54 protein-coding genes and 4 pseudogenes (1 of these 58 running past the window's edge) are annotated in these 57,233 nt (G+C 70.3%); 19 read left to right on the top strand and 39 right to left on the bottom strand.

Going from position 1 to position 57,233, the window contains the following annotated elements; genetic code table 11:
- The 4 genes and pseudogenes from A5701_RS21640 to A5701_RS21625 form a co-directional block, all read left to right on the top strand.
- Positions 1-487, top strand: the 3' end of a protein-coding gene (locus tag A5701_RS21640) for a PP2C family protein-serine/threonine phosphatase (RefSeq protein WP_067758618.1). It extends 1,175 nt beyond the left edge of the window; the window shows 487 of its 1,662 coding nt (coding positions 1,176-1,662); its start codon lies beyond the left edge, outside the window; the stop codon is at positions 485-487.
- Complete coding sequence (locus A5701_RS21635; protein WP_067758615.1) at positions 484-1,581, top strand: B12-binding domain-containing protein; 1,098 nt, start codon at positions 484-486, stop codon at positions 1,579-1,581. Before A5701_RS21640 ends, A5701_RS21635 begins: the two co-directional genes overlap by 4 nt.
- Positions 1,578-1,943 (top strand): STAS domain-containing protein, encoded by a 366-nt coding sequence (locus A5701_RS21630; protein WP_067758613.1) that lies wholly within the window; start codon positions 1,578-1,580, stop codon positions 1,941-1,943. Before A5701_RS21635 ends, A5701_RS21630 begins: the two co-directional genes overlap by 4 nt.
- Before the next feature lie 39 nt (positions 1,944-1,982).
- Positions 1,983-2,663 (top strand): annotated as a pseudogene (locus tag A5701_RS21625) (phosphoribosyltransferase); the annotation flags it as partial.
- Between the two features lie 3 nt (positions 2,664-2,666).
- Here A5701_RS21625 and A5701_RS21620 read toward each other — a convergent pair.
- The 20 genes from A5701_RS21620 to A5701_RS21525 all read right to left on the bottom strand — a co-directional run bounded on the left by A5701_RS21620 (position 2,667) and on the right by A5701_RS21525 (position 25,034).
- Positions 2,667-3,020, bottom strand: coding sequence for a hypothetical protein (locus A5701_RS21620; RefSeq protein ID WP_067758607.1), 354 nt, complete (start codon positions 3,018-3,020; stop codon positions 2,667-2,669).
- A gap of 96 nt (positions 3,021-3,116) precedes the next feature.
- Entirely contained in the window at positions 3,117-3,923 is an 807-nt protein-coding gene (locus A5701_RS21615; RefSeq protein WP_067758604.1) for a DivIVA domain-containing protein, read from the bottom strand.
- 302 nt (positions 3,924-4,225) lie between these two features.
- Positions 4,226-4,516 carry a YggT family protein gene (locus A5701_RS21610; protein ID WP_007170773.1) on the bottom strand — a complete coding sequence of 97 codons (291 nt, stop codon included), beginning with the start codon at positions 4,514-4,516 and terminating at the stop codon, positions 4,226-4,228.
- Positions 4,517-4,661: 145 nt separating this feature from the next.
- Complete coding sequence (locus tag A5701_RS21605; RefSeq protein WP_067274456.1) at positions 4,662-5,303, bottom strand: cell division protein SepF; 642 nt, start codon at positions 5,301-5,303, stop codon at positions 4,662-4,664.
- A 62-nt stretch (positions 5,304-5,365) separates the two neighbouring features.
- A complete protein-coding gene (locus A5701_RS21600) occupies positions 5,366-6,136 on the bottom strand; it encodes a YggS family pyridoxal phosphate-dependent enzyme (RefSeq protein ID WP_067758685.1) in 771 nt (256 codons plus the stop codon).
- 5 nt (positions 6,137-6,141) lie between these two features.
- Positions 6,142-6,849 carry a peptidoglycan editing factor PgeF gene (gene pgeF / locus A5701_RS21595; protein ID WP_067758601.1) on the bottom strand — a complete coding sequence of 236 codons (708 nt, stop codon included), beginning with the start codon at positions 6,847-6,849 and terminating at the stop codon, positions 6,142-6,144.
- Between the two features lie 101 nt (positions 6,850-6,950).
- Entirely contained in the window at positions 6,951-8,102 is a 1,152-nt protein-coding gene (gene ftsZ, locus A5701_RS21590) for a cell division protein FtsZ (protein WP_067758682.1), read from the bottom strand.
- Between the two features lie 219 nt (positions 8,103-8,321).
- A complete protein-coding gene (locus tag A5701_RS21585; protein WP_067758598.1) occupies positions 8,322-9,263 on the bottom strand; it encodes a cell division protein FtsQ/DivIB in 942 nt (313 codons plus the stop codon).
- Positions 9,260-10,720 (bottom strand): UDP-N-acetylmuramate--L-alanine ligase, encoded by a 1,461-nt coding sequence (murC, locus tag A5701_RS21580; protein WP_067758595.1) that lies wholly within the window; start codon positions 10,718-10,720, stop codon positions 9,260-9,262. Before murC ends, A5701_RS21585 begins: the two co-directional genes overlap by 4 nt.
- Positions 10,717-11,928 carry an undecaprenyldiphospho-muramoylpentapeptide beta-N-acetylglucosaminyltransferase gene (gene murG / locus A5701_RS21575; protein ID WP_067758591.1) on the bottom strand — a complete coding sequence of 404 codons (1,212 nt, stop codon included), beginning with the start codon at positions 11,926-11,928 and terminating at the stop codon, positions 10,717-10,719. The genes murC and murG overlap by 4 nt, the downstream gene beginning before the upstream one ends.
- Positions 11,925-13,562 carry a putative lipid II flippase FtsW gene (gene ftsW / locus A5701_RS21570; RefSeq protein WP_067758588.1) on the bottom strand — a complete coding sequence of 546 codons (1,638 nt, stop codon included), beginning with the start codon at positions 13,560-13,562 and terminating at the stop codon, positions 11,925-11,927. Before ftsW ends, murG begins: the two co-directional genes overlap by 4 nt.
- A gap of 7 nt (positions 13,563-13,569) precedes the next feature.
- Positions 13,570-15,036 (bottom strand): UDP-N-acetylmuramoyl-L-alanine--D-glutamate ligase, encoded by a 1,467-nt coding sequence (gene murD, locus A5701_RS21565; RefSeq protein WP_197505028.1) that lies wholly within the window; start codon positions 15,034-15,036, stop codon positions 13,570-13,572.
- Positions 15,029-16,108, bottom strand: a complete 1,080-nt coding sequence (gene mraY, locus A5701_RS21560) for a phospho-N-acetylmuramoyl-pentapeptide-transferase (protein WP_067758585.1) — start codon at positions 16,106-16,108, stop codon at positions 15,029-15,031. The genes murD and mraY overlap by 8 nt, the downstream gene beginning before the upstream one ends.
- On the bottom strand, positions 16,105-17,667 hold the full coding sequence (gene murF, locus A5701_RS21555; protein ID WP_067758582.1) for a UDP-N-acetylmuramoyl-tripeptide--D-alanyl-D-alanine ligase: 1,563 nt from the start codon (positions 17,665-17,667) through the stop codon (positions 16,105-16,107). The genes mraY and murF overlap by 4 nt, the downstream gene beginning before the upstream one ends.
- Positions 17,664-19,244 carry a UDP-N-acetylmuramoyl-L-alanyl-D-glutamate--2,6-diaminopimelate ligase gene (locus A5701_RS21550; protein WP_067758677.1) on the bottom strand — a complete coding sequence of 527 codons (1,581 nt, stop codon included), beginning with the start codon at positions 19,242-19,244 and terminating at the stop codon, positions 17,664-17,666. The genes murF and A5701_RS21550 overlap by 4 nt, the downstream gene beginning before the upstream one ends.
- Before the next feature lie 151 nt (positions 19,245-19,395).
- Complete coding sequence (locus tag A5701_RS21545) at positions 19,396-21,435, bottom strand: penicillin-binding protein 2 (RefSeq protein ID WP_156670197.1); 2,040 nt, start codon at positions 21,433-21,435, stop codon at positions 19,396-19,398.
- Positions 21,436-21,449: 14 nt separating this feature from the next.
- Positions 21,450-22,637 (bottom strand): hypothetical protein, encoded by a 1,188-nt coding sequence (locus A5701_RS21540; protein ID WP_067758576.1) that lies wholly within the window; start codon positions 22,635-22,637, stop codon positions 21,450-21,452.
- Positions 22,634-23,791, bottom strand: a complete 1,158-nt coding sequence (rsmH, locus tag A5701_RS21535; protein ID WP_156670196.1) for a 16S rRNA (cytosine(1402)-N(4))-methyltransferase RsmH — start codon at positions 23,789-23,791, stop codon at positions 22,634-22,636. Before rsmH ends, A5701_RS21540 begins: the two co-directional genes overlap by 4 nt.
- Complete coding sequence (gene mraZ, locus A5701_RS21530; protein ID WP_007170790.1) at positions 23,766-24,197, bottom strand: division/cell wall cluster transcriptional repressor MraZ; 432 nt, start codon at positions 24,195-24,197, stop codon at positions 23,766-23,768. Before mraZ ends, rsmH begins: the two co-directional genes overlap by 26 nt.
- 432 nt (positions 24,198-24,629) lie before the next feature.
- Positions 24,630-25,034 carry a DUF3040 domain-containing protein gene (locus A5701_RS21525; protein WP_067274495.1) on the bottom strand — a complete coding sequence of 135 codons (405 nt, stop codon included), beginning with the start codon at positions 25,032-25,034 and terminating at the stop codon, positions 24,630-24,632.
- Between the two features lie 326 nt (positions 25,035-25,360).
- On the opposite strand from A5701_RS21525, the gene A5701_RS21520 reads away from it, so the two are divergent.
- Complete coding sequence (locus A5701_RS21520) at positions 25,361-25,969, top strand: N-acetyltransferase (protein WP_067758571.1); 609 nt, start codon at positions 25,361-25,363, stop codon at positions 25,967-25,969.
- 140 nt (positions 25,970-26,109) lie between these two features.
- Positions 26,110-26,757, top strand: coding sequence for a DUF3153 domain-containing protein (locus tag A5701_RS21515; protein ID WP_067758674.1), 648 nt, complete (start codon positions 26,110-26,112; stop codon positions 26,755-26,757).
- Here A5701_RS21515 and A5701_RS21510 read toward each other — a convergent pair.
- A complete protein-coding gene (locus A5701_RS21510) occupies positions 26,754-27,650 on the bottom strand; it encodes a mycobacterial-type methylenetetrahydrofolate reductase (RefSeq protein ID WP_067758569.1) in 897 nt (298 codons plus the stop codon). The two genes, A5701_RS21515 and A5701_RS21510, sit on opposite strands and share 4 nt — an antisense overlap.
- 264 nt (positions 27,651-27,914) lie before the next feature.
- Here A5701_RS21510 and idsA2 point away from each other — a divergent pair, with 264 nt between their 5' ends.
- Together idsA2 and A5701_RS21500 are read left to right on the top strand one after the other, a co-directional pair.
- Positions 27,915-28,964 carry a bifunctional (2E,6E)-farnesyl/geranyl diphosphate synthase gene (gene idsA2, locus A5701_RS21505; protein ID WP_067758557.1) on the top strand — a complete coding sequence of 350 codons (1,050 nt, stop codon included), beginning with the start codon at positions 27,915-27,917 and terminating at the stop codon, positions 28,962-28,964.
- Between the two features lie 4 nt (positions 28,965-28,968).
- Complete coding sequence (locus A5701_RS21500; RefSeq protein ID WP_067758553.1) at positions 28,969-30,516, top strand: alpha-(1->6)-mannopyranosyltransferase A; 1,548 nt, start codon at positions 28,969-28,971, stop codon at positions 30,514-30,516.
- 33 nt (positions 30,517-30,549) lie between these two features.
- Here A5701_RS21500 and A5701_RS21495 read toward each other — a convergent pair whose 3' ends face one another.
- Complete coding sequence (locus A5701_RS21495; RefSeq protein WP_067758550.1) at positions 30,550-30,954, bottom strand: Rv2175c family DNA-binding protein; 405 nt, start codon at positions 30,952-30,954, stop codon at positions 30,550-30,552.
- A gap of 79 nt (positions 30,955-31,033) precedes the next feature.
- Between A5701_RS21495 and A5701_RS21490 the strand changes: the two genes are divergently transcribed.
- Entirely contained in the window at positions 31,034-32,323 is a 1,290-nt protein-coding gene (locus A5701_RS21490; RefSeq protein ID WP_067758547.1) for a protein kinase, read from the top strand.
- Here the strand turns inward: A5701_RS21490 and A5701_RS21485 are convergent.
- From A5701_RS21485 to A5701_RS21475, 3 genes are read right to left on the bottom strand one after another with little or no spacing between them, the layout of a single operon-like run.
- Positions 32,320-33,708, bottom strand: coding sequence for a class II 3-deoxy-7-phosphoheptulonate synthase (locus A5701_RS21485; protein ID WP_067758544.1), 1,389 nt, complete (start codon positions 33,706-33,708; stop codon positions 32,320-32,322). The genes A5701_RS21490 and A5701_RS21485 overlap by 4 nt on opposite strands.
- Before the next feature lie 60 nt (positions 33,709-33,768).
- Positions 33,769-34,290: a polyadenylate-specific 3'-exoribonuclease AS gene (locus tag A5701_RS21480; protein ID WP_067758541.1), complete on the bottom strand. Its 522-nt coding sequence runs from the start codon at positions 34,288-34,290 to the stop codon at positions 33,769-33,771.
- A 20-nt stretch (positions 34,291-34,310) separates the two neighbouring features.
- Complete coding sequence (locus A5701_RS21475; protein ID WP_156670200.1) at positions 34,311-35,177, bottom strand: hypothetical protein; 867 nt, start codon at positions 35,175-35,177, stop codon at positions 34,311-34,313.
- Between the two features lie 108 nt (positions 35,178-35,285).
- Here A5701_RS21475 and A5701_RS21470 point away from each other — a divergent pair, with 108 nt between their 5' ends.
- Positions 35,286-36,569, top strand: coding sequence for a glycosyltransferase 87 family protein (locus tag A5701_RS21470; RefSeq protein WP_067758535.1), 1,284 nt, complete (start codon positions 35,286-35,288; stop codon positions 36,567-36,569).
- A gap of 10 nt (positions 36,570-36,579) precedes the next feature.
- Here the strand turns inward: A5701_RS21470 and A5701_RS21465 are convergent, their stop codons facing one another.
- The 5 genes from A5701_RS21465 to A5701_RS21445 form a co-directional block, all read right to left on the bottom strand.
- Complete coding sequence (locus A5701_RS21465; protein ID WP_067758531.1) at positions 36,580-37,317, bottom strand: 1-acyl-sn-glycerol-3-phosphate acyltransferase; 738 nt, start codon at positions 37,315-37,317, stop codon at positions 36,580-36,582.
- Between the two features lie 84 nt (positions 37,318-37,401).
- Positions 37,402-37,782 carry a hypothetical protein gene (locus A5701_RS21460; RefSeq protein ID WP_067758528.1) on the bottom strand — a complete coding sequence of 127 codons (381 nt, stop codon included), beginning with the start codon at positions 37,780-37,782 and terminating at the stop codon, positions 37,402-37,404.
- On the bottom strand, positions 37,779-39,047 hold the full coding sequence (locus tag A5701_RS21455) for an ArsA family ATPase (protein ID WP_197505030.1): 1,269 nt from the start codon (positions 39,045-39,047) through the stop codon (positions 37,779-37,781). Before A5701_RS21455 ends, A5701_RS21460 begins: the two co-directional genes overlap by 4 nt.
- Positions 39,044-39,478, bottom strand: a complete 435-nt coding sequence (locus A5701_RS21450) for an SRPBCC family protein (RefSeq protein ID WP_067758522.1) — start codon at positions 39,476-39,478, stop codon at positions 39,044-39,046. The genes A5701_RS21455 and A5701_RS21450 overlap by 4 nt, the downstream gene beginning before the upstream one ends.
- Positions 39,479-39,594: 116 nt before the next feature.
- The gene (locus A5701_RS21445; protein WP_067758671.1) at positions 39,595-39,984 is read right to left on the bottom strand and encodes a polyketide cyclase / dehydrase and lipid transport; all 390 of its coding nucleotides are present in this window, start codon (positions 39,982-39,984) and stop codon (positions 39,595-39,597) included.
- 134 nt (positions 39,985-40,118) lie between these two features.
- Between A5701_RS21445 and A5701_RS21440 the strand changes: the two genes are divergently transcribed.
- A complete protein-coding gene (locus tag A5701_RS21440) occupies positions 40,119-41,921 on the top strand; it encodes a long-chain fatty acid--CoA ligase (RefSeq protein ID WP_067758519.1) in 1,803 nt (600 codons plus the stop codon).
- A gap of 140 nt (positions 41,922-42,061) precedes the next feature.
- Here the strand turns inward: A5701_RS21440 and pimB are convergent, their stop codons facing one another.
- The 4 genes from pimB to A5701_RS21420 form a co-directional block, all read right to left on the bottom strand.
- Positions 42,062-43,204, bottom strand: a complete 1,143-nt coding sequence (pimB, locus tag A5701_RS21435; protein WP_067758516.1) for a GDP-mannose-dependent alpha-(1-6)-phosphatidylinositol monomannoside mannosyltransferase — start codon at positions 43,202-43,204, stop codon at positions 42,062-42,064.
- Between the two features lie 48 nt (positions 43,205-43,252).
- Positions 43,253-44,104, bottom strand: a complete 852-nt coding sequence (locus A5701_RS21430; RefSeq protein ID WP_067758668.1) for a hypothetical protein — start codon at positions 44,102-44,104, stop codon at positions 43,253-43,255.
- Positions 44,105-44,129: 25 nt separating this feature from the next.
- Positions 44,130-45,281, bottom strand: a complete 1,152-nt coding sequence (ripC, locus tag A5701_RS21425) for a peptidoglycan hydrolase RipC (protein WP_067758514.1) — start codon at positions 45,279-45,281, stop codon at positions 44,130-44,132.
- Positions 45,282-45,465: 184 nt separating this feature from the next.
- A complete protein-coding gene (locus tag A5701_RS21420; protein WP_067758511.1) occupies positions 45,466-45,720 on the bottom strand; it encodes a hypothetical protein in 255 nt (84 codons plus the stop codon).
- A gap of 168 nt (positions 45,721-45,888) precedes the next feature.
- On the opposite strand from A5701_RS21420, the pseudogene A5701_RS21415 reads away from it, so the two are divergent.
- Positions 45,889-47,721, top strand: a pseudogene (locus A5701_RS21415) (DEDD exonuclease domain-containing protein); the annotation flags it as partial.
- Here A5701_RS21415 and trpD read toward each other — a convergent pair.
- Positions 47,659-48,768: an anthranilate phosphoribosyltransferase gene (trpD, locus tag A5701_RS27695; protein ID WP_231968675.1), complete on the bottom strand. Its 1,110-nt coding sequence runs from the start codon at positions 48,766-48,768 to the stop codon at positions 47,659-47,661. The pseudogene A5701_RS21415 and the gene trpD sit on opposite strands and share 63 nt — an antisense overlap.
- A 138-nt stretch (positions 48,769-48,906) precedes the next feature.
- Here trpD and A5701_RS21410 point away from each other — a divergent pair, with 138 nt between their 5' ends.
- From A5701_RS21410 to A5701_RS21395, 4 genes are read left to right on the top strand one after another with little or no spacing between them, the layout of a single operon-like run.
- Complete coding sequence (locus A5701_RS21410) at positions 48,907-49,518, top strand: heme-copper oxidase subunit III (RefSeq protein ID WP_067274561.1); 612 nt, start codon at positions 48,907-48,909, stop codon at positions 49,516-49,518.
- Between the two features lie 40 nt (positions 49,519-49,558).
- Entirely contained in the window at positions 49,559-50,413 is an 855-nt protein-coding gene (locus tag A5701_RS21405; protein WP_082950336.1) for a cytochrome c, read from the top strand.
- The gene (locus tag A5701_RS21400) at positions 50,410-51,621 is read left to right on the top strand and encodes a ubiquinol-cytochrome c reductase iron-sulfur subunit (RefSeq protein WP_067758505.1); all 1,212 of its coding nucleotides are present in this window, start codon (positions 50,410-50,412) and stop codon (positions 51,619-51,621) included. The genes A5701_RS21405 and A5701_RS21400 overlap by 4 nt, the downstream gene beginning before the upstream one ends.
- A complete protein-coding gene (locus A5701_RS21395; protein WP_067758502.1) occupies positions 51,618-53,315 on the top strand; it encodes a cytochrome bc complex cytochrome b subunit in 1,698 nt (565 codons plus the stop codon). Before A5701_RS21400 ends, A5701_RS21395 begins: the two co-directional genes overlap by 4 nt.
- Here the strand turns inward: A5701_RS21395 and A5701_RS21390 are convergent.
- Positions 53,312-53,770 (bottom strand): DUF5994 family protein, encoded by a 459-nt coding sequence (locus A5701_RS21390; protein ID WP_067758662.1) that lies wholly within the window; start codon positions 53,768-53,770, stop codon positions 53,312-53,314. The genes A5701_RS21395 and A5701_RS21390 overlap by 4 nt on opposite strands.
- Positions 53,771-54,108: 338 nt before the next feature.
- Between A5701_RS21390 and A5701_RS21385 the strand changes: the two genes are divergently transcribed.
- A complete protein-coding gene (locus A5701_RS21385) occupies positions 54,109-54,342 on the top strand; it encodes a hypothetical protein (RefSeq protein WP_067758499.1) in 234 nt (77 codons plus the stop codon).
- A 7-nt stretch (positions 54,343-54,349) separates the two neighbouring features.
- Here A5701_RS21385 and A5701_RS21380 read toward each other — a convergent pair whose 3' ends face one another.
- The 3 genes and pseudogenes from A5701_RS21380 to A5701_RS29065 form a co-directional block, all read right to left on the bottom strand.
- Positions 54,350-54,991, bottom strand: coding sequence for a DUF2561 family protein (locus A5701_RS21380; protein WP_067758496.1), 642 nt, complete (start codon positions 54,989-54,991; stop codon positions 54,350-54,352).
- Positions 54,991-55,401: pseudogene (locus A5701_RS21375) on the bottom strand (MmpS family transport accessory protein); the annotation flags it as partial. The gene A5701_RS21380 and the pseudogene A5701_RS21375, both read right to left, overlap by 1 nt.
- Positions 55,379-55,504, bottom strand: a pseudogene (locus tag A5701_RS29065) (hypothetical protein); the annotation flags it as partial. The pseudogenes A5701_RS29065 and A5701_RS21375, both read right to left, overlap by 23 nt.
- A 147-nt stretch (positions 55,505-55,651) precedes the next feature.
- On the opposite strand from A5701_RS29065, the gene A5701_RS21370 reads away from it, so the two are divergent.
- Both A5701_RS21370 and A5701_RS21365 read left to right on the top strand, forming a co-directional pair.
- Positions 55,652-56,761, top strand: coding sequence for a cytochrome c oxidase subunit II (locus A5701_RS21370; protein ID WP_082950223.1), 1,110 nt, complete (start codon positions 55,652-55,654; stop codon positions 56,759-56,761).
- Between the two features lie 13 nt (positions 56,762-56,774).
- On the top strand, positions 56,775-57,194 hold the full coding sequence (locus tag A5701_RS21365; RefSeq protein ID WP_067758493.1) for a cytochrome c oxidase subunit 4: 420 nt from the start codon (positions 56,775-56,777) through the stop codon (positions 57,192-57,194).
- Positions 57,195-57,233: the final 39 nt, after the last annotated feature.

Here is a 57,233-nt window from a genome sequence, read left to right as displayed (position 1 = left end):
GTTGTCGTCGGACCACACGCGGTTCGCGACGTTGGTGCTGGCGTCGGTCGCCTACCGGGACGGTCAGGTGGTGCTGCGCCTGACCTGCGCCGGGCATCCCCCTCCCTTGATCGTGCGCGACAACGGGCAAGTGGAAGAGGCCAACACCAAGGGCACACTGGTCGGCGCCCTGGAGCGCATCACTGTGCAATCTTTCGAGACCTCGCTGGCGCCGGGCGAGACGTGCGTGCTGTACACCGACGGCATCACCGAAGCGCGCGGCGGCCCGCTCGGCGACGACTTCTTCGGCGAACAGCGCCTGGCGGCCGCGCTGACCGGTTGCGCCGGGATGCCGGCCGAGGCGGTCGTCGAACGCGTCCTGATGCTGGCCTCGGACTGGGTGGGGCAACGCGTGCACGACGACATCGCCGTCGTCGCCATCACCGCCCCGCAGCGGACCCACCTCAGCGCCGTCGACGGGCACACCCGGGGCAGGTACGTGGCATGACGTCCTACGACACCGACATGACGTCCGCCACCGGTGCCGCGGACGATCTCGTTGTCCGCGAACGGCTCTGGGGGGCCCTGACCGACCGTGACGAGTACGCCGCGGCCGCCACCGTGTTCGCCGCGATGGAAGCGGGCATGACGCCCGAGGACGTGCTGCTGGAGGTGATCGCCCCCGTCCAGCACAAAGTGGGCGCGGAATGGGCCGCGAACAGGATCAGCGTCGCGCAGGAACACGCCGCCTCGGCGATCAACGATCGCGTCATCGCCGCGCTGGCCCATCACGCCGCCGGCAAGGTCTCCAGCCACGGCGGCCGGGTCACGCTGGCGTGCGTCGACGGCGAGTGGCACGCTTTGCCCGCCCGGCTGCTTGCTGAGGTCCTGCGGCTGCGTGGCTGGCAGGTCGACTTCCTCGGCGCGCAGGTGCCCACCCCGCACCTGGTCGCCCACCTGCACCAGCACGGCCCGGACGTCGTCGCGCTCTCCTGCTCGATCCCCACCCGGTTACCCAACGCGCACGCCGCGATCGTCGCGTGCCAATCCGCCGGCTTCCCCGTCCTGGCCGGCGGCGCCGCGTTCGGCCGTGACGGCCGCTTCGCCCGCCAGCTCGGGGCGGACGCGTGGGCGCCGGACGCGCGCACCGCCGACGAGCGGCTGAGCCGCGGGTTAAGCCCCGTTCGGCGGGCGTCCAACCGCCAGCCCGTCGATGACCTGCCGCATCTGGCCGACCAGGAATACACCATGGTGAGCCGGAGTGCGGCGCGGCTGGTCAAGTCCACCGTCGCCGACCTGGAGGACCGCTTTCCCGCCATGCGCGCCTACTCCCCGCTGCAGCATCAGCGCACCGTCGAGGACATCGCCCACATCGTCGACTTCCTCACCGTGAGTCTCTACACCGACGACGACGCTCTGTTCACCGACTTCATCAGCTGGACCGCCGAAATCCTCACCGCGCGCGGCGTTCCGGCGGCTTCGCTGCACCCGGCGCTGGATTCGCTGACGGTGCAGCTCAACGAGTTTCCCCGCGGCCAGCGCCTACTGACCGCAGCAAACGATGCCCTCACCGCCAACGCAGGCCCAGGAGCGTCCGAATGAACCTGTCTCTGAACACCACCACCTCCGGGCGGTCGGCCTGCGTGCGGGTCTCCGGTGATCTGGTCTACGAGACCGTGGACGCGATGGTCGAGACCGCCGTCCAGCTCCTCACCCGCCAGCCCAACCTCGCTGACCTGCATCTCGACCTGGCCGAACTCGTCTTCTGCGATTCCGCAGGCCTGTCCGGCCTGCTGCTGGTCCACCGCCGAAGCGCTCAGGCCGGTGTGCTCCTGCACCTCGACCATCGACCGCGATTCCTCGACCGCATCCTGGACGTCACCGGCACGTTCGAGCACCTCGTCACCGCGTCCGTCTCGGATGCGGGCGGCCAGAACGCCCCGGGAGAAACCGGGGTTCGCTGACCCCTCGGCCGCCGGGGCGAGAGCCCGTAGGCTGGAACGCGACCGATGGCACCCGACGGATTTCTCCGGCACTCTGCGACGCGCACCTTCCGCGACCGCCGCGAGGCCGGTCGCGCGCTGGCCGAGCAGCTGGTGTCCTACCGCGACAGGGACGACGTGCTGGTGTTCGGGCTCGCCCGCGGCGGCGTGCCGGTGGCGTGGGAGATCGCCGCCGCGCTGCACGCCCCGCTGGATGTGTTCCTGGTCCGCAAGCTCGGGGTGCCGCGGTGGTCGGAGCTCGCGATGGGCGCGTTGGCCAGCGGCGGCGGCGTCGTGATGAACGACGACGTGGTTTCGAGCCTGCAGATCAGCGACGAGCAGGTCCGTGAGGTAATCCGAAGCGAGACAACCGAACTCGCCCGCCGTGAGCGCGCGTACCGGGGCGATCGCGCGCCGGCCGACCCCCGCGGCCAGGTGGTGATCCTGGTCGACGACGGCATCGCGACCGGGGCCAGCATGCTGGCCGCCGTCCGGGCGGTGCGAGCCGCGGGCCCGAGATCGATCGTCGTCGCGGTGCCGGTGGGACCGCGGTCGACCTGCCGTGAGCTCACCCTCGAGGCGGACGAGGTGGTCTGCGTGACGATGCCGCCCGGATTCGAAGCGGTCGGCCAGGTGTACGACGACTTCCATCAGGTGAGCGACGACGAGGTGCGCAAGACACTCGCCACGCCCACCTGCTGAGTGTTACTTGGCGGCCTCGTCGCCGCGACCCTCCGCGGCCACCGCCGACTGTTCGGTCGCCTCCGCCGATGGCGGCGCGCCGGCTTCCGCCGGCGCTTCGTGGGCGCCCTCGTCGGGCGCTTCCTCGGTTGCTTCCTCGGGGTAGTCGACGGCCTCTTCGCCGGCCTCATCCTCGTGTTGCTCCGTGGCGCCCGCGTCGCGGCGCTGCCGCTCCTGCAACGCGTCGATGATCAACAGGACCACGCCGAGCACGCTGGCGCCGATGCACACCCAGGCCACCAACTCGTTGCTCGTGACGACGGCGAACACCAACGCGACGAGCCCGACCAGGGCCAGCACCAGCGCAATGATCAGCATCGGTCATCCTCCAAGCGGCGAGCGGGAGAGCCAGTTCGTGTGCAGGTCTAGTGTGCCGACCGCGCAGCTGGGCGAGTGTCCGGCACGCCTGTGAGGCTAGTTGTTACCCCGATTGAATTGGTCGAACCCGCCGGCGTCGGCACTGGAGTCGACGGGCGCCGCCGATCCACGCTGGCCGAGCTCCTCCAGCTGCGATTCCAGGTAGGTCTTGAGCCGGGTCCGGTATTCGCGTTCGAAGGTACGCAGCTGCTCGAGCCGGCCTTCCAGGACGGTGCGCTGCTGGTTGATCGTTCCCATGATCTCGGAGTGCTTGCGCTCGGCGTCGGCCTGCAGGGCGTCGGCCTTCTCCTGCGCCTGGCGCAGCTGGGTCTCGGAACGGGTTTGGGCGTCGGCGAGCATCGCGTCGGCGCGCTGCCGGGCCTCGGTGACCGTGGTCTCGGCCGTCTGGCGGGCCTCGGAGAGGATCTGGTCGGCGTTGGCGCGGGCGTCGGCCAGCATCTTGTCCGACTCCGCCTTGGCCGTGCTGGTCAGCCGGTCGGCGGTGTCCTGGGCCAGGCTGAGCACCCGAGCCGCCTTCATGGCCTGTTCCTCGTTGCTCGACGAGGACGCGGCAGGCGCGGCCACCGGCGCCGCCTTGGGGGCCGGCTCCGGCTCGGGGACGGGAATCGCCTGAGTGGGGGCGGCCGCGGCGGCTGGGGCGGCGCTCGCGCCGCCGCCGGAGGCCAGCTCCTGGTCCAGCTCCTCGATCCGCTGACGCAGATCGCTGTTCTCTTCGATGAGCCGCGTCAGCTCGGCTTCCACCAGATCGAGGAAGGCGTCGACCTCGTCTTCGTTGTACCCCCGCTTGCCGATCGGTGGCTTACTGAACGCCACATTGTGGACGTCGGCTGGTGTAAGCGGCATTGTTTCGTCCCCTCAAGTTCCTGTCTAACGTTCTGGAAAGTGTAGAACGCAGTGGTAGCCGTCGTGCAACTGCCGTCCATCCTGTCACACCAGGCGCGACCGTTGCTGTTTAGGCCAATAAATAAGAACCAATTTCAAACGCTCAGGGCAATAAAATCCGAAACCTTAGAATTTTTAAATCGCAGCCACCAAACCGAGGCGAAAACGTGGCCGAACCGTCTCCGGGCACCGAAGCCGGCCCGCGGACAGGGAGCGAAACGGCCCGGAGACAAGGCGCCGGAGGCAGGGCGCCGGAGACAAGGTTAGGCCGCGGCGCCGAAGGCGAGCTGCATGCCGATGAACGCGACCAGCAGCAGCACCATGATGGACAGGTCGAAGCGGACCGCCCCGATGGTGAGCTGAGGGATCAGCCGGCGCAGCAACTTCACCGGCGGATCGGTGATCGACATGATGATCTCGAGGATCACCACGGTGATGCCGGTGGGATGCCAGTCGCGGCTGAACGATCGGATGAACTCGACGACGACCCGGGCGATGAGCAGCAGCCAGAAGATGAACAGCGCAAACCCAAGGATCTGAAAGAACAGCACCAACTGAAGAGCCCCGACCTTACCGATGAGATGTCATGCGCCGCAGGCATGCGCGGCGCCTGCCAGCGTACCGACTCCGGGCCCTCGACCACATCTCAGCTCGCCCGGCCAGCGAAGGTGGCGGCCGACCGCCGCCGCCGAGCCGGGTTTATTGGTAAGCGTAGAAGCCGGTTTCGGCGATCCGGCGACGCTCCTCCGGGGACACGTCGACGTCGGCGGGCGACAGCAGGAACACCTTGGTGGCCACCTTGTCGAAGGAGCCGCGCAACGCGAAGGCCAGGCCCGCCGCGAAGTCGACGAGCCGCTTCGCGTCGGCGTTGTCCATCGACACCAGGTCCATGATGACGGGGGTGCCGTCGCGGAACCGCTCGCCGATGGTGCGGGCCTCGCTGTAGTCCTTGGGCCGCAGCGTGGTGATCTTGGAGAGCGGGTGGCCCTCCTCGAACATCATCGCCATCCGGCGCGGGTCCATCGCCAGCGCGCCGCGGGTCGAATTGCGCAGCCAGGACCCGAAGCGCGGCCTGCCCATCTCGGGCCGCTCGAACTCGCGGGGGTGGACGGCGCCGTACCGCGACTCCTCCGCGTAACCGCCGCGGTAGCCGCCAGGCGGCGGGTAGTCCGCGGGCTCGCGCGGGTCGTCGTAGTCGCGCCCCTCGTAGCGGCCGTACCCGTCGTCGAAACGGGGGCGCGGGAATCCGCGGGAGGGCGCGTGGTCGTCGTAATACTCGTCGTCGTAGTCGTCCATCGGGGCCATACCGAAATAGGCCTTGACTTTGTGCAGTGTGCTCATTGCGTTGACCCCTTCTAGCCCCTGATGCTTGGTGTCAGTGATGAAGATGTGACTACAGTGACTTAATACGGTGACGGTAGCGGCCGCGGGCCCAATAGCGCGGTACCGACACGCACACATGTCGAACCGTGTTTGACGGCAATTTCGAAATCGTCGGACATGCCGGCGGACAGTCCGACGGCGTTGGGATGCGATTCCAGCACGCGCAGATGCTCCGTTCGCAGGCGCCCGAAGGCCGCGTCAGGGTCCGAGCCCAGCGGCGGGATGGCCATCAGCCCGGCCAGTTCCAGGTGTTTTGACTCCTCGGCCTGCGCGCAAAGCTGGTCGACCGCGCCCGGCAGCGAGATGTCGACGCCGCCCCGCGACTCGTCGCCGTCAAGGCTGATCTGGACGTAGATCCGCATCGGATCGGCGCGGCGGCCCTCCGCCAGGGCGGCCGAGACGCCCCGATCGAGGGCGCTGACCAATTGCGAGCTGTCCACCGAGTGAGCGGTATGCGCCCAGCGGGCGACCGAGCGGGCCTTGTTCCGCTGGATGTGGCCCACCATGTGCCAGCGCATGGCCGGGACGTCCACCCGCGATAAGAGTTTGGTGACTTCGCTCACTTTTTCCGATGCTTCCTGATCCCGCGATTCGCCAACGGCCCGGCAACCCAAACGCGACAAAGTCACCACATCGGTTGCTGGGAAGAATTTGGTAATCGGCAGCAGTTCGATTTCACCGACATTGCGACCCGCCGCTTCGGCGGCCGCCGCAAGGCGCGAGCGCACCGCCGCTAATGCGTGGGTCAATTCCGTTTCGCGGTCACCCCCCGCAGGCATGTCCACCGCCATCGCGGTCACTCCATCCACACCAGGGAGGCCAGCCGGCCGGTGGGCGCGTCCCGGCGGTGGCTGAACAACGTCGGGTCGTCGACCGTGCACCGCGGATCGATGTCGATGGCCCTCACACCCAAATCCGTTAACTGGCAAGCGATTCCGGCCCGAAGATCGAGGCCGGGGGTGCCCGCCGAGGTGGTGGTGCGGCTGCCGGGCAGCGCGGCCTCCACCTCGTCGGCCATGGCCGCGGGCACCTCGTAGTTGCGGCCGCTGACCGCCGGGCCCAGCAGGGCCGAGATGTCCTCGGGGCGCGCGCCCAGCTCGACCATCGCCTCCACGGTGCGGGCCACCACCCCGCGCTGGGCGCCGACGCGGCCTGCGTGCACGGCCGCGGCCACTCCGGCGCGCGCGTCGGCGAGCAACACCGGCACGCAGTCGGCCGTCACCACCGCCAGAGCCAGCCGCGCGGTGCCGGTCACCAGCGCGTCGGTGTTCTCGACCGCGCCGCCCCGTGGCCGGTCGACCACCTCCACCCGGTCACCGTGGACCTGGTCCATCCACACGACGCGCTCGGGCTTGAGCCCGATGGCGGCGGCCAGCCGGTTGCGGTTGGCGGCCACCGCCGCCGGATCGTCGCCGACGTGGTCGCCCAGGTTGAAGGTGTCGAACGGTGGACCCGAGACACCACCGGCGCGGGTGGTGGTCACCCGCCGGATGCGCACGCTCACTTCTTCAGTATCCGGAGCCCCCCGGCTGCCAGCGGGCAGCGCCATCCTGCCCGTGCTTTTCGTGGCCGGTTTGTCGCGCACTGGCAAGCATTTCGAGACCCTCAGCGGCGCATGAACGGCGGCACGTCGACGTCGTCGTCGTCGCCACCGATATTCAGCGTGGCGCCGTTGGTGTGAACCGGGACGCTGACCGCGTCGACGGGTTCAAACAGTGTCGAGGTGAGCTTGCCGGCCTTCGCCGATTCGATGCGGTGCGCGCCGCCTTTTTCGGCGGCGCTGTCCCCGGTGACCGGTCTGCGACCGGGACCGGTCGCGCTGAAGCCCGCGGCGATGACGGTGACGCGCACCTCGTCGCCGAGGGAGTCGTCGATGACGGTCCCGAAGATGATGTTGGCGTCCTGGTGGGCGGCGTCCTGCACCAGCGAGGCGGCCTCGTTGATCTCGAACAGGCCCAGGTCGCTGCCGCCGGCGATCGACATCAGCACGCCCTGGGCGCCCTCCATGGACTGCTCCAGCAGGGGTGAATTGATCGCGATCTCGGCGGCCTTGAGCGACCGGCCCTCGCCGCGGGCCGAGCCGATGCCCATCAGCGCGGTCCCCGCGCCGGACATGATGCCCTTGACGTCGGCGAAGTCGACGTTGATCAGGCCCGGCGTGGTGATCAGGTCGGTGATGCCCTGCACGCCGTTGAGGAGCACCTCATCGGCGCTGCGGAAAGCGTCCATCAGGGACACCGCGGCGTCGCCCATCTGCAGCAACCGGTCGTTGGGGATGACGATCAGGGTGTCGCAGCTTTCCCGCAGCGTGTTGATGCCGCCTTCGGCCTGCGAACCGCGCCGCTTGCCCTCGAAGGAGAACGGCCGGGTGACCACGCCGACGGTCAGCGCGCCCAGCTTGCGGGCGATGCTGGCGACGACGGGCGCGCCGCCGGTGCCCGTGCCGCCGCCCTCGCCGGCGGTCACGAACACCATGTCCGCGCCACGCAGCAGCTCCTCGATCTCGTCCTTGGCGTCCTCGGCGGCCTTGCGGCCGACCTCCGGGTCGGCCCCGGCGCCGAGCCCGCGGGTGGAGTCGCGGCCGACGTCGAGCTTGACGTCGGCATCGCTCATCAACAGCGCCTGCGCATCGGTGTTGATCGCGATGAACTCCACGCCCTTGAGGCCCTGTTCGATCATCCGGTTGACGGCGTTGACGCCGCCACCACCGATACCCACAACCTTGATGACGGCCAGGTAGTTATGCGGGGGGGTCATCATCTCGTCTTCCTCCCTGGTGGGGATTCGGTTTCTCCGGTCACTCACGGTCCCCCTGGCAAACCCTCAACCTCAACCATAGAGTTAGAGTTATGTCAAGTAGTTCCGCGCAACCAGAACGGTATGGGCATGGCGCGCCCTAACCCCGCAGGCGCGCCGACGCGCGGCTCGCAAATTTTTTCTGTTACGACCGTCACACGCCGCGCTTGACCGGCGTCGCTACTTCACCGTCGGCAGGTCGGGGCTCGACACGTCGTAGGTCCGTCCGGGCTGGGTCAGCAGCGCGGCCAGCTTCTCGGCCTTCTCGTCGGTGCGATCGGTCGTCCCCCAGATGACGACCCGGCCATCGCCCAGCGTCAGCGTGATCGAGGCGACCGAGGGGGCCGCGACCCGGCCCACCTGGCCCGCGACCTCGGGTCGCAGCGCGGTCAGCACCTGCAGCGCGGCCTTGGTCGCCGGGTCGTTGGGGCCCGGGTTGGCGACGTCGAGGTACGGCAGCGCCGGCGGCGGCGGCCCGGTCGCGAAGTCGACGCCGTCGCGGTCGAACAGGTGCGGGCCGTCGGGAAAGTCCTTCACCGCCACCGCGATTCGCTCGACGATGGTGATGCGCAGCGCGGACGGGTACTGGCGCTGCACCCGGGCGCTGGCCACCCGCCGGATGGCGGCCACCCGGTCGGCGACCTGGTTGGTGTTGATCTGCAGCAGCGGCGTGCCCGGCCGCACCCGGGCGGCGTCCAACACCTCTTCCCGGGTCACCACCCCGGTGCCGACGACGACGATGTTGCGGGCCGACATCGCGGGGGTGAAGTACAGGATCAGCGCGAGCCCGATCCCGAGGGCGACCAGCAGCACCGTCACCAACAGCATCTTCAGGCCGCGGACCACACCCCGGGCCACGGGTTTGGGCTCGTCGGCCGCGCGGCCGGTGGCCCGGCGTTTGGCCTCCCGGCGGGCCTCTTCGATGGCGGTGGCGCGTGCCTGCGCCGCGCGGCGCTCGGCTCTTTCCCGGCGCGCCCGTCGGCGCGGCCCCTCGAATTCCTCGTCCTCCGTGGGCTTCTCGACGTCGGGCCCCGCGGCGAAGATCGGTTCGGTGATCGCGCCGTCCGCCGAACCGGAGGCCGATTCGCCGGCGACACCCACGGGGTCGTCCGGCTGGGTCATCGCGGCACTCCCGGCCGGCCGGGCGCGCTGCGGTTGTCCCGGATCCGCAGCTCGGTGACGATCTCCGGCCCGAGCAGGGTCACGTCGCCCGCGCCCATCGTGACGATGACGTCGCCCGGGCCGGCAGCCGCGGCCACCTGCTCGGCGACCGCGGAGAAGTCCGGCAGGTAGCGCACGGGCACGCTGACGTGCTCGGCGACGCTGGCGCCGCTGACCCCGGCCAGCGGTTGTTCGCGGGCGCCGTACACGTCGAGGACGAACACCTCGTCGGCGGCGTCCAGCGCGCGACCGAATTCCGCGGCGAATTCCTTTGTGCGCGAATATAAGTGAGGCTGAAAAACCACGAGGCTGCGGCCGCCGGAGCTCTGCTCGAGGACCGTGCGGACGGCGGCCAGCGTCGCGCTGATCTCGGTGGGATGGTGGGCGTAGTCGTCGAAGACGCGCACCGACCCGGAGTTGCCGACCAGTTCGAACCGCCGGCGGACTCCCTCGAAACCGGCCAGCCCGTCCAGCACCGCGTCCGCCGGGGCGCCGATCTCGAGCGCGGCGAGCAGGGCGCCCAGCGCGTTGAGCGCCATGTGCCGACCGGGCACCGACAGCCGCATCACGCGGGGATGCTGTTCGCCCGCCAGCTGGACGTGGGCGACCGCCTCGGTGCCCTGCTGCTCCCAGGACAGCAGGGTGGCGGCCTGGTCCACGCCCGGGTCGGATCCATAACGCAGCACCCGGATTCCCAGCTCGGCCGTGCGGTCCGCCAGCGCGGCCGCGCCCGGATCGTCGACGCACACCACTAACGCCCCACCCGGGGCCAGCCGCTCCACGAAGGCGTCGAACACCCCGACGTAGGCGTCGGCGCTGCCGTAGAAATCCAGGTGATCGGTCTCGATGTTGGTGACCACGGCGACGTTCGGCGTGTATTCCAGCAGCGAGCCGTCGCTCTCGTCGGCCTCCGCCACGAAGCAGTCACCGCTGCCGTGATGCGCGTTGGTGCCGGCCTCCCCCATTTCACCGCCGACCGCGAACGACGGGTCGCGCCCGCAGTGCTGCAGCGCCACGATCAACATCGACGTCGTCGTCGTCTTGCCGTGCGTGCCGGTGACCATCAGCGTGGTGCGCCCGTCCATCAGCTTGGCCAGCACCGCCGGGCGCAGGATGATCGGAATGCCCCGCCGGCGGGCCTCGACGAGCTCGGGGTTGGTCTTCGGAATGGCGGCGTGGGTGGTGATGACCGCCGTCGGGCCGCCCGGCAGCAGGTCGAGCGACGACGCGTCGTGGCCGATGCGGATCGAGGCGCCCCGGGCGCGCAGGGCGTGCACGCCGCGGGACTCCTTGGCATCGGACCCCGAGACCAGCGCGCCGCGGTCCAGCAGGATGCGGGCGATGCCCGACATGCCGGCTCCGCCGATGCCCACCATGTGCACCCGCTGCAGCTCGGGCGGCAGCTGTTCGGCGTTCACCGCCGCCCTCCCGCGGCTGCCTTCCTGGCGATGTCCAGCGCCGCCTGCGCCACCTGGCGCGCCGCGTCGGGGTGCCCGACCCGCGCGGCGGCCGTCGTCATAGCCGCCAACCGGGGCGGGTCGTTGAGCAGGGCGGACACCTCGCGGGCCACCAGTTCCGGCGTCAGCGCGGCGTCGGCGACCACCATGCCGCCCCCGCCGTTGACCACCGGCAGCGCGTTGAGCCGCTGTTCGCCGTTGCCGATCGGCAGCGGCACGTAGATGGCCGGCAGCCCGACCGCCGAGACCTCGGCGACGGTCATGGCGCCGGACCGGCAGATCGCCAGGTCGGCGGCGGCGTAGGCCAGGTCCATCCGGTCGAGGTAGGGCACCGCGACGTACGGCGGATCGCCCGGTTGGCTCTCCCGCAGGTCGAGGGTGTTCTTCGGCCCGTGCGCGTGCAGCACCGACACGCCCGCGGCCGCCAGGTCGGCGGCGGCGCCGGACACGGCCCGGTTGAGCGACACGGCCCCCTGCGAACCGCCGAACACCAGCAACACCCGCGCGTCCTCGGCGAAGCCGAAATGCCTGCGCGCCTCGGCGCGCAGCGCCGCGCGGTCCAGCGACGTGATGGCCGCCCGCACCGGCACCCCCACCACCTCGGCGCGCGGCAAACCGCAGTCGGGAACCGCGGACAGCACCCGGTCGGCGCCGCGGGCGCCGACGCGGTTGGCCAGGCCGGCGCTGGCGTTCGCTTCGTGGATCAGCACCGGGACGCGTCGCCGACGGCTGAGGCCGCGGGGAATCCCGCGGGCGGCGAGGTAGGCCGGCAGCGCCACGTACCCACCGAAACCGATGATGACGTCGGCGTCCACCGCGTCGAGCACCGCGCGGGTCTCGCGGACCGCGCGCCACACCCGCGGGGGCAGCCGCGCGAGGTCGCCGCTGGGCTTGCGCGGCAGCGGCACCGGCGTGATCAGCTCGAGGTGGTAGCCGCGCTGGGGCACCAGCCTGGTCTCCAGCCCGCGGTGGGTGCCGAGCGCGGTGATGCGCACCTGCGGATCGAGTGCGCTGAGCGCGTCGGCCACCGCCATCGCGGGCTCGACGTGGCCCGCGGTGCCCCCGCCGGCCAGCACGACCGACAGGGGTTTAAATGCCGACAACGCGGCACCGGCGGGCTGGGGACTTGTCCCCCGCCCGCCGGTCGGCTTGCTGACCGTGTCGTTCACCCGTAACGCTGACCTTCCAGTGCGCGTGCGCGCCGTGCCTGACGCTGGCCGGCCCCGCGAGTGGCGGAGCGCTGGCCAGATCCATGATGCACCGCCCTGCGCGCCGGCCGTGCGGCTGTGCGGGAGAACGCCGGCCGCAGCGGTTCCTGGGCCGTGCGGGCGGGCTTGCGCGCGCCGTTGCGCGGCGGGCTTCCCTTGCCCGGTTGCTTGCCGCCGCGCTTGCGGTCGCGGAACGATTCCAGCCGCGTCGGCACGTACGGCTGCGGCAGCGGCAGCCGCAGGAAGCGGTTCACCTTGTCGTCACGGCCGGCGCGCAGCGCGGCCACCGCCTCCGGTTCGTGACGGGCCGCGTTGGCCATGATGCCGATCATGAAAAGCGTTGCAGCCGTGGAAGTTCCACCCGCTGAGATGAGCGGCAGCTGGATGCCGGTGACCGGCAGGATCCCGATCACGTAACCGATGTTGATGAACGCCTGGCCCAGCACCCACATCGTCGTCGTGGCGGTTAGGAGCCGCAGGAAGGGGTCGGCCGACCGGCGGGCGATGCGCATCCCGGTGTAGGCGAACAACCCGAAGAGCACCAGCAGCCCGAACGCGCCGACGAAGCCCAGCTCCTCGCCGATGATCGCGAAGATGAAGTCGTTGTGGGCGTTGGGCAGGTAGTTCCACTTCGCGACGCCCTGGCCCAGGCCGTCGCCGAAGATCCCCCCGTGGGCCAGGGCGAACTTCGCCTGGCGGGCCTGGTAGCCGGTGTCCATGGGGTCGTTCTCGGGGTTCATCCAGGACTTCACCCGGTCCGAGCGGTAACCCGCGGACATGGCCAGGACCGCGCCCGCCATGAAGACGGCCAGCAGCGAGGTGGCGAAGACGCGCAGCGGCAGCCCGGCGTACCACAACAACGCCAGCAGGATGATGCCCAGCGACACCGTCTGCCCCAGGTCAGGCTGGGCGACGATCAGCGCCAGCGCGATGACCGCCGCCGGCACCAGCGGGATCAGCATCTCGCGCAGCGAGGCGCGCTCCAGGCGGCGTGCCGCCAGCAGGTGCGCGCCCCAGATGGCGAAGGCGATCTTCGCCAACTCCGAGGGCTGCATCGAGAAGCCGGCGATGACGAACCACTTCCGGGACCCGTTGGCCAGGTTGCCGATGCCGGGCACCAGCACGAGCACGAGCAGGATGACGGTGACGACGTAGCCGGTGAAGGCGACGCGGCGGATGAACCGGACCGACATGCGCAGCGAGGCGTAGCAGGCGATCAGGCCGATCACCGTCCACAGCACCTGCTTGCCGAAGATCACCCAGGCCGACCCGTCGGCGTCGTAGGACCGCACGCCCGAGGCCGACAGCACCATGATCAAACCGAGCGTCGTCAGCAGCCCGGCCACGGCGATGATCAGGTGGAACGAGGTCATGGGCCGGCTCAGCCAGGCGCCGAACCGGTTACGCCCCTCGCCTCCCGCCTGCGGCTTCGTGGACGGCCTGGCCTCCGAGCTGCCTGCGGCGCTGACGGGGCCGGTCGCCGCGTCGTCGTCGGCGTCCGGCTGCTCCGGTGCGGCGGCGTCGGTGGCCTTGGTGGCGCCGGCCTCTGCAATGTCCTTGCCCCGGCGTCTGAGCCGGGCCAGCGGGTTACCCATTCCCGCCCTACCGGGTGGCCGCGCGGACGGCGGCGGCGAAGGCGTCGCCACGGTCGGCGTACCCGGTGAACTGGTCAAACGAGGCGCCCGCGGGTGCCAGCAGCACCGTGTCGCCGGGCCGGGCCAGGTCGCGGGCCGCGGCCACCGCCGCGGTCATGACGGAAGTGCCGAGATCGTCGCCGGAATATTTCACTTCTGTCACATTTGCACCAACAACCACAGCCGTCGCATTCATATCAGCATCCTCGCCTGTCACAACCTGGACGACGGGGACATCCGGCGCGTGTCGCGATAACGCCTCTGCAACCTCTCGCCGATCCCGGCCGATCAGCACGGCCCCGACCAGGCGGGAGGCCATCCGGGCGACCTCGGCGTCCACCGACGCGCCCTTGAGCAATCCGCCCGCCACCCACACCACGCGGGGGTAGGCGAGCACGGACGCCTCGGCGGCGTGCGGATTGGTGGCCTTGGAGTCGTCGACGTAGGTGATGCCGTCGGCCACCGCGACCACCTCCGCCCGGTGCCGGCCCACCCGGAAGGACGCGACCGCCTCCGCGATCGCCTCGGCGGGCACGTCGACGCTGCGGGCCAGCGCGGCCGCGGCCAGGGCGTCGAGGACGCCGACGGGCCCGGGCACCGGGATCGAGTCGACCGGCAGGAGCGCGAGGTCGTCGGCGAAGGCGCGGTCGACCAGCCGGCCGTCGCGCACGCCGAGTTCGCCCACCGCCGGCTCGCCGAGCCGGAAGCCGACGCGCACCGGCGCCCCGGCGGTGCCCAGCAACGCCGCCGCCCGGGCGTCGTCGAGCCCCACCACCGCCACCCGGCCGCCCAGCACGCGCGCCTTGGCCGCCGTGTAGTCGGCCATGGTCGAATGCCAATCCAGGTGGTCCTCCGCGATGTTGAGCACGACGCCCGCCTCGGGCCGCACCGAGGGCGCCCAGTGCAGCTGAAAGCTGGACAGCTCGACGGCCAGCAGGTCGGCCGGCTGCTCGAGCACGTCGAGCACCGGGTCGCCGATGTTGCCGCACAACACGCTGCGCCGGCCCGCGGCGGTCAGCATGGCCTGCAGCATCGACGCCGTGGTCGTCTTGCCGTTCGTGCCGGTCACCACCAGCCAGCGGCGCGGTGGCCCGTAGTAACCCGCCGTGTCCAGCCGCCAGGCCAGCTCCACGTCGCCCCAGATCGGCACGCCCTCCGTCGCGGCGGCGGCCAGCAGCGGCGTGTCCGGCGAGAACCCGGGGCTGGTGACCACCAGGGCGTACTGCGCAAGGCGCTCCGCGGACGTCGACGTCGTCATCGTCGCCACGCCGCTCTCGGCGTAGCGCCGCAACGTGGCCGGGTCGTCGTCGCACAGGGTCGGCACCGCGCCGAACCGGATCAGCGCGGACAGCACCGCCTTGCCGGTCACCCCGCCGCCGGCCACCAGCACCGGCGCGCCCGGCACCAGAGGCTCGAGTCCGGGTACGTCAGGCACCGATCGCGCCCAGCCACTCACCGTAGAAGAGGGCCACGCCCAGCCCACACGTGATCGCCGTGAGCAGCCAGAAGCGAATGATCACCGTGGTTTCGGCCCAGCCCGCCAACTCGAAATGGTGGTGGAACGGCGCCATCCGGAACACCCGGCGACCGGTGGTGCGAAACGCCAGGATCTGCAGCACCACCGAGGTGACCTCGGCGACGAACAGCGACCCCAGCACGACGGCGAGGATCTCGGTGCGGCTGGTGACCGACAGGCCCGCGATGATGCCACCCAGCGCCAGCGAGCCGGTGTCCCCCATGAAAATCTTTGCGGGAGCGGCGTTCCACCACAGGAAGCCGATGCAGGCGCCCGCGGTGGCGGCCGCGACGAGCGCCAGGTCCAGCGGGTCGCGCACGTTGTAGCAGCCCAGGCCCGGCGCCGTCACGCACGCGTTGCGGTACTGCCAGAAGGTGATCAACACGTAGGCGGCGGTGACCATGGCCATGCACCCGGCGGCCAGGCCGTCCAGACCGTCGGTGAAATTGACCGCGTTGGACCACGCGCTGACCACGACCACGCAGAACAACACGAACAGCGCCGGAGTCAAAGTGACGGTGGCGATTTCGCGTACATAGGACAGGTCCGAGCTGGCCGGTGTCAATCCGCTGCCGTTGCGGAACTGCAAGACCAGCACGCCGAACAGCACCGCGGCGGCCACCTGCCCAATGGTCTTGGCCGTCTTGTTCAACCCGAGGTTGCGCGACCGGCGGACCTTGATCAGGTCGTCGAGGAAGCCGACGCCGCCGAGCGCGGTCGCCAGGCCCAGCACCAGCAGGCCCGACGCGGAGACGCCCTCGCCGTCGAACGCCAGCCCGGCCAGGTGGGTCCCGAGGTAGCCCGCCCAGATGCCGGCGAGGATCGCCACGCCGCCCATCGACGGCGTGCCGCGCTTCGAATGATGGCTGGGCGGCCCGTCCTCGCGGGTGTGATGGCCGAAACCCTGCCTGGTGAACAGGCGAATCAGCGCCGGCGTCAACAGGATTGACACCGCGAGCGCGATCGCGACGGCGATCAGGATCTGCCTCACGAGCCGGTCCCCCCGTCGCCCGATGGTGACGACCCGCTTCGCCCGGCTTCGCCGCCCTCGCGATCGTCACCAGCCAGGGCGTCGGCCAGCGCTCCCAGCCCCGCCGCGTTGGAGGCCTTGACCAGGACCACGTCGCCGGGCTGCAGCTCGGCCCGCAACAGCGCCAGCGCCGCGTCGGCATCGGCCACGTTGACCGCCTCAGCTCCCCACGAGCCCTCCATGACCGCTCCGTGGTGCATGGCGCTCATCGACCTCCCACTTCCCACGACGACGAGTCGAGACACATCTAAGCGCACCGCCAGGCGGCCGATGCGATCGTGTTCGGCCACCGCGTCGTCGCCGAGCTCGGCCATTTCGCCCAGCACCGCCCAGCTCCTGCGCTTCTCGCCTGCGCGGTGGGCGATCCAGGCCAGCGCCTGCAGGCCGGCCCGCATCGAGTCGGGGTTGGCGTTGTAGGCGTCGTCGATCACCGTCACCCCGTCCGCCCGGGTGGTCACGTGCATCCGGTGCCGCGACACCGGCCCCGCCTGCGCCAGCGCGGCGGCGACCTGGTCGACGGTCGCGCCGCACTCCAGCGCGACCGCGGCGGCACACAGCGCGTTGGTGACCTGATGGTCGCCGAACACGCCGAGCTCAACCGCGACCGCGCTGTCCATCGCGTGCAGGGTAAAGCGCGGCCTGGCCAGTTCGTCCAGCGACACTCCGTCCGCCCAGACGTCGCTGGGACCCGCGTCGGTGCGGCTGGACCGGCTGACCCACACCACCCTCGCCCCGGTGACGCGGGCCATCGCCGCCACCACCGGGTCGTCGGCGTTGAGGATGACCACACCGGACGGCGGAACCGATTGCGGCAGTTCGGATTTGGTCCGCGCGATGGCCTCCCGTGAGCCGAACTCGCCCAGGTGGGCGGTGCCGACGTTGAGCACCACCCCGATCGCGGGCGGGGCGATCTCGGCCAGCGCGGCGATGTTGCCGGGATGGCGGGCCGACATCTCGAGAACCAGGTAGTCGGTGTCCCGCGTCGCGCGCAGCACCGTCCAGGGGTGGCCCAGCTCGTTGTTGAACGACCCGGGCGGGGCGATGACCTCGCCCAGCGGCTCGAGCACGGTCTTGACGAGGTCTTTGGTCGACGTCTTCCCCGACGAACCCGTGATGCCGATGATGGTCAGGCCGCCGGCCACCAGCTCGGCGGCCACCGCCTTGGCCAGCCTGGCCAGCGCGGCGAGCACGGCCGCGCCCGAGCCGTCGGTGTCGTGTTCGAGCACCCCGGCCAGGCCGCCGCCGCGGCTCGCCCGCTGCGGGGGCACCACGATCGCCGGCACCCCCACCGGCCGGGCGGCCAGCACGGCCACCGCGCCGGCCGCCGCCGCCGCCCGCGCGTAGTCATGCCCATCGGCGTGCGCCCCCGGCAGCGCGAGGAACAACCCGCCGGGACCCACTGCGCGCGAATCGAATTCGACGGTTCCGGTGACGCGGAGCTCGGCGGCGGCCCGCGGTGAGATGTCGGCCAGCGTGCCGCCCACCAGCTCGGCGATCTGCGCGACGGTGAGGTCGATCATGACCGAGTCTCACGGGGCCGACGGGCCCGCAACGCCTCGGACAGCTCCACCCGGTCGTCGAACGGACGGGTTTCGCCGGCGGCGCGCTGCCCGGTCTCGTGCCCCTTGCCGGCGACCAGCACCACGTCGCCCGGTTGCGCCCAGGCGACGGCGTGCCGGATGGCCGCGCGCCGGTCCCCGATCTCGACGACCTCGGCCGCACCACCGCTTTCGGTCGCACCGGACAGTATCTCGCGGCGGATGGCGGCGGGGTCCTCGCCGCGGGGGTTGTCATCGGTGACGACGACCAGGTCGGCCAGCTCAGCGGCGGTCGCGCCCATCGGCGCCCGCTTGCCCGGGTCGCGCTCGCCGCCGGCGCCGAACACCACCGCCAGCCGGCGACCCGGCCGCGCCAGGGTGGTCAGCACCGCGCGCAGCGCGCCGGGCTTGTGGGCGTAGTCGACCAGCGCGAGGAAATCCTGGCCACCGTCGATGTCTTCCATGCGCCCGGGCACCCGGGTCTCCAGCAGTCCCGGCGCCGCTTGCTCGGGAGACACCCCCACCGCGTCCAGAAGCGCAAGCGCCACAAGGCAATTGGCGACGTTGTAATGCCCCGGCAACCGGATGCCGACCCGGTGGCGCACGCCGGTGGGGTCGATCGCGGTGAACTGCTGTCCCCCCGCACCCATCGGCATCACGTCCATGGCGCGCCAGTGCGCGGGCTCGCCGGCGGCGCTGACGGTGATGGCATCCCCGGCCCGCGCCGCCATGGCGCGCCCGGCTTCGTCGTCGACGCAGACCACCACCCGCCGGGCCCGCAACGGTGACGCGGGGTCGAACAGCTTCGCCTTGGCCTCGAAGTAGTCGGCCATGGTGGGGTGAAAGTCGAGGTGGTCCCGCGACAGGTTGGTGAAGCCGCCCACCGCGAAGCCGGTGCCGTCCACCCGGCCGAGCGCGAGCGCGTGGCTCGAGACCTCCATGACCACGGTGTCCACCCCGCGCTCGGCCATCGCCGCGAACATGGCCTGCAGCGCGGGCGCCTCCGGCGTGGTCAGCGCGCTCGGGACGTCGGCGCCGTCGATCCGGATGCCGATCGTGCCGATCAGCCCGGCCTTGCGGCCCCCGGCGCGCAGCCCGGATTCGACCAGATACGTCGTGGTGGTCTTGCCCGAGGTTCCGGTGATCCCGATGACCGTCGTACGCTCCGATGGGTTCCCGTACACCGTGGCGGCCAGGGCGCCGAGGACCCCGCGGGGCGCCGGATGCACCAGCGTCGGGACGGTCGAGGCCGACGCACCCATCTCCGCGACGCCGGCGGCGTCGGTGAGGACCGCGACGGCGCCGCGTTCGATCGCCTCGGGGGCGTACCGCGCCCCGTGGGTCGAGGCGCCCGTCAGCGCGGCGAACAGGTCGCCGGGCCGCACGTCCTGGGCGCGCAGCGTGACGCCGGTGACGGGCACGTCGGGCACCGCCGCGCCCCGGTCCGCGGGCACCGCCCCGACCTGGGCCGCCAGCGCGGGCAGGCGCGCGCCCGCCACGGCGCTGGGGCGCAAATCAGTGGGCACGGCACACCTCCCGTCCACGCACGTGGTCCTCATGATCGGCCATGACACCCTACCGAGAGGCGCCTGCCAGCCAGGTGGGCTCATCGATCGAGTGTGCGTTGAGGGCGGGATTTCGGCCCGAATCCCGCCCTGGACGCACACCCGACGTCACTGCACGACAGATTGGCCGGCGGTTTCCGGTTGGCTACGTCGCCTGCAGGGTCAGCGGCGGACCCGGGTCCGGCGACAGCGGCACGTTCTCCCGCTGCATGAGCCAGCCGGCGATGTTGTGGAACAACGGGGCCGCCGAGTGGCCCGGCGTACCGTCGGCGTTGCGATCCGGGTTGTTCATCATGATCCCGATGACATAGCGCGGGTTGTCGACGGTGGCCATGCCGGCGAAGGTTATCCAGTAGACGTTGTCGAAGTAGCAGCCGCAGGCCGGGTTGATCTGCTGAGCGGTGCCCGTCTTGCCGGCCATCTGGTAGCCGGTCACCGCGGCGGAGGGCCCGGTGCCCTGCTGGTAGCCCATCGGGTCGCGCTGCACGACGGCGCGCAGCATGTTGCGCACGGTTTGGGCCGTCTGCGGCGAAACCACCCGCACGCCCTCGGGACGCGCCTCTTCGGTCCGGGTGCCGTCGGGTGCGATGGTGGCCTTGACGATCCGCGGCGGGATGCGCACCCCATCGTTGGCGATCGTCTGATACATGCCGGCCATCTGCAGCAGCGTCATCGAAAGCCCTTGCCCGATAGGCAGGTTGGAGAAGGTGCTGCCCGACCATTGGTCGATCGGCGGCACCAGCCCGGCGCTCTCACCGGGCAGGCCCACGTTGGTGCGCTGCCCGAGCCCGAATTTGCGGACCATGTCGTAGAAGCGTTCCGGCCCGACGCGTTGCGCGAGCATCAAAGTGCCGACGTTGGAGGACTTTCCGAACACGCCGGTCGTGGTGTAGGGCATCACGCCGTGCTCCCACGCGTCGTGCACGTTCACGCCGCCCATGTTGATCGAGCCGGGCACCTGCAGCACCTCGTCGGGGTTGGACAGGCCGTACTCGATGACCGAGGACGCGGTGATGACCTTGTTCACCGAGCCCGGCTCGAACGGCGAGGACACCGCCAGGTTGCCCAGCTGCTTGTCGCCCTGGCGCCCGATGTCCTGGGACGGGTCGAAGGTGTTGTCGTTGGCCATCGCCAGAACCTCGCCGGTCTTCGAATCCAGCACGACCGCCGAAACATCATGTGCGCCGGACAGATTCTTGGCCTGCTGCACCTGCTGCTGCACGTAGAACTGGATGTCGTCGTCGAGCGTCAGCTGGACCATCGAGCCGTTGACCGCCCGGTGCCGGTTGCGGTAACTGCCGGGGATGACGACGCCGTCGGATCCCCGGTCGTAGGTGACCGAGCCATCGGTCCCCGACAGCACCGAGTCCAGCGACTCCTCCAGCCCCAGCAGCCCGTGGCCGTCCCAGTCAATGCCGCCGACGATGTTGGCCGCCAACGACCCGCCGGGGTATTGCCGCAGATCCTGCCGCTCCGAACCGACTTCGGGATACTTGTCGGAGATCGCGCTGGCGACCGCGGGGTCGACGGCGCGCGCCAGATAGACGAAGTTCTCGTCGCTCTGCAGCTTCTTCAACACGGTCGCGGAGTCGGGCTTGTTGCCCAGCCGGGTGGCGACCTCTTTGGCGATGTCCCGCAGCCGCTGCTGCGGGTCGGGGGCCGCCGAGTTCTTGCTCTTGGCCTCGTCGAGTTGTTTGCGAATCCTCTTGGGCTGGAACGTCAACGCGCGCGACTCGGTTGTGAACGCCAGCTGATCCTTGTTGCGGTCGACGATGCTGCCGCGCACGGCCTTCTCGACGTCGGTGACCTTGAGCTGGCTCGCCGCCTGGGCGCGCAGCGTCGGCGCGTTGGTCACCTGCAGGACGAACAGCTGGACTGCCGCCACCACGATCAGAAGCCCGATGGCCGCGTTCCCGGCCCGATGCCGGAACACGAACGACGCGCCGCGGCTGCCCGCCTGAACGAGCTTGCGGGTGCGCCGCTCCCGAGCGGAGTGCTCGGTCGCCGCGGCCTCCGGACGGTCGGCCGCGCGGCCCTGCTTGGCTTCCTTGGCTTTCCGGAATCGCTTCGGCTCCCGGACGTCCTGGGCCTGCTGTTGCTTCCCGCGGCGCTTCGGCTGGCGAACCCCCTTGGCTTCCTGCGCTTTACGGGGACCACGGCTCGGCTGCGACCGGCGGGCGCGCATGGAGTCTCCGCGGCTCACCGGGGCGCACCCGGCGTCACGGCGGGACCGGGAGCCACCGGCTGCGGCGCCAGCACGGGGGCGGCGGGCACGACGGGAGCCACCGGCGGGGGAACCGCGGGGGCCCGTTGCACCGGCACCGGAACCTCAGCGGGCAGCGGTGCGGGCACCTGCCCGGGCGGCGGAATCGGCAAGCCGCCCAACGGCACCGGCACCTCGGCGGGCCCGGGAGCGGGCGCGATCACCGCAGGCGCGGGCAGCCCCGGCACCGGCACGCCCGGCACGGGCAGCGCACCCGGCACGGGCAGCGCAGCGGGCGCCTGCCCGGCTGCCGGTGCCCCCGGTATGCCCGGCGGTTGCGGCCCGGTCTGCGCCAGGTGCTGGCCGCCGAGCGTCGACGATCCGTCCGGTGCACGCAGCAGCGCCTCGGGACCGGACCGGGCCGGCGCGGGCGCCGCGGGGTCGGGCTGCAGCCGGACCGGGACTTCGGCGGGCGGCGCCGGCGGTGCGGGGGGCACCGGCGGGCCTTGGTCGGGAAGCTTGCTGTTCAACGGTGGTGGCGGCACCCCGTCAGCCGGCTTGGGCGTGCCGACGACCACCCAGTTCCCGGACGGGTCCTGGACCAGGTGCGCGGTGTCCCGCGTCGGGATCATGCCCTGTTTGCGGGCCGCCTCCGCCAGTGCCGGTGCGGATTCCGCCTCGCGCACATCACGTTCCAGCGCCTCTTTCTGCTGTTGCAGCAGCCGAGTCTTCTCGCGGGCGTGGCTCAATTTGTAGGAGCGCTCCGCGGAGTCCGTGGACAACCACAGGGTGAGACCCAGGCCGAGGCCCAGCGCGCCGATGACCAACACGACGAACGGGACCTTGGCCGCCAGGGTGCGGGGCCGCAGGTCGATCGAGGCCAGCCGGGTCGCCAGGCGCTCGCTCAGGCGTGGGCGAACGACCTTGGGCGCCTTGGCCTTCCGTGCCTTAGCCCGCGCCTTCGCCTGGCTCGTGCTCTTGGGCCGCGCGGGACGCTCGGCGGGCCGGGCGATGGGGCCGGTGAGCGGTCCGGATTTGGGCGCGCGGCTCTCCCGGGTGGGCGCCGCGCTCCGCCCCGGCCGGGTGCGGCGGGCCGAGCCGGGCTCGGCGGCCGAGCGCCTGCTGCGCCGGGCGGAACCGTCGCGCCCGCCGCGGCGATTCGGCGTCTCCCGCTTTGCTTTCATGCGTCGCCCTTTCCGGTTGCCTGCTGGACCCGTTGCACGGCGCGTAGTCGCACCGCGGCGCTGCGCGGATTGCGTTCGACCTCGGCGGCGTCCGCGCGTTCGGCGCCGTGCGTGAGCGACCGGAATCGCGGCTCGTGGCCGGGAAGCTCGACCGGCAGATCCACCGGCGTGCGGGACGCGACCGCGTCGGCGAACAACCGCTTGACGATCCGGTCCTCCAGGGACTGGTAGGCCAGCACCACCATGCGCCCGCCGACGGCGAGCGCGTCCAGCCCGGCCGGGATCGCGCTGCGCAAAGAGTCCAACTCGTCGTTGACCGCGATCCGCAGGGCCTGGAAGGTGCGCTTGGCCGGGTGGCCCCCGGTCCGCCGGGCCGGGGCCGGAATCGCTTGGTAGAGCAGGGCTACCAGCTCCGCGGTCGACGTGAAGGGTGCGCGGGCGCGCTGGCGCACGATCTGCGCGGCGATCCGGCGCGCGAACCGTTCCTCGCCGTAGCGGTGCAGGATGTCCGCCAGCGCGGCTTCGTCGTAGGTGTTGAGGATGTCGGCCGCCGTCAACGGCGACTCGGGATCCATCCGCATGTCCAGCGGCGCGTCCTGCGCGTAGGCGAAGCCCCGCTCGGCGCGGTCGAGCTGCATGGACGACACCCCGAGGTCGAACAGCATCCCGTCGAGCGATCCGACTGTGTCGTAACCGGATTCGGCCAGTGCCGCGGTGAGGCCGTTGTAGCGGCTGTGCACCAGCGTGACGCGGTCGGCGAATCGCGCCAACCGGTCGCCGGCGATTTCCAGCGCGCTGGGGTCGCGGTCGAGTCCGATCAACCGCAGCCCGGGCAGGTCGGTCAGGAACCGCTCGGCATGCCCGCCCGCGCCCAGGGTGGCATCGAGCAGGACGGCGCCCGACCCGTCGGCATGGTGACGGGTCAGCGCGGGGGTCAGCAGTTCGACGCAGCGCTGCAGCAGGACTGGTACGTGTCCGAAGTCGCCCGAATCGTCAGCCACCGCAACGCCTCCCCGGGTCCGGCGAGACGCCCCTGCATCGAGGTCCCTGTCCGAAGGCACGAACCTGGCGTTGGGGAAGTACGCCAGGGTCGGTTCGGGCAGAGGCCACGTTGCACGGGCGTGCGCCTCAGATGATGTCGCCGAGTGCTTCATCGCTGGCCGCGGAGAAGTTCTCTTCGTGGGTCTGCTGGTAGTCCTGCCAGGCTTGCGCATCCCAGATCTCGAGGTAGTCGACCGCTCCGATCACCACGCAATCCTTGGAGAGGTTCGCGTAGCGGCGGTGGTCGGCCGACAGTGTGATGCGGCCCTGCGCGTCGGGATGCTGCTCGTCGGTGCCGGCGGCGAGGTTGCGCAGGAACGCCCTGGCGTCGGGGTTGCTCCTCGACGCCTTGCTCGCCCGGCGCGCGAGCTGCTCGAATTCGCCCCGCGGGTAGACGGCGAGGCTGTGGTCCTGGCTCTTGGTGACCATCAACCCCCCTGCCAGCGCGTCGCGAAATTTGGCGGGCAACGTGAGCCGCCCTTTGTCGTCGAGTTTGGGCGTGTAGGTGCCGAGAAACACCGGCTCACCTCCCACTCGGGGTCACCCAAACACTGTGGCCACCATACCCCACAATCCCCCACTTCGCCCCATTCCGAGAGTGTCGTGGCGGACTTTTCCGGGTTATCCGCCACCCATGGGCGCACATGCCACCGCACCCGGACCCACCGGGCCCCGCCTCGCATTCCAGTAGAAGGTAGGAAACCGCAGCTCAAAGCCGCACAGGCCACGGTGTGGGGCGAAGTGGGGGTACGCGGTGGGGCGCGGTGGGGCTCAACTCCTGCGCCAAAGCACGGTTGCGGCTCGATCCGGCCTCAAAACGGCATCACCGGCCCGGCGATACTCAGCCGAGCCGGATCAATCTGTGACGATGACCGCGCGCCCGGTACGGCCATGAAACGGACATGAAAAAGGGGGAGCCCGATGGCTACCCCAGATTCGTTGGCGAGACCGCTAGTCGTCGAAGCGGCGGCGGAACCGGTCTTCCATGCGACTGGTGAACGAACCCCCGCCGCCCTTGTTGCGGCGCTGCCGCAGCGAGCCGGGCGCCGAGCCGGGGTGGTCGGGGCGGCCGGACAACCGTGGACCCGTGATGGCGAACACCACGCCACCGAACATCACGATGAACCCGAAGACGCTGAGAATCGGGAAGTTTCCGATCATGGTGGCCTTGAACGCCACCCCGGAAACCAGCATCGCGAGGCCGATCACGAACAGGGCCGCGCCCTGCAGGCGGCGGCGCGCGGTGGGCGCGCGCAACCCTCCGCCGCGGACGCTCGACGCGAACTTGGGATCTTCGGCGTAGAGAGCGCTCTCGATCTGATCGAGCATCCGCTGCTCATGATCGGAGAGTGGCATTCGTCCCTCCTTGCCGACAGTTGACGCGTATCTATCGATAACACGCGGATGCCCGTTGTAGGGCAACTAACTGAAATGATACGAGGTCAATCTGCGCCATACCACTGGTTCGGTGGCGATTCTATCCTGGCCCCGGCCGTGCCCCCGTCGGAGCCGGAACGGCCGTGCGCTACAACCGGCTTCCCCAGCCGGGATGGGTGGGCGGTTCGTTGCCGCGACCGCCCGCCCGACGGCCTCCCCGCGCGTCCGATAATGGCGGTGGCGGCGCGGGCCGCGCGACAACGTGAACGCCGGCATGCGAGCACAGGGTGAGGAGGACACCGCGAGTGGCGATATTCCTCATCGATCTGCCGCCCACCGATATGGAGCGCCGTCTGGGCGAGGCCCTGAAGGTGTATGTCGACGCGATGCGGTACCCACGCGGCACCGAGAACCAGCGCGCCGCGATGTGGCTCGAGCACATCCGCCGGCGGGGCTGGCAAGGGGTGGGCGTCGTGGACGCCGAGCCGGCCGAGGGCGCGGACGGGGCGGTCCCGTCGGTGGCCGAATTGAGCAACGCCCCGCTGCTCGGCATCGCCTACGGGTACCCCGGGGCACCCGGGCAGTGGTGGCAGCAGCAGGTCGTGCTCGGACTGCAACGGGGCGGCCGGCCGGCGCAGGAGATCGCCGGGCTGATGAACAGTTACTTCGAGTTGACCGAGCTGCACATCCACCCGCGCGCGCAGGGTCGCGGCCTCGGCGAGGCGCTGGCCCGGCGGCTGCTCGCCGGTCGAGCCGAAGAGAACGTCCTGCTGTCCACGCCCGAGACCAACGGCGAACCGAACCGGGCCTGGCGGTTGTACCGCCGGCTGGGCTTCACCGACGTGATCCGCGGCTACCATTTCGCCGGCGACCCGCGCGCATTCGCGATCTTGGGCCGCAAGCTCCCGCTGTGATCGCCGGATCGCGGGCGCGCCCGGGCGGACCCGCGCTGGCGGCGCGCCGGATCTGGCACGATGACCTGGTGCGCGCCAGCCTCTCCCCGCCCCGATCCCGCGGATTCACCGCTCGGCGCCGCCGCCTGGTGGCCATCGCGATGCTGCTCATGCTGGTGCCGCTGGCCACCGGCTGCCTGCGGGTCAGGGCGTCGCTCACCGTCTCCCCCGACGACCTGGTGTCCGGGGAGATCGTCGCCGCCGCTAAACCCAAGACGCCCAAGGACACCGGCCCCCAGCTCGACAGCAACAACCTGCCGTTCAGCCAGAAGGTGGCGGTGTCGAACTACGACAGTGACGGCTACGTGGGATCGCAGGCGGTGTTCTCGGACCTGACGTTCGCCGAGTTGCCGCAGCTGGCCAACATGAACTCCGATGCGCAGGGGGTGAACCTGTCCCTGCGGCGCAGCGGCAACCTGGTCATCCTCGAGGGCCGCGCTGACTTGACCTCGCTGACCGATTCCGAAGCCGACGTCGAGCTGACCGTCGCCTTCCCCGGCGTGGTGACGTCCACCAACGGCGACCGGGTCGAGTCCACGGTGGTGTCCTGGAAGCTCAAGCCGGGCGTCGTGAGCACGATGACGGCTCAGGCCCGCTACACCGACCCGAACACGCGGTCATTCACCGGGGCGGGCGTGTGGCTGGGCATCGCGTCGTTCGCCGCGGCCGGCGTCGTCGCGCTGCTGGCCTGGATGAACCGCGATCGTTCCCCGCGGTTCACCGCACCGCGGGACCAGCCGCCGAGCTAGCTGTACTGGGCGGGCGACCAGTACGCCAGCATCTCCGCGAACGTCTGGAAGGCGGGCGCCGACACCCCGTAGGTGGCCTCGAGGTGGATGCTCAGCGGGAACCCCAGCTCGGCCACCCCGTCGATCACGCGCTTGTAGAGGTCGGTCATGAGCTGACGCTTCTGGGGCGGTTCGCTGGCGGCCAACCGTTTGACGAACTCCTGCTCGTCGGCCACCGCCGCGTTACCCGGGTCCTGAATCAGCCAGTTGATCAGGCCGACCCGGCCCTCCATCTTGGGGACGAAGCCGAAGGACAGCAGGATCTCCGGCCGGTGATCGGTGGTTTCGGCGAATTCGCGCAGGAAGCCGACGATCGCGTCGGAGTACAACAGCTGGGTCATGCCGTAGGTGGCGCCCTGATCGCACTTGAAGTTGAACCGGCCGTGCTCCCCCTCGCGGGTGGGTATCAGGATGACGCCGCGGTTGGGCACGAGCTCACGGTAGATCGACAGGGCGTCCGTGGGCGCGACGCCGGAGCCTTCGCCGTCGTTCATCGTGCGCGGGACGCCGACGAAGACCACGCCTTCCATCCCGGCCGCGCGCAGATCGGTCAGCCGCCGCCGCAAGGTCGGCTCGTCGGAGAAGGCGGTGACCTGGGTGCACAGGCCATGGAATCCCGGCAGCTCGGGCTTGACCATGGACCAGAAGTCCAGCACGTCGAGTTTGGGCTTCATCACGATGGGACGGTCGTCGTCCTCAGCGATGATGCCGGGGATCATCACGTGCCGCAGCCGGGCTGCCAGACCGGTTTCCGCCGAGTACTGCACCACCTTTCGCGCGTCCTCGAGCGCCCGCTCGCGGCCTTCGTCGGCGTTCGGCGGCACCAGCTCGAGCGCAATGGTGTTGAGTGTCACGCGGCTTCTCTCCATCCGACGATGCTTGGGGCGTCTCCCGGCCGCACAGCGGGCGGCTCCGACACCCCGCCAGCATAGGCGTGGGGGTGCCGCCCGCTTGCGGGGGAATAGTGCGGCGGTCGAAGCGATCAGCGCCACGCCAGGTTGAGAAGGTCCCCGGTGCCGCGCCGAATACACTGGTCGGGCCTGCCACACCAAGCACGTCGAGCAGAAGGGGGCGCGGCGCTGAGCTCGAAAGCCCCAGCAGCAGCGGCAACCGTCGAGTTGACCGGCGCGATCACCGATCGGCTCCGGCGGTATCTGCACGACCGGCGCGCGGACACCGCCTACATCGGTAGCGACTACGAGGTGCTGGTCGCCGCCCTGGAGAGCTTCGTGCTCAACGGCGGCAAACGGCTGCGACCCGCCTTCGCCTACTGGGGCTGGCGCGCCGTGGCCAGCGGGGAACCCGATTCCGAAGTGCTGCTGCTGTTTTCCGCGCTGGAGCTGCTGCACGCCTGCGCGCTGGTGCACGACGACGTCATCGATGACTCCTCCACCCGCCGCGGCCGCCCGACCGCCCATGTCCAGTTCGCCGACCTGCACCGCGGCAGGCGCTGGCGGGGTTCGCCGGAGCAGTTCGGCATGTCGGCCGCGATCCTGCTCGGCGACCTCGCGCTGTCGTGGGCCGACGACATCGTGTTCCACGCGGAACTGCCGCCCGACGCCGTGCGGCGGGTACAGCGCGTGTGGGCCGAAATCCGCACCGAGGTACTGGGCGGTCAATTCCTGGACATCGTCGCCGAAGCCAGCGCCGCCGAGTCGATCGCCTCGGCGATGAACGTCGACACCTATAAGACCGCCTGTTACACGGTGTCGCGACCGCTGCAGCTCGGGGCGGCCGCCGCCGCCGACCGGCCCGACGTGCAGGACGTCTTCGGCCGGTTCGGGACGGACATCGGCGTGGCCTTCCAGCTCCGTGACGACGTGCTGGGTGTGTTCGGTGACCCGGCGGTGACCGGCAAGCCGTCGGGTGACGACCTGCGCTCGGGCAAGCGCACCGTGCTGCTGGCCGAGGCGCTGGAGCTGGCCGACGGGTCGGATCCGTTGGCGGCCAAGTTGTTACGCGACTCGATCGGGGCGCAGTTGACCGATGCCGAGGTGGACCGGTTGCGCGGGGTAATCGAGTCGGTGGGCGCCCTGGCCGCGGCGGAGCGCCGCATCGCCGAGCTGACCCAGCGGGCCCTGGCGGCGCTGGCGGCCGCGCCGATCAACGCGGCGGCCAAAGCGGGGCTCTCCGAGCTGGCCAGAATGGCCACCGACCGGTCCGCCTGAGCCGATGACGACGCCGACGCACACCCCACCGTCCGACTCGCCGGAAGCGAAACCGGCTGGCGCCGGGTGGTTTTCACAGCTGCGCGCGTTCGCCGGCGCGGCGGAGTCCGGACCGGCGAAGCTGGGCATGCTCGGTTCGGTGCTGATCTTGGTTGGCGGCCTCGGCGCGGGCAGCACCCGCCAACACGACCCGCTGCTGGAGTCGATCCACATGTCCTGGCTGCGTTTTGGCCACGGGCTGGTGTTGTCGTCCGTGGTGCTGTGGGCGGGCGTGGGCCTGATGCTGATCGCCTGGCTGCGCCTGGGCCGGCGCGTGCTGGCCGGCGAGGTGACCGAGTTCATGATGAAGGCCACCACCGGCTTCTGGCTGGTGCCGTTGCTGCTCTCGGTGCCCGTCTTCAGCCGGGACACCTATTCGTACCTGGCGCAGGGCGCGCTGCTGCGCGACGGCCTCGACCCCTACGCGGTGGGGCCGGTCGCCAACCCGAACAGCTTGCTGGACAACGTAAGTCCCATCTGGACGATCACCACCGCCCCCTACGGCCCGGCATTCATCCTGGTGGCGAAGCTGGTCACCATGGCCGTCGGCAACAACGTGGTGGCCGGAACGGCGCTGCTGCGGCTGTGCATGCTGCCGGGGCTGGCGCTGCTGATCTGGGCCACCCCGCGGCTGGCCCGGCACCTGGGCACCGACGGATCGACGGCGCTGTGGATCTGCGTCCTCAACCCGCTGGTGCTCATCCATCTGATGGGCGGGGTGCACAACGAGATGCTGATGGTGGGCTTGATGGCCGCCGGCATCGCGCTGAGTTTCGCCGGGCGGCACGTGCTGGGCACGACGCTGATCACGGTGGCCATCGCGGTCAAGGCCACCGCCGGAATCGCGCTGCCGTTCATGGTATGGGTCTGGACCCGCCACCTGCGCGACCGCCGCGGATACCGGCCGGCCACGGCGTTCGCGGCGGCCACGGCGATGTCGCTGTTGATCTTCGGCGTCGTGTTCGGCATCCTGTCGGCCGTGGCCGGGGTGGGCCTGGGGTGGCTGACCGCGCTGGCCGGTTCGGTGAAGATCATCAACTGGCTCACGGTGCCGACCGCCGCCGCCAACATCATCCACGCCGTGTTCAACGGGTTCTTCGTGGTGCACTTCTACCCGATGCTGCGCATCACCCGCCTCGTCGGAATCGCGGTCATCGCGGTGTCGCTGCCGTTGCTGTGGTGGCGCTTCCGGCGCGACGACCGCGCCGCGCTGACCGGCATAGCGGTCTCGATGCTCGTCGTGGTGCTGTTCGTGCCCGCGGCCCTGCCGTGGTACTACTCCTGGCCATTGGCGGTGGTCGCCCCGCTGGCGCAATCGCGACGGGCGATCGCGGTCATCGCCGGGCTGTCGACGTGGGTGATGGTGATCTTCAAACCCGATGGCTCGCACGGGATGTACTCGTGGCTGCATTTCTCGCTGGCCACCGTCTGCGCACTGATCGCCTGGTACAGCCTGGACCGCGCGCCGGACCGGCGGGCGGGCGCGGCGGACGACGCGCTGGAAAAGGCGTAGTGCCGGCTCAATAGGCCGGCTCAGTAGGCCCGCTCAGTAGGCCATGGCCTGCGCCCGCCGCACGACCTCGCGCGCCTGGTGCGCGTGCAGGGCGTCGACGGGGCGGGCATTGCTGACGGCATCCCGGCTGCCGTCGCGGGTGATCGTCAGCGACGGGTCGGGGGTGAACAACCACCGCACGATCTCGGTGTCGTGGTAGCCGCCGTCGTGCAGGATCGTCAGCAGCCCCGGCAGGCTCTTGACCACCTCACCGGACTTGGTGAAGAACACCTGCGGCACCACCACGCCGCCGTCCCGCTTCACCGCGACCAGGTGGCCTTCCCGAAGCTGCTGCTGCACCTTGCTGACCGAGATCCGGAGCAATTCGGCGACCCGCGGCAGGTCGTAGGTGGGCTCGTCGGGGTCCAGAACATCGTCGCCGGCAGGAACACTGCTCACGGCGCAAGTGTAGGCCTTGCCACGCGGATTGAACCCAAGTTCCGGCGTCCAATCACACCGCCGCACCTACGATGGCCCCGTGGCCGAAGCTGAATCGCCCGGGTCGTCCGGCCGTCCCGGCCCGCACCGTCGCCCGGCCGACGCCGGCGCCGCAGACCCGCTGGACAACGCGTTGCTGGACGGCCGCTACCTGGTGCAGTCCAAGATCGCCAGCGGAGGCACGTCGACGGTGTACCGCGGCCTCGACACCCGGCTCGACCGCCCGGTGGCGGTGAAGGTGATGGATTCGCGCTACGCGGGCGACGACCAGTTCCTGACCCGCTTCCAGCGCGAAGCCCGCTCGGTCGCTCGGCTGAAGGATCCCGGCCTCGTCGCGGTCTACGACCAGGGCCTGGACTCCCGGCACCCGTTCTTGGTGATGGAGCTGATCGAGGGTGGCACGCTGCGCGAGCTGCTGGCCGAGCGCGGTCCGATGCCGCCGTACGCCGTGGCCGCGGTGTTGCGCCCGGTGCTGAGCGGGCTCGCCGCGGCGCACCGGTCCGGGCTGGTCCACCGCGACGTCAAGCCCGAGAACGTGCTGATCTCCGACCAGGGTGAGGTCAAGATCGCGGACTTCGGCTTGGTCCGCGCCGTCGCGGCCGCCGGAATCACTTCCACGAGCGTCATTTTGGGAACCGCGGCGTACCTGTCGCCCGAGCAGGTGCGCGACGGTGACGCCAGCCCGCGCAGCGACGTGTACGCCGCCGGGATCCTCACCTACGAGCTGCTCACCGGGCGCACCCCGTTCACCGGCGACTCGCCGCTGTCGATCGCCTACCAACGGCTGGATACCGATGTGCCGCCGCCCAGCGCGGCGATCGACGGCGTGCCCCCGCAGTTCGACGAGTTCGTCCGGCGCGCGACGGCGCGCGACCCGGCCAACCGCTACGCCGACGCGATCGAGATGGGCGCCGCCCTCGAGGCGATCGCCGAAGAGCTTGCGCTGCCGGACTTCTCCGTCCCCGCGCCGCGCAACTCCGCGCAGCACCGGTCAGCGGCGCTGCACCACAGCCGCACGAGCCAACGCCCGGTTGCCGCGCCACCGCCGGCGGCGGCTCCGGTCCGCCACCCCACCCGCCAGTTGACCCGCGGCCCCGAGGACTGGTCCGAGCCGCAGCGCGCACCGGTGTCCGACGACGAGCCCGAGGAAGCCTACGAATACCAGCCTGTCACAGGCGAATTCGCGGGCATTCCGATCGGCGAGTTCGCCTACGCCCGCCAGCGCGGGCGGCGCTTGGTGCTGATCTGGGTGGCCCTGGTGCTGGCGCTCACCGGGATGGTCGCCACCGCGGCGTGGACGATCGGGAGCAACCTGAACGGGCTGTTCTAGTCGCGCAACATCTCGGCGACCAGGAACGCCAGCTCCAGCGACTGCTGGGTGTTGAGCCGCGGGTCGCAGGCCGTCTCGTACCGCCCCGCCAGATCCAGGTCCGAAATGTCTTGCGCCCCACCGAGGCATTCCGTGACGTCCTCGCCGGTGATCTCGACGTGGATGCCACCGGGGTGAGTGCCCAGCGCGCGGTGCACCTCGAAGAAGCCCTGCACCTCGTCGACGACGCGGTCGAAGTGCCGCGTCTTGTAGCCGTTGGACGACTCGTGGGTGTTGCCGTGCATGGGGTCGCACTGCCAGATCACCTGGTGGCCGGTGGCCTGAACCTTCTCGACGATCGGGGGCAGCAGGTCGCGCACCTTGTTGTTGCCCATCCGGCTCACCAACGTCAACCGGCCCGGCTTGTTGTTCGGGTCAAGCCGTTCCACGTATTCGACGGCCAGCTCCGGGGTCATCGTCGGGCCGATCTTCACGCCGATCGGGTTGGCGATCACTTCCGCGAACGCGATGTGCGCGCCGTCGAGCTGGCGCGTGCGCTCGCCGATCCAGACGGTATGCGCCGACAGGTCGAACAGCTGCGGTTCGCCGTCCTCGCTCTCCGACAGCCGCAGCATGGCCCGCTCGTAGTCGAGCACCAAAGCCTCATGGCTGGCGTAGATTTCGGCGGTCTGCAGGTTACGGTCGGCCACCCCGCAGGCGCTCATGAACTTCAGGCCGCGGTCGATCTCGTTGGCCAGCGCCTCGTACCGGGCGCCCGCCGGCGACGTCCGGACGAACTCGCGGTTCCAGTCGTGCACCAGGTGCAGCGACGCCAGCCCCGAGGACGTCAGCGCCCGCACCAGGTTCATCGCCGCGCTGGCGTTGGCGTAGGCGCGCACCAGCCGCGACGGGTCGTGCTCGCGGGCGGCCGCATCCGGGGCGAAGCCGTTGATCATGTCGCCGCGGTAGGACCGCAACCCCAGGGCGTCGATGTCCGCCGACCGCGGCTTGGCGTACTGGCCGGCGATGCGGGCCACCTTGACCACCGGCATGCTCGCGCCGTACGTCAGCACCACGGCCATCTGCAGCAACGCGCGGATGTTGCCCCGGATGTGGGGCTCGGTGTTGTCGGTGAAGGTCTCCGCACAGTCGCCGCCCTGCAGCAGGAATGCCTCGCCCCTGGCGACCTGGGCCAGCTGCTCCTGCAGCCGGAGGATCTCCGAGGGCACCGTCACCGGCGGCACGCTCTCGAGGACGGTCCGCATCGCCGTCGCCTGGTCGGCCGGCCAACTGGGTTGCTGGGCGGCCGGCTTGGCCAGTGCGGCGTCCAGCCGGGCCCGCAGGTCGTGCGGCAGCGGCGGCAGCGCCGGTAGCTGGTCGATCGGGATGTCGACGGTCCAGTTCATCGGTCCATGGTAACCGGGCGGCGAGGGTGACTGATCAGGGCGAACGCCGTTCGGACGGGCTCAGGCCGGCGCCCCGGTCGCGTCGCCGCCAGGACCGTCCGCGTCCGCCGCGGTGATGAGCCGGTATCGCCGCAGCTGGTCGCGGGCGTCGACCAGCGCGTCGTGGGCGTCGCGCGACCGCGGCGGCATCGGCGGGCACCCCCGGTCCTCCCACAATTGCCGCAGGTCCCGGGTGAAGCGGGGCAGCGCGCGCGGCAACTCGGGCATCGTGCCCCACAGCTGGCACAGGGCGACGTGGTCGTAGGCGCCGATCCACGCCCACAGCTCGATCGGGTCGGCCCCGTCGATGCCGAAGAAGTCCTCGAGGTCCGCGCGGATCTGCCTGCGTGAGCGCCACAGCTTCGACGCCGGGGACGGCAGCTTGGGCAGCACGTTGGCGCGCACCCAGCCACCGGCGCGCTCGGGATCGAATTCCGTGGACACGGCGTAATACTCGCGCCCGTCCTCGGCCACCACCCCGATCGAGATCAACTCGATGGTGCGGCCGTCCTCGATGAACTCGGTGTCGTAGAAGTACCGCACCTTGAAAGCCTATGAGTAGCCTATCTGCTGATCAGGATGGGCCCGGTCGGCGGCGGCGCGGGGTGCACCTCGTGGTCCAGCTGGGCGTCGACGACCCGCTCGTCGGGCATCCCGGGGGTGCCGGCGATCGCGCACTGCAGGTACAGCTTGGCCCGCACCACGGGGCGACGCAGCGTCCGTTCCCGCTGCAGCGCGCGGCGCATCTTCTCCGGCTGCGCGGTGTATCGCCAGCGGGCCCAGGGCGCGTGCGGGCGCGACAACCGGATCGCGCCGATCACCAGCAGGACGACGATGAACATGCCGAGCAGCCCGGTCCACACCTTGCCCTTGAGCACCACCACCACGGCCAGCGGCAGCGTCAACACCAGGCCGCCGGCCACCGCGGCACGCAGCGGCCACGAATCGGTGCCCTCCCAGATCGGCAGGAAGAACATCAGCGGGTGCAGCCCCATGATCAACAGGCCGGCCACCCCGACCGCGGCGAAGACGGCGTCCACCGACGTCCGACCGTCCTCCGACCAGTAGACGTCCGACAGGTGCAGGATCAGCGCGTACTCGTCGAGCACCAGGGCCGCGCCGATCCCGAAAAATATTGCGGACAGGGTGAATTCGGGCTCGTGACCGTCGATGGACAGAGTGACCAACGTCAGCCCGGACAGCAACACCAACACCACGCCGAACGTCACGTGGTGGATGTGGATGCCGCCGACATGGACGTTGCGCGGGTGCCACCACCGGGCCGGCCGGCCCGCGTCGGCGCGGTGCCGGATGAGCCGCACGAACGTCCGCGTGACGAAGAAGGTCAGGATGAACGCCACCAGGCAGCACAGCAGGGGCAACCGGCCACCGCCGAGGATGTCGTTCGCGAACCAGTGCGTCACCCGCAGAACGAACCAGTGGAGCACTCTTGAAACGTACGCCTGTGGGCGTCCGCCCCGCGGGAGCCGCGCTGGGCCACCTCGCACGCCCAGGCACCCATTACGCTGTTGTGCGACATGAGTAGATCGCGGACGCCCGGCGCGGGCAGCCACCCCGGGCGCGTCCTGTTGTGGTGCGGGCTCTGGCTGCTGGCGGCGGCGGGGCTGGGCTATGTGGCCTGGCAGCTGTTCGGGCACACGCCCTACCGCATCGACATCGACGTGTATCAGATGGGCGCGCAGGCCTGGATGCAGGGGCATTCGCTGTACCACGGCGATGTGTTGTTCCACACACCGATCGGGCTCAACCTGCCGTTCACCTATCCCCCGCTCGCCGCGATCGTGTTCTGCCCGTTCGCCTGGCTGCACATGCCGGCCGCCAGCGTCGCGATCACGGCGCTGACGCTGGTGTTGCTGGTCGTGTCGACGCTGATCGTGCTGACCCGCCTCGACGTCTGGGCCGCGTCGACGGCGCTGCCCGGCCCGGCGTGGCTGCGCCGCTGGTGGCTCGCGGTCGTCATCACCGCGGCGGCGACGATGTGGCTGGAACCGGTCACGTCGAACTTCGCCTTCGGCCAGATCAACGTCGTGCTGATGACCCTGGTGATCGCCGACTGCGTGCCGCGCCGCACACCGTGGCCGCGCGGCCTGTTGCTGGGCCTGGGCATCGCGCTCAAACTCACGCCGGCCGTGTTCCTGCTGTACTTCCTGCTGCGCCGGGACAACCGCGCCGCGGTGACCGCGCTGATGTCCTTCGTGGGGGCGACGGCGCTCGGTTTCGTTCTGGCGTGGAGCGATTCGTGGGAGTACTGGACGCACACGCTGGCCCACACCGACCGGATCGGCGAGGCCGCGTTGAACACCGATCAGAACATCGCCGGGGCGCTGGCCCGCATCGGGCTGGGCGAGCAGCAGCGCTTCCTGCTCTGGGTGGCCGCCTCGCTGCTGGTCCTGGCGCTGACGGTGTGGGCGATGCGCAGGGTGCTGCGGGCCGACGAGCCCGTGCTGGCGGTCGTGTGCGTCGCGCTGTTCGGGTTGGTGGTCTCGCCGGTCTCCTGGTCACACCACTGGGTGTGGGGGCTGCCGACGGTCGTGGTGCTGGCCGTGCTGGCCTGGCGGCGCCGCAACGTGGCGCTGGGCGTGGTCGGCGCGGCGGGGGTGGCGCTGATGCGTTGGTCGACGATCGACCTGCTACCCAAGCATCACGAGGCGGCGGCCGTCTGGTGGCGGCAGCTCGCGGGGATGTCCTACGTCTGGTGGGCGCTGGCGGTCCTCGTCGCGGCCGGGCTGACGGTCACCGCGCGCACGCCCGCGCGGGATTCCGCCCCGCAGCGATTGACGCCGGTGACAGCGGTCGGCTGATCGCGACGGTTCAGCCGACGGCGGTTTCGGGAATCCGCGCGGCCTCGCCGGTCGATCCCTGACCGGACGCCCCGTTGCGGTTTTCCTTGACGCTGGCGGCGTAGATGTCGACGTACTCCTGGCCGGAAAGCCCCATCAGCTCGTAGATCACCTCGTCGATGACGGCGCGCTCGATGAAGCGGTTGCCGGCCAGCCCTTCGAAACGGGAGAAGTCCATCGGCTTGCCGAAGCGGACGGTGACCCGCCCGAAGCGCAGCATGTTCGAGCCGGGCGGGTTCACGACGTTGGTGCCGATCATCGCCACCGGGATCACCGGCACCCCGGTGTGCAGCGCCAGCCGCGCCAGACCGGTCTTGCCCTTGTACAGCCGGCCGTCCGGCGAACGGGTGCCCTCGGGGTACATCCCCAACAACTTGCCCGCCGACAGCAGCCGCTCGGCGGTGTTCAGCGCGGCCTGCGCGCTGTCGGCGTCGGTCCGGTCGATCGGCACCTGGCCCACCGCGGTGAAAAACCAGCGCTGGAACCAGCCTTTCAAGCCGGTTCCGGTGAAGTATTCGGCTTTCGCCAGGAAGGTGATCCGGCGGCGCACCACCAACGGCAGGTAGAAACTGTCCATCACCGCTAGGTGATTACTGGCCAGGATCGCCGGGCCGGAACTCGGAATATGTTCCAGGCCTTCAACTTTCGGCCTACCGAGCAGGGCCAGCAACGGGCCGAGGAGTATGTACTTGAATAGCCAGTACCACATGGCCCTCCCTCTCGCCCGCCCGCCGGTGTTCTGCGCCAACTGTACCCATCGCGTGGGCAGCGGACCACCTCCGGCGCGGCCGGGTCACTCCTCGACGGTGACGGGGATGGGCTGATACCGGGTCCTGGTCGTGGCCTCGGGACTCGCCGGCCCGGCGCCACCGTCGTCGGTCGGCCCGTCGGGCGGCGGTTTGGCCGCGCCGTTGATGTCGTCGAGCATGGCGCGCACGACCTCGAGCAGGGCGATGCTGTGGTCGGCGATGACGGTGATCAGCGGGTGCTGATCACCGGTCGCCAGCGCGGCCAGCGCGCAGACCGGGCACCACACCTGCTGGCACTTGCCGGTCCCGACTCCCCGGCCCGCCGTCAGCGCGGCCGCCGTCCGCATCGCCGGATCGATACCGTCCAGGATCGCCTGGGCGAGCCTGCGCAGCTCCGGACCGATTTCGGAATGACCCCCACTCACTTAGGCCACACCTCCGGGTCTGGTCGAAATCGGACTGTCAGCTCGCTACCGCGCAGGTGGGCGTCCAGCACCGTACACCGTCGCAGCACGGATGCCAGGCGAACCCTGCGCCGCAACCCGCCCGCGCTGATGATCAGGTCGTCATCGACGCGCCCCAACGTCAGCCCCGACGGATCGAGTTGCGGCAACGCTAGCCGCATCCGGTAGATCGAACCAAGTCCCGTGCCGGATTCCAGGTCCACCGTCGGACGCAGCGGTCCCGGCGGGGGCGTTCCGCCACGGCGGCGGGCGTTGTCGAGCAAAGCGCCCAGCGCCTTGGGGCCGATCGGCTCGCCGGACAGATGCGGAGTCATCACCAGGGCCACCTCACCGATGGTGGCGTCGAGCTCGTCGAGAACACCACGTTGCTCGGAAATGCGTTCGGCGTACCAGTAAAACGCGGGGTGCTCCGGCAGGTTGCGGTATTCGTAGGACTCGTCCTCGGCCAGGACCTGGTTCACGATGAGTTCCTCGACGCGCACCCCCATCAGGGCCAGCGACCCGAGCGTCCTTGCCGCCTCGGCCGCAACCACCCGCTCGGGCGTCAACACCAAATGCGCGCTGACCAATTCGCCGTCGGTCAAAAGGGCACCGAGCCCCTCGACGCTTGCGCTGATGCGCTCCAGCAGTTCCACCGCCGCCGCGGACCGCGCGTCGTCGGCGCCGACGGAGAGCCGGCGATGGCGCGGCCACGCCCGCTCGACGTACAGCCCGAAGGTGGCGGGCAAGGTCAACATCCGCAGCGCGTCGGCGGTCGAGGCGCAGTCGACGACGATGCGGTCCCAGGCGCCGGAGCAGGCCAGCTCACCGACGGCGTGCAGACCGAGCACCTCCTGGACCCCGGGCAGCGCCGAAAGCTCTTCTGGGGCAATGGTACTCAGCTCCGAGTCGGGAAATCGCCGATCCAGCGTGTCGACCACGTCGCGCCACCGCACCTCGAGCAGGGCCAACGTGTCCAACGCCAGCGCGTCCAGAAAACCACCGCCGGCCTGGGCGTCATCGGCGAGGACCCGAACCAGTTCGTCCTGGCTGGGCGGGACGGGAACACCGAGCACGTCGCCCAGCGAGTGCGCCTGATCGGTGGAGACCACCAGCACGCGCTGGCCCGCGCTCGCGGCGCTGACGGCCGTGGCGCAGGCCAGCGTGGATTTTCCTACCCCGCCCTTACCAACGAAGAGGCTGATCCGGGCCGGGGTGGGCGCCGGCGATTGGCTGGACTCACTCAGCCCTCGACTCGTTTCTTCAGATCCTTCAACGCGGTGTCGGTCAGCCGGCGTTCGGCCTTGCGCTTGAGCAGGCCGATCATCGGGACGGCGAGGTCGACCGAGAGCTCATAGGTCACCTCGGTGCCAGATCCCTTGGGCGCCAACCGATATGTGCCTTCCAGCGAGCGCAACAGCGAGCTGGAGACCAGTGTCCAACTGACCGATTGCCGGTCCTTGGGCCACTGGTAGGCCATGACCAAGGTGTCCTTGAGCACGGCGGCGTCCAGCACCACCCGCGCGACTTTCGGGTTGCCGTCGGCGTCCGTCTCCTGGACCTCGGCCTCGCGGTACTCCGAGATCCATTGCGGGTAGGAATCGATGTCCGCGATGACGTCCATCACGGTGCCCGGGTCGGCCTCGATGTAGATGGTCTGCGACGTTTTTTCCGCCACCTGGTGCTGCCCTCTCTCCCGCAAGCGGTCGACGCCGCCGGCGGGGAACTACCGTGCGGGTCTGACCCCCCGGGCCTACGGCCCGAAACGGTACTCTCCCTGCAAGCCTGACCCGGCTAAACTACCGGAGAAACTCCGACCGGACGTGACCGTTCCAGTGTCGTCTTGACCTCGAAGGCCATTTTCTTGCCCGCCACCCGACGGCGGTGTGTCATTTTCGCCAGATTGAGCTTGGCCAGCTGCCAGGCCGCCACGCCGGTCGGCTCGGCATGCAGGAAGTAGTGCAGCACAACCCCGTCCAGTGACGGCTCCAGCCAGATCTCCATGGTGCCGGTCAGCGCGCCGGTGATCGCCCACCGGATGCCTTTGTCGGCCCGGTCCTCGACGACCTGCAGCCGCAGGTCCGGCCACCAGCGACGCCAGCACGACCGGTCGGCGACCGCGGCCCCGACCCGCGCACCGTCGGCGGCGATGAACGTCTCGTCCGCGATCTGGATGCTGTTCACCACCCCAGCTTCACACAGCTCTCCCGAGGCCCCGCAGACTGCCACCATTCCTGCACGAACGCGCGGATTAGGCTGGACCACAACCAGCCGTCCCCCCGGACCGTCAGCCAAGCCAAAAAACGAGGTCAGTAAGAGTGCGTGAGTACAGTGTCCCCGCCCGTTTCACCGTCGGCGAGCACGACAACATCGCGGCCATGGTCTTCGAGCACGAGCGATCAGATCCCGGCTTCGTCATCTTCCGCCGTCAGGTCGACGGCGTCTGGACCGACGTCACCTGCGCCGAGGTGGCCACACAGGTTCGCTCCGCGGCGCTGGGCCTGATCGGCCTCGGCGTGCAGGCCGGCGACCGGGTCTCCATCTTCTCGGCCACCCGCTACGAGTGGGCGATCATCGACCTCGCGATCCTGTCCGTGGGCGCCGTCACGGTGCCGATCTACGAGACGTCGTCGGCCGAACAGGTGCGCTGGGTGCTGCAGGACTCCGAGGCGGTGCTGGCCTTCGCCGAAACCGACGCGCACGCCGCGATGGTCACCGAACTCACCGCCGAGCTGCCCGCGCTGCGCCGCGTGCTGCACATCGACGGGTCGGGCCCCAAGGCACTCGACCAGCTCGCGGAGGCCGGCGCGTCGGTGGAGCCCGCCGAGCTCACCGCCCGCCAGGAGGTGCTGCGCGCCGACGACCCGGCGACGCTGATCTACACCTCCGGCACCACCGGACGGCCCAAGGGCTGCCAGCTCACCCATTCCAACCTGCTGTACGAGACGCGGGGCGCCAAGGAGTGCCTGCCGACGCTGCTGGACGAGGGTCAGCGGCTGCTGATCTTCCTGCCGCTGGCCCACGTGCTGGCGCGCTCGCTGACACTTTCGGCGTTCGCCAACAAGGTGACCGTCGGGTTCACCAGCGACATCAAGAACCTGCTGCCGATGTTCGCCGTGTTCAAGCCGACGGTGGTGGTGTCGGTACCGCGGGTGTTCGAGAAGGTCTACAACACCGCCGAGCAGAGCGCGGTCAACGACGGCAAGGGACGCATCTTCGCCGCCGCCGTGCAGACCGCGGTCGACTGGAGCCAGGCGCAGGACCGCGGGCGCACCGGGCTGGTGCTACGCGCCAAGCACGCGCTGTTCGACCGGCTGGTCTATCACAAGCTGCGCGCCGCGCTGGGCGGGGAATGCCACGCGTCGGTCTCGGGCGGCGCCCCGCTGGGCGCGCGGCTGGGCCACTTCTACCGTGGCGTCGGGCTGACCATCCACGAGGGCTACGGCCTGACGGAGACCAGCTCGGCCATCACGGTCAACCAGGTCGGCAACGTGCGGATCGGGACGGTCGGAACGTTGTTGCCGGGCAACAGCATACGCATCGCCGAGGACGGCGAACTGCTGGTCCGCGGCGGCGTGGTGTTCAGCGGCTACTGGCGCAACGAGCAGGCCACCAACGACGCGTTCACCGACGGCTGGTTCAGGACGGGTGACCTCGGCGCGCTCGACGAGGACGGCTTCCTGAAGATCACCGGCCGCAAGAAGGAGATCATCGTGACCGCCGGCGGCAAGAACGTCGCCCCGGCGGTGCTCGAGGACCAGCTGCGGGCGCACGCGCTGATCAGCCAGGCCATGGTGGTGGGCGACGCCAAGCCGTTCATCGGCGCGCTGATCACCATCGACCCCGAGGCGTTCGGCGCGTGGAAGGAGCGCAACCACAAGGCGGCCGGCGCGTCGGTGGCCGACCTGGTCAACGACCCCGACCTGGTCGCCGAGGTGGACGCCGCCGTCAAGCACGCCAATCAGTCCGTGTCGCACGCCGAGTCCATCCGCAAATTCCGCATCCTGCCGGTCGATTTCACCGAGGACACCGGTGAGCTGACGCCGACGATGAAGGTCAAGCGCAACGTGGTGGCCGAGAAGTTCGCCTCCGACATCGACTGGATCTACGAAAAGGAATAGCTAGCCGCGCCCGGCAGCGGTGGGCGACCATCCCGTTCTCTCCGGTTCGAGGTGGCGCACTGCGGACCGCCACCGCTTGCGAGCGTCACGCCAGCATGACGGGGGGCGTCGAGCGTCACGCCAGCGTGACGCTCGAGCGGCTAGGCGCGCAAAAGCTCGGCCAGCCGGGCGGCGAGCGTGTCCCACCGCCAGTGGGCCTGCACCCACTCGCGTCCGGCCGCCCCCATTGCCGCGGCCCGGTCCGGATCGCCGAGTACCTCGGTGACGGCGTCGGCGACGGCGTCCGGCGACCGTCCATCGACCACCAAGCCAGTCTTGTTGTGCTGCACGGCTTCCGGTGCCCCGCCGGAGTCGCCGGCGATCACCGGCTTGCCGGTCGCGGACGCCTCGAGGAACACGATGCCCAGGCCCTCGACGTCCATGCCGGCGCCGCGGGTGCGGCACGGCATCGCGAAGACGTCGGCCAGCGCATGGTGGGCGGGCAGTTCGGCGGCCGGCACACCCCCGGTGAACGTCACGTGCTCGGCGACCCCGCAGTCGCGGGCCAGCTTTCGCAGCGAGTCCAGGTAGGGACCGCCGCCGACGATCACCAGGGCCGCGCCGTCTACGCGTTGCCCGATCGACGGCAGCGCCTTGATCAGGGTGTCCTGGCCCTTGCGCGGCACCAGCCGGGACACGCACACGACCGTCGGCCGCTGGCCCAGCCGATACCGGTCGCGCAGCTCGGCGCCGGCCGCCGGGTCGGGCCGGAACCGGTCGGTGTTGACCCCGGGCGGCAGGTATTCCAGCGAGGCTTTGGGTCCGAACGCCGGCGCGAACCGGGCGCGGGTGTAGCGGCTGACGAACGTGACGACGTCGGTGGTGTCGCCGATGCGGCGAAGCACCGACCGGGCGACCGGGAGCATCGACCAGCCGACCTCGTGGCCGTGCGTGCTGGCCACCACCCGGGTCGCGCCGGCCTGGCGCGCGCGCGACGCCAGCAACGCCAGCGGCGCCGCCGCCCCGAACCAGACGGTGTCGATGTCGTTCTCGGCGATCAGCCGGCGCATCCGAGCGTCCACCGCCGGTCCCGGCAGCATCAGCGTGCCCGGGTGACGGAACACCCGGTAACCGGCCGCCCCGGCCGACTCGTCGAAGGCGTCGGCGCCCTTCCACTGCGGCGCGTACACCGTCACCGAATGCAGCCGGGCATCGACCAGCCGTCCGACGAAGTCGTTCAGGTAGGACTGGATCCCGCCCGGCCGGGGCGGAAAGTCGTTGGTAACCAGCAGGACCCGACTCACCGCGTCAGGCTAGCCTGCGCGCGCACCCGGGCCGTGCGGGGCATCTCCTCAGCCCGGGTGGGTCAGCCAGTCGTGCCAGCGCGCGAGCAGGCCGGCCGAGTCGGTCGCCAGGACGTCGTGGACGGCGGCGGGCACGTCGGTGCGGCGGACACCGCAGACGGCCAGATACAGGTCGCGCAGCTTGGCCGCGCCGTAGGTGTCGGCGACGAAACGCGCGAACCACCAGGCCCGGTCGTAGGCGAGCGAGCGCTGCGACCCGGGCGCGTCCAGGTCGGCGTCCGAGGGCAACGTCAGCGGCACCGGCAACGCGTCGGCGGACACCGGCGTGCGGGGCCGGGCGACGAAGTCGGCCACGCCCTCGGCCAGCCATCGGGGCGCGTCCGCGGCGGTCTCCGCCCGAGCGGCGTAGTGAAAAAGCTCGTGCGCCAACACGATTCGGAGCGCCCCCTCGGTCATGGTGGCCGCGCCTGGCGCAAAGACGATCCGCTCACCCACCGCCGCCCGGTGCGCCGGATCGAGGCGGTCGGCAACCGTTATCGCCGCGATGTCCACCCACTGCGCCGCCGGTCCCCCGCCGGCGTCGGCGCGAAACTCCTCGTCGGTGCGGGCCGCGACCAGCGAGATGTCGCGCGACCATTGCACGCCCCAGAACCCCTCGACGGCGTCGATCGCGGCGCCGGCGTCGGAGGCCAGCCGTGACAGCAGACGATCACTGGCCGGGCCGCCGAAACCGGCCAGCCGAACGGTGCGGTCACCGACGGCCAGCGACTTCGTCGTGGCGCTCGCCTGGGTGCGCGTCGGCGTGACCAGCTGCGCCGGCCGGATCCCGACACCGCGTCCGGCTTCGAGCGGCACGGCCGCCGCGACGATGAGCTCGACCAGGAATACCCAGGCCAGCAGCAGCGTGAGCCGACGGGCGGGGCCTCTAGTAGCGGCGGGCGTCGTGGACCGGGCCTGCGGCATTCATCGGCACCACCCGCACCGGCTGGCCGTAGGTGGAGGAATGGATCACCATGCCGTCACCGACGTAGAGGCCGCTGTGTGACGCGTCGTTGTAGAAGGTGATCACGTCCCCGGGCTGCAGGTCCGACAGCGCCACCGGTTGGCCGCCTGTGGCCTGCGCCTGGCTGGAGTGGGGCAGCGAAATGCCGGCCTGCTGGAACGCCCACATCACCAGCCCGGAGCAGTCGAACCCGCCGGGCGCGGCACCGCCCCACACATAGGGCGAGCCGACCTGGGTCAGCGCCGCCTGCACGACGGTCGCGCGGTCACCGCCGCCGACCCCGCCGCCGAACGGCCCGGGCATTCCGCCGGGGGGCGGCGCCTCACCGGGTGCCTGCCCCGCGGGCGGCGGCGCGCCCGGGGGCGCGGCCTCCGGCGCGGGCGCGCCGGGTGCCGGGAGACCGGCCGGGATGGGCCCGGGATCGGCGAGCGCCGTGCGCTGCTCGGGCGACAGCGAGACGTACTGCGACTTGACGACCGCGATCTGCACCTGCAGCTGACTTTGCTTGGACTGCAGGCTCGCGCGCACTGCGGCGGCCTGCTCGGCCGCGCTCTTGGCGTCGGCGGCGGCCTTGGCGGAATCCCGCTCGGCCTTGGCGGCCTGCTCGCCGGCGACCCGGAAGTTCGTCATCTGGTCGGCCATCTGCGTCGCCATCTGGCGCTGCATGGCCAGCTTGTCGATCAGCCCCTGCGGCGACCCGGCGGTCAACATGGCCGTCATGCCGTCCACGCGGCCGCCCATGTAGGTGGCGGCGGCGAGTTTGTTGACGGCGCTCTGGTAGGACGCCAACCGGGCCCTGGCCGCATCGACGGCGGCCTGGGCGTCGTCGTGCTTCTTGTCCGCCGCCCGCTCGGCCACCAACTTGTCGTTCAGGTCGAGCTGCGCGCTGTGCATCGCCTCGGTGGTCTGCTCGGCCTGGCGGGACAACTCGTTGAGTTTCGCCAGCGCGTCGTCGGCCGGGTCGGCCGAGACGTGCGCAGCAAGGACACCCGTTAACACAGTGAAGCCCGCTAGCGTCCCGATGGCAGTTCGTGTGAGGACACGCGCAAACGGGTATCTAGAGTCAAGCCTCAAGATTTTGCTTCCTTAAACGGCCACCGACGCGCCCTCGCGCCGTCGAGCTGGTTTAGGTCTCAAACAGGTTACGAAACGATATCGACGTTTGTCCAAAGCGAGCGGTTAAGAAATTGGATAGATTTCTGTCATTATCGTGTGAACGACGCTGACCCCCTCGTAAGCCTTTGGCACACAAAGCATCCTAGGCGACGCCCGAATCGTGCTCGCGGCGGATGGGCACCAGCCGCAATCGCGGCGCCAGGCCGACATCGGCGAGCACCGCCAATGCAGCGCATTCGTCTTCCAACAAAGTTTCCGGGACCCCGAGTATCACGCTGACTACGCAATCGCGGCACCCGGGCCCGCGCACCGCGCAGTCGTCGCAGTCGATCACCACCGGGGCGCCCGCATCCGGCGCCTTCGCGCCGTAGCCGTCGGGTCTGCTGCTTCGTGCCATCGGGATCGGTCCTCTCGGTCGGGCTGGGTGAACGTCAGGTCGGACTGTCCGAACGGTAACCGCAGCCACCGACAACCAGCCGGCACCGCGTTTCGGCTGGCAACAGGCTCGACTCGCCCCGGCGTGGGAGCCGCGCGGGTGTCGGTGGTCACGCTTAACCTCGCGGCCATGGGTGCCGGTGGTGCGACTCAGCTCAGCTTCGCCGACTTGGGGTCGCCCTTTGCCACCGCCGACGCCCCGCTGCGCGACACCACATTCGTGGTGGTGGACCTGGAAACCACCGGCGGCCGCACCAAGGGCACGGACGGAAACGCCCCCGACGCCATCACCGAGATCGGCGCGGTCAAGGTTCGCGGCGGCGTGGTGCTCGGCGAGTTTGCCACGCTCGTCGACCCGGAACGCAGCATCCCGCCGCAGGTCGTGCAGCTGACCGGCATCACCACCGCGATGGTGTCCGACGCTCCGAGGATCGACGCGGTGTTGCCGATGTTCCTCGAGTTCGCCGGGGACGCGGTGCTGGTCGCGCACAACGCCGGGTTCGACATCGGGTTCCTGCGCGCCGCGGCGGCGCGGTGCGACATCGCCTGGCCCCGACCGCGGGTGCTGTGCACGGTGCGGCTGGCCCGCCGGGTGCTCAGCCGCGAGGAAGCCCCCAGCGTGCGGCTGGCCGCCCTGGCGCGGCTGTTCGCCGTCGCCACACAGCCCACCCACCGCGCCCTCGACGACGCGCGCGCCACCGTCGACGTGCTGCACGCCCTCATCGAGCGCGTGGGCAATCAGGGCGTGCACACCTACGCCGACCTGCGCGCCTACCTGCCGGACGTGACGCCGGCCCAGCGGCGCAAGCGGGTCCTCGCCGAGGGCCTGCCCCGCCGGCCTGGCGTCTACCTGTTCCGCGGGCCGTCGGGCGAGGTGCTCTACGTCGGCACCGCCGTCGACCTGCGCCGCCGGGTCGGCCAGTACTTCACCGGCGCGGACCCGCGCGGCCGGATGAAGGAGATGGTCAACCTGGCCACCTCGGTCGACCACGTCGAGTGCGCGCACGCCCTGGAGGCCGGCGTCCGCGAACTGCGGCTGCTGGCCGCGCACGCCCCGCCCTACAACCGCCGGTCGCGGTTCCCGCACCGATGGTGGTGGGTGGCGCTCACCGACGAGGCGTTCCCGCGGCTCGCGGTGGTGCGGGCGCCCCGCCATGACCGCGCCGTCGGCCCGTTCCGCTCGCGTGCCGACGCCGCCGACACGGCCGCCCTGCTGGCCCGCTTCACCGGGCTGCGGACCTGCACCGCCCGGCTGGGGCGCTCGGTCCTGCACGGCCCGGCCTGCGCCGAGGTCGAGGTCTCGCCGTGCCCCGCGGCGCGCGGCGTCACGGCCACCCAATACGCCGCGGCCGTCGCGCACGCCGCCGCCTTGATCGACGGCCTGGAGAATGCCGCCCTGGCGGCCGCCGTGGACCAGGTCGCGGCGCTGGCCGAGCGCCGCCACTTCGAGAGCGCCGCCCGCCTGCGCGACCGCACCGCCACAGCCGTCGAGACCCTGTGGCGCGGCCAGCGGCTGCGCGCCCTGGCCGCGCTGCCCGAGCTGATCGCGGCCGCGCCCGACGGACAGGGCGGCTACCACCTCGCCGTCGTCCGGCACGGCCAGCTCGCGGCGGCGGGCTCCGCCCGGCGCGGGGTGCCCCCGATGCCGGTGGTCGACGCGATTGTGGCTGGGGCACAAGCGATTCTGCCGAGCCCGGCCCCGCTCGGCGGTGCGCTGGTGGAGGAGTCCGCCCTCATCGCGCGCTGGCTGGCCGGCCCGGGGGTGCGCATCGTCCGCGTCGACGACTCCCCCGACGCGGCGGGGTGGGCGTCACCGTTGCGCTCCGCCGGCGGGTGGGCGGCGTGGGCGGCCTCGGCGCGCTCGGCCCGGTTGGCGTACGAGCAAGCGGCCCAACGTGATTCAGACCTGCTGGCCGAACCGCACCCATCGCGCCAGCAGCTGTTCGGCCGCACCGGAATCGATCGCCGCGCCGGCGCGCCGCAGCCCGTCCTCCCACGCCGGCAACCATTCAGCGCGGCTGGATAGCCCGGCGTGCGCGACGATCGCACCGGCGGCGTTGAGCACGACGGCGTCCCGGACCGGGCCCTTTCCGCCGGCCAGCACCGCGCGCACCTCCGCCGCGTTGGCTTGCGCGTCGCCGCCCAGCAGATCGCCCAGATCGGCTCGGGCGAAACCGAAGCCGGCCGGATCGAAGGTCAGCCTGTCCACCGTGCCGGCCTGCACGCGCCAAATCGTGCTGGTGGTGGTCGTGGTCAGCTCGTCGAGCCCGTCGTCGCCGTGCACCACCAGCACGCTGGACCGGCGACCGGCGAACACCCCCGCCATCACCTCGGCCAGGTCGGCGAATGCGCAGCCGATCAAGCCCGCCCGCGGCCTGGCCGGATTGGTAAGCGGCCCAAGAAGATTGAACACCGTCGGCACGCCGATCTCGCGGCGCGCCGCGGACGCGTGCCGGTACGACGGGTGAAACAGCGGCGCGAAGCAGAACCCGATGCCCACCTCCGCGAGGCTCCGCGCGACCTGCTCGGGTTCGAGCTCGATGCGCACCCCGAGCGCCTCCAGCGTGTCGGCGCCGCCGGCGAGCGACGACGACGCGCGGTTGCCGTGTTTGACCACCGGCACGCCCGCGGCGGCGACCACGATCGCCGCCATGGTGGACAAGTTGAAGGTGTTGGCGCCGTCACCACCGGTTCCGACGATGTCGACGGCACCGGAGGCGATGTCGCGCACGCCCGCGGGCAGCGGGCGGGCGTGGCTCAGCATGACCTCGGCCAGCTCGCTGACCTCGGCCGAGGTGGGCACCTTCATCTTCATCGCCACCGCGAAGGCGGCGACCTGGGCCGGGCTCGCGTCGCCGGACATGATCTGGGCCATGGCCCAGGCTGCCTGGCCGCGGGGCAGATCGTGGCGGTCGGTCAACCGGCCCAGGATCCGCGGCCACGACGGCGCCGTTCCCGCCGCGCCCGCGGCGGAACCCCCGAGGGATGAAGCCTCAGATGACAGAGCCACGCGCCGATGGTCCCACGAGGACCGAACCTCCCCCAACCGTCGCATACGGCCGCCCGCTCCCGCCGTGGTCGCGACGCGAAAACATCAAATGCCGCCCCGGGTGGAGTTCAACAACTACAAAGCGTCATACTTGCGGATGTGACCAGCGCTGTAGGGACCTCAGGTACTGCAATCACGTCGCGGGTTCATTCGTTGAATCGACCCAACATGGTCAGTGTCGGCACCATCGTTTGGCTCTCCAGCGAGCTGATGTTCTTTGCCGGCCTGTTCGCGATGTACTTCACCGCGCGTGCGCAGTCGGGCGGAAAGTGGCCGCCGCCGCCGACCGAACTCAACCTCTATCAGGCCGTACCGGTGACGCTGGTGCTGATCGCGTCGTCGTTCACCTGCCAGATGGGCGTGTTCGCGGCCGAACGCGGCGACGTCTTCGGGCTGCGCCGGTGGTACGTGATCACCTTCCTGATGGGCCTGTTCTTCGTTTGCGGGCAGGGCTACGAGTACTACCACCTGGCCACCCACGGCACGACGATTCCGGGCAGCGCCTACGGCAGCGTCTTCTACCTGGCGACCGGTTTCCACGGGCTGCACGTCACCGGCGGTCTGATCGCGTTCATCTTCCTGCTGGCCCGCACCGCGATGAGCAAGTTCACTCCGGCGCAGGCCACCGCGAGCATCGTCGTGTCCTACTACTGGCATTTCGTCGACATCGTGTGGATCGCGCTGTTCACCGTGATCTATTTCATCCGATGAGCCGACGGCTCCGAATAACGGAATGAACAGGAGTGCTCGGTTGAAGAAGCTGGGGTCCATGCGAAACCGGAAGCCGCGAAAAGCAGCGAGTGATCGCTCCCGGCGGCGGCTGCGCCGCCGCTTGTCCGGCGGGCTGCTGCTGCTGATCGCGCTGACCATCGCCGGCGGGCTGGCGGCCGTGCTGACGCCGCGCCCGCAGGTGGCCGTCGCCGACGAGTCGTCCTCGGCGCTGCTGCGGACCGGCAAGCAGCTGTTCGAGACGTCGTGCGTCTCTTGCCACGGCGCCAACCTGCAGGGCGTGCCCGACCGCGGCCCCAGCCTGATCGGGGTCGGCGAGGAGGCCGTCTACTTCCAGGTGTCCACCGGCCGGATGCCCGCGATGACGGGCGAGGCCCAGGCGCCGCGCAAGGAGCCGATCTTCGACGAGGCGCAGGTCGACGCCCTGGGCGCCTACGTGCAGGCCAACGGCGGCGGCCCGACCACGGTGCGCAACCCCGACGGCAGCCTGGCCATGAAGTCGCTGCGCGGCGAGGACCTGGGCCGCGGCGGTGACTTGTTCCGGCTGAACTGCTCCTCCTGCCACAACTTCACCGGCAAGGGCGGGGCGCTGTCGTCGGGCAAGTACGCGCCGCCGCTCGAGCCGGCCAACGAGCAGCAGATCCTGGCGGCGATGCGGACCGGCCCGCAGAACATGCCGAAGTTCTCCGACGGCCAGCTGTCCTTCGAAGCCAAGAAGGACATCATCGGCTACATCAAGGCGGTCACCGAGGAGCGCCAGCCCGGCGGCTACGGCCTCGGCGGCTTCGGGCCCGCGCCCGAGGGCATGGCGGCGTGGATCATCGGGATGGTCGCCGCCATCGGTTTGGCACTGTGGATTGGGGCACGAGCATCATGAGCGAAAAGGACGTTCGCGGCTCCGACACCGGCGGAACCGCCCATGGTGTCGGCGAGAGGGAACCCGACGACGCCGCGCTGGCGGCCATGTCGCGCGACGAGCTGGTGGCGCTGGGCGGCAAGCTCGACGGCGTCGAGACGATCGTCAAGGAACCCCGCTGGCCCGTCGAGGGCACCAAGGCCGAGAAGCGCGCCGAGCGTGGGGTCGCCCTGTGGCTGCTGCTCGGCGGCGGCTTCGGCCTGGCGCTGCTGCTGGTCTTCCTGTTCTGGCCGTGGGAGTACAAGCCCAAGAGCGCCGCGGGCAGCCTGCTCTACGACCTGGCCACCCCGCTGTACGGGCTGACCTTCGGGATGTCGATCCTGTCGATCGCGATCGGCACCATCCTCTACCAGAAACGGTTTATCCCGGAAGAGATTTCGATCCAGCAGCGCCACGACGGCGCCTCGCGGGACGTCGACCGCAAGACGGTGGTAGCGAACCTGACCGACGCCCTGGAGGGCTCGACCGTCCGCCGCCGCAAGGTGATCGGGGCGTCGCTGGGGCTGGGCCTCGGCGCGTTCGGCCTGTCGACCCTGGTGGCCTTCGCCGGCGGCCTGATCAAGAACCCGTGGAAACCGGTGGTGCCCACCGCAAACGGGAAGAAGGCGGTGCTGTGGACGTCCGGGTGGACCCCGCGGTACGCGGGCGAGACCATCTTCCTCGCGCGGGCCACCGGCTCCGCAGGCGCGTCGCCGTTCATCAAGATGCGGCCCGAAGACCTCGACGCAGGCGGCATGGAGACCGTGTTCCCGTGGCGGGAATCCGACGGTGACGGCACCACGCCGGAATCGCAGGAGAAGCTGCGGGCGATCAACCAGGGCGTCCGAAACCCCGTGATGCTCATCCGGATCCGGCCCACGGACATGCCGCGGGTGGTCAAGCGCCAGGGCCAGGAGAGCTTCAACTTCGGCGAGTTGTTCGCCTACACCAAGGTCTGCTCGCACCTCGGTTGCCCCGCGTCGCTGTACGAGGAGCAGTCCTACCGAATCCTGTGCCCCTGCCACCAGTCGCAGTTCGACGCCCTGCACTTCGCCAAGCCGATCTTCGGCCCGGCGGCCCGTGCGCTGGCGCAACTGCCCATCACGATCGACTCCAACGGGTATCTGGTCGCCAACGGTGACTTCGTCGAACCCGTCGGACCGGCATTCTGGGAGAGGACGACAACATGAGTCCCAAACTGAGTCCCCCGAAACCGCCGAAGATCGGCGATGTTCTGGCCCGTCAGGGCGAGGACATCGACACTCGCTATCACCCCTCGGCGGCGGTGCGCAGGCAGCTGAACAAGGTCTTCCCGACGCACTGGTCGTTCCTGTTGGGTGAGATCGCGATGTACAGCTTCATCGTGCTGCTGCTCACCGGCGTGTACCTGACGCTGTTCTTCGACCCGTCCATGGCCGAGGTCACCTACAACGGCGCCTACCAGCCGCTGCGCGGCGTGGACATGTCCAAGGCGTTCGCCTCGACCCTGGACATCTCGTTCGAGGTGCGTGGCGGCCTGTTCGTTCGGCAGGTACACCACTGGGCCGCTTTGATTTTCGCCGCCTCCATCATGGTCCACCTGGCCCGCATCTTCTTCACCGGCGCGTTCCGGCGGCCCCGCGAGGCGAACTGGGTGATCGGCTCGCTGCTGCTGATCCTGGCGATGTTCGAGGGGTACTTCGGCTACTCGCTGCCCGACGACCTGTTGTCGGGTATCGGCCTGCGCGCCGCGCTGTCCTCGATCACGCTCGGGATGCCGGTGATCGGCACCTGGCTGCACTGGGCGCTGTTCGGCGGCGACTTCCCCTGCGGCGGCATCGGCAACGAGTGCGCGACGGTGGGCACCATCATCCCGCGGATGTACGCGCTGCACATCCTGCTGCTCCCCGGGATCATCCTGGCGCTGATCGGGCTGCACCTCGCGATGGTCTGGTTCCAGAAGCACACCCAGTTCCCCGGCCCGGGCCGCACGGAGCAGAACGTCGTGGGCGTGCGCGTGATGCCGATCTTCGCGGTGAAATCCGGCGCGTTCTTCGCCGCGATCGTGGGCGTGCTCGGACTGATGGGTGGGCTGTTGCAGATCAACCCGATCTGGAACCTGGGCCCCTACAAGCCATCTCACGTCTCCGCCGGCTCACAGCCCGACTTTTACATGATGTGGACCGAGGGCCTGGCGCGTATCTGGCCGCCGTGGGAGTTCTACTTCTGGCACCACACCATCCCGGCGCCCGTCTGGGTGGCGCTGCTGATGGGCCTGATCTTCGTCCTGCTGATCGTCTACCCCTTCTTGGAGAAGCGGTTCAGCGGCGACTACGCCCACCACAACCTGCTGCAGCGGCCGCGTGACGCCCCGGTGCGCACCGCGATCGGTGCGATGGCGATCGCGTTCTACATGGTGCTGACGCTCAGCGCGATGAACGACATCATCGCGTTGAAGTTCCAGATCTCGCTGAACGCGACGACCTGGATCGGCCGCATCGGAATGGTGGTCCTGCCGCCGGTGGTCTACTTCATCGCCTACCGGTGGTGCGTGGCGCTGCAGCGCAGCGACCGGGAGGTGCTGGCGCACGGCATCGAGACGGGCATCATCAAGCGGCTGCCGCATGGCGCGTACATCGAGCTGCATCAGCCGCTCGGCCCGGTCGACGACCACGGCCACCCGCTACCGCTCGAGTATCAGGGCGCGGCACTGCCGAAGCGGATGAACAAGCTGGGCTCGGCGGGTTCACCCGGGCACGGCAGCTTCCTGTTCGCCGACCCGGTGTCGGAGGATGCGGCGCTGCGCGAGGCGGCACACAGCTCGGAGCAACGCGCCCTCACCGCCCTGCGCGAGCACCAGGAGAGCACCGTCGGTTCAAACGGCAAGAACGGCGAGCACCACTAGCCTCGCGCTGGTTCGGTGACAGCCGTGCCGCACTGTTGGTGCGCGGCCCGCAGGATGGAGCCGGCGGTCAGAAACGCCGGCTTCACCTGGTCGCGCGCCTCGACGGGTAGGTCGGCCGCGCAGCGCAACACCATCAGGGCGAGCGCGCTGTAGGTCGCGTACGGGATGACCAGCAGGTTGACGCGTGCGTCGGCCCCGATGACGGTCATCACGTGCTGACGTTTCCGTTCCCATCCGGACCAGTTCAGGTCGGGCGGCCGCTGCAGCGGTGGCCAGTTGACGTTGATGGACTCGACCTCCCCAAGCAACGGGGTCAGGACGGCGATCAGCTCGGGCAACTCGTTGGTGATGCGGTCCGCGCGTGGCCACCACGCGCCGTCGATCGCCCGCCCGAGCTCACGCCCCACCGACAGCCGGACGGGGTTGGCTCGACGTCGGCGTTCCGGCGCGCTCATCGACGGGCTCGGCGGTCGTGGCCGGTTGTGGCATCCACGGGCGGTTTCCTTCACGTCGGCGTCGTTCGCCCCGGCGGGCGCGGGGCGGACGGAGGAATCGCATTGCCCGTGGGTGGCACCCGCACCGATCGCACGGACCACCGCTGACAACGAAACGGCTCGCCGTCGACGCTACGCCCCCGGTGACCTGTCGGGACGGCCAGGGTGACCCCACCGACGCCGGAATCGCCCCGGTGTCGCGGCAACCGGCTCGGCCCCGCCGGTCCACTAGAGTTGTGGGTGCCTGACCGTGGCGCTGTCCTGGTGAGCGGGGGGCCGAAACGGTGAGGACGGGCGTAATGGCAATACAGGACTGGGCCGACGCGCCAGAGATCCATCCCTCGAAGATCCGCGTCGGTGACATCATCGGCACGCTGCGTCCCACGCAGCTGCGCTACACCGTCAAGATGATCAGCGGACCGCAGACGACCCCGCGGCGCTGGACGTTCTTCGGCCGCGACGCCAACGGCGCGCAACACACCGGCACCTTCGGCGAGGACGAATCGGTTCGCCGGTACGGCAAGGCGTCCTGACCGGCGCCTACCCCGCGTCGACGACCCGGCGCAGCTGGCGAACGTGCAGCCATTCGATCGCCGGCATCCCGGCGGTGACGACACCGGCGACTGCGTACGCGGCCCAGGACGGGCCGTCGTGGCCCACGGCCATCAGGTAGGTGGCCGTCGCCACCGCGACCAGCGCCCCGCCCAGCGCGGTCACCAACAGCACGGTGCCGCGCAACCAGACCCGATCGACGGTCTCACCCGACCAGTCGGAATCTCCCGCCGGAGCCGGCGCCTGGGGCCGCGGTTGCCGCGCCCGCTCGGCCGCGGTGCGCGGCGCCTGCGACATCAGCCGCACCGGCGGCCTGCTGGGCGCGGTCATCCCCCGGGCGGCCGGGTCGGTCTGGGCCATCCGGCGCGCCCGTATCAGCATCGGAATCGCCCCGGCGATGATCAGCGCGGACACGATGATCACGGCATACAGCACCCACGAGGTGGAATGCGTGTTGCTGGCCGCCTTGTGAAAGCCGCGGCCCAAGTCCGCCAGCGCGACGGTCGCGGCCACGCTCACCCCCAGCAACACCAGCCAGACCGCCGCGCACGCACCGATCAGGATGCGGTCGATCACGTCCGGCGAAATGGTGTCGTCGCCGCGGCGGTACGCCGAATACCTGCTGACCATCAGCAGCTCGTCTGCGGTGCGTCGTTGGTGTTCGACGAGAGGACCGTTCCGTCGCTCGTCGTGATCGAGCAGTTGAGCCGGCTGACCCGGAAGAGGCTGGACGCCTCGACGGAGCCCACGTCGGACTGCGAGATCGGCGTGACCGTCATCGACCACGGGATGTACACGTTGTGCTGCGTACGCCGCCGCCCGGACGCGTCGACGTAGGTCACCGAGATGATGTCCCCGGGCGCCTTGGTGCCGGTGACCGAGTAGGTCACCTGCCGCGGGCCGGCCGGGGTGGTCGGCGCCGGGGGCGCCGCGGCGGTCGAGGTGGCCGGCGGCGGCGCGGGCGCGGGCGCCGGCGGTGGCGGCGGCGGTGCAGGCGTCACCGTCACGGTCTGTGTCTCCGTTGCTGTCGGGGCCGCGGTGGCGCATCAGATGCGACGCGCGGGCGATCGCACCGTCGGCCCGGGCGGCGGCGTCGGCGCCGGCACCGTCCGGGGCGGCGACAAACGCCAGCAGACCACACACGGCGCCCCAGTATGCCGCACTCCGGGCACGCCCGTGGCGGTCGCACCCGGCACGTCGTGCGGGGCCGGTGGGCCGGGGTTTCGTCGCTCGGGTCAGCGGCGTGGTCTACGCTGCGTAGTATTCGATATCCGAGCAGGAGGCGCCAACGTGACACCTCGCGAGCAGGCCCGTTCGCAACGTTTGTCGCAGGGCAGGTTTGACAGCCTTTCTGGCCGCCGTTCCGGGGGCGTTCGGCGGGGTCGGTCCCGTCGTCTGCGGCCGCTGGCGCTGGCCGCGACGTTCGGCGTGTTGGCGGTCACCCTGAGCGGATGCAGCTGGTCGGACGTGCTGGGCCTCGGCTGGCCCAAGGGCATCACCCCGCAGGCCCAGATCAACCGCGAGCTGTGGGTCGGGGCGACGATCGCCTCTCTGGTCGTCGGGGTGATCGTGTGGGGCTTGATCTTCTGGGCGTCGGCCTTCCACCGCAAGAAGGCCACCGACACCGAGCTGCCGCGCCAGTTCGGCTACAACATGCCGCTGGAGCTGGTGCTCACGGTGACGCCGTTCCTGATCATCTCGGTGCTGTTCTACTTCACGGTCGTGGTGCAGGAGAAGATGCTGCACGTCGACAAGGACCCGGAGGTGGTGGTCGACGTCACCGCCTTCCAGTGGAACTGGAAGTTCGGCTACCAGCGCGTCGACTTCAAGGACGGCACGCTGACCTACGACGGTGTCGATCAGGCGCGCAAGAACGCGATGGTCTCCAAGCCCGAGGGCAAGGACGCGCACGGTGAGGAGCTCGTCGGACCGGTCCGCGGGCTCAACACCTCGGACCGCACCTACCTGAACTTCGACAAGGTCGAGATCCTGGGCACCAGCGACGAGATCCCGGTGCTGGTGTTGCCGACCGGCAAGCGCATTCAGTTCCGGTTGGCCTCGGCCGACGTCATCCACACGTTCTGGGTGCCCGAGTTCCTGTTCAAGCGCGACGTGATCCCCAACGCCGAGGCGAACAACTCGGTGAACGTCTTCCAGGTGGACGACATCAGCAAGGCCGGGGCTTTCGTCGGGCACTGCGCCGAGTTCTGTGGCACGTATCACTCGATGATGAACTTCGAGGTTCGGGTGGTGCCGCCCAACGACTTCAAGGCTTACCTGCAGCAGCGGATCGACGGTAAGAGCAACGCGCAGGCATTGCAGGCGATCGGTCAGGCGCCGCTCGCGGTGACCACCCACCCGTTCGACACCAAGCGCGGTCAGTTGGCCGGAAGCCAGTAGGTTAGGACACCAAATGCATATTGAAGCCAGGCTTTTCGAATTCGTCGCCGGGTTTTTCATTTTGGTTGCGGTGCTTTATGGCGTGCTGACAGCGCTTTTCGCCACCGGTGGCGAGGAGTGGGCCGGCACGACCGCGCTGGCGCTGACCGGTGGCCTGGCGTTGATCGTGGCCACCTTCTTCCGGTTCGTGGCGCGTCGCATCGACACCCGGCCCGAGGACTACGAAGGCGCCGAGATCAGCGACGGAGCAGGTGAATTGGGCTTCTTCAGCCCGCACAGCTGGTGGCCGATCCTGATCGCGTTGTCGGCATCGGTTTCCGCTGTCGGTATCGCGTTGTGGCTGCCGTGGCTGATCGCCGCGGGCGTGATGTTCGTCCTCGCGTCGGTCGCGGGATTGGTCTTCGAGTACTACGTCGGTCCCGAGAAGCACTGATTCGTATCCATAAAGGTCACAATCAGATCACGTGATCTG

Source organism: Mycobacterium sp. E3305, from assembly GCF_001666785.1.
GTDB lineage: Bacteria > Actinomycetota > Actinomycetes > Mycobacteriales > Mycobacteriaceae > Mycobacterium.
Note: the sequence above shows the minus strand (reverse complement) of the source record. Positions and strands in the feature narration are given on the sequence as shown.

Bases quoted from the DNA above. Each gene is read 5' to 3' on its own strand.
- A5701_RS21635 (WP_067758615.1), top strand. From the start codon at position 484: ATGACGTCCTACGACACCGACATGACGTCCGCCACCGGTGCCGCGGAC.
- A5701_RS21630 (WP_067758613.1), top strand. From the start codon at position 1,578: ATGAACCTGTCTCTGAACACCACCACCTCCGGGCGGTCGGCCTGCGTG.
- A5701_RS21620 (WP_067758607.1), bottom strand. From the start codon at position 3,020: ATGCTGATCATTGCGCTGGTGCTGGCCCTGGTCGGGCTCGTCGCGTTG.
- A5701_RS21615 (WP_067758604.1), bottom strand. From the start codon at position 3,923: ATGCCGCTTACACCAGCCGACGTCCACAATGTGGCGTTCAGTAAGCCA.
- A5701_RS21605 (WP_067274456.1), bottom strand. From the start codon at position 5,303: ATGAGCACACTGCACAAAGTCAAGGCCTATTTCGGTATGGCCCCGATG.
- A5701_RS21600 (WP_067758685.1), bottom strand. From the start codon at position 6,136: ATGGCGGTGGACATGCCTGCGGGGGGTGACCGCGAAACGGAATTGACC.
- ftsZ (WP_067758682.1), bottom strand. From the start codon at position 8,102: ATGACCCCCCCGCATAACTACCTGGCCGTCATCAAGGTTGTGGGTATC.
- A5701_RS21585 (WP_067758598.1), bottom strand. From the start codon at position 9,263: ATGACCCAGCCGGACGACCCCGTGGGTGTCGCCGGCGAATCGGCCTCC.
- ftsW (WP_067758588.1), bottom strand. From the start codon at position 13,562: ATGGGTAACCCGCTGGCCCGGCTCAGACGCCGGGGCAAGGACATTGCA.
- murF (WP_067758582.1), bottom strand. From the start codon at position 17,667: ATGATCGACCTCACCGTCGCGCAGATCGCCGAGCTGGTGGGCGGCACG.
- A5701_RS21550 (WP_067758677.1), bottom strand. From the start codon at position 19,244: ATGAGGACCACGTGCGTGGACGGGAGGTGTGCCGTGCCCACTGATTTG.
- A5701_RS21545 (WP_156670197.1), bottom strand. From the start codon at position 21,435: ATGCGCGCCCGCCGGTCGCAGCCGAGCCGTGGTCCCCGTAAAGCGCAG.
- A5701_RS21540 (WP_067758576.1), bottom strand. From the start codon at position 22,637: ATGAAAGCAAAGCGGGAGACGCCGAATCGCCGCGGCGGGCGCGACGGT.
- rsmH (WP_156670196.1), bottom strand. From the start codon at position 23,791: ATGAAGCACTCGGCGACATCATCTGAGGCGCACGCCCGTGCAACGTGG.
- A5701_RS21525 (WP_067274495.1), bottom strand. From the start codon at position 25,034: ATGCCACTCTCCGATCATGAGCAGCGGATGCTCGATCAGATCGAGAGC.
- A5701_RS21515 (WP_067758674.1), top strand. From the start codon at position 26,110: ATGCTGCTCATGCTGGTGCCGCTGGCCACCGGCTGCCTGCGGGTCAGG.
- A5701_RS21500 (WP_067758553.1), top strand. From the start codon at position 28,969: ATGACGACGCCGACGCACACCCCACCGTCCGACTCGCCGGAAGCGAAA.
- A5701_RS21485 (WP_067758544.1), bottom strand. From the start codon at position 33,708: ATGAACTGGACCGTCGACATCCCGATCGACCAGCTACCGGCGCTGCCG.
- A5701_RS21470 (WP_067758535.1), top strand. From the start codon at position 35,286: ATGAGTAGATCGCGGACGCCCGGCGCGGGCAGCCACCCCGGGCGCGTC.
- A5701_RS21465 (WP_067758531.1), bottom strand. From the start codon at position 37,317: ATGTGGTACTGGCTATTCAAGTACATACTCCTCGGCCCGTTGCTGGCC.
- A5701_RS21420 (WP_067758511.1), bottom strand. From the start codon at position 45,720: ATGGCACGAAGCAGCAGACCCGACGGCTACGGCGCGAAGGCGCCGGAT.
- A5701_RS21400 (WP_067758505.1), top strand. From the start codon at position 50,410: ATGAGCGAAAAGGACGTTCGCGGCTCCGACACCGGCGGAACCGCCCAT.
- A5701_RS21395 (WP_067758502.1), top strand. From the start codon at position 51,618: ATGAGTCCCAAACTGAGTCCCCCGAAACCGCCGAAGATCGGCGATGTT.
- A5701_RS21390 (WP_067758662.1), bottom strand. From the start codon at position 53,770: ATGAGCGCGCCGGAACGCCGACGTCGAGCCAACCCCGTCCGGCTGTCG.
- A5701_RS21385 (WP_067758499.1), top strand. From the start codon at position 54,109: ATGGCAATACAGGACTGGGCCGACGCGCCAGAGATCCATCCCTCGAAG.
- A5701_RS21380 (WP_067758496.1), bottom strand. From the start codon at position 54,991: ATGGTCAGCAGGTATTCGGCGTACCGCCGCGGCGACGACACCATTTCG.
- A5701_RS21365 (WP_067758493.1), top strand. From the start codon at position 56,775: ATGCATATTGAAGCCAGGCTTTTCGAATTCGTCGCCGGGTTTTTCATT.